This window comes from Vibrio sp. Vb2960 (assembly GCF_033337665.1).
GTDB classification, from domain to species: Bacteria; Pseudomonadota; Gammaproteobacteria; order Enterobacterales; family Vibrionaceae; genus Vibrio; species Vibrio alginolyticus.
Genome location: NZ_JAWORD010000003.1, coordinates 57672 through 115342, shown reverse-complemented (window position 1 = coordinate 115342; position 57671 = coordinate 57672). Strand labels below are relative to the sequence as shown.

Sequence of the window (57671 nt, the reverse complement as noted above, 5' to 3'; positions counted from 1 at the left end):
GCCACAAGATTCACTGAGTCATAGCTATCACGTCCAGTTAAGCTGATGTAGTAACGACCCGCTTTAACGTAACCATCTTGCTCTGGTTCAAACACAATCTCTTCATTGCTGCCATCAGCATAATGACTCATTTCGAAATCATAGTAATGCGCGACTTTGTTGTAGCTCATGTAAAGATCCGCATCACCCGCACCCTCAATAGATACATTGAAGTTAACGGTGTTGGCTGGAACATCAACGTAGAACAGTTTTTCGCTGTATGCTTCGCCACTGAGCTGAAGGCTTTGGTTCGCCGTCAATTCAGTCACTTGTGCTTCAGGGCTTGTTGGTTCTGTTGGCTCTTCTGGGTCTGTATCAGGTTGCTCAGGTTCCACTTTTAATGTGTCCAACCAACGTTCAAACTCAGCATCGTATTGTTGACCTAAAGACGTCACCTGCTGTGCCCATTGTTCGAACTGGCCAGAGCGCGACAATGCCAACAAGCTTTCGACGTCTTGTGGATGATTTTCTAACATGAATCGAACAGCTAGATAACCCCAACGATAGATACGATTGGTATCGTGAGAGTACGTGGTATCAAACACAGTGGAAAGGCTCAGTTTACCATCTGCAATCAGCTCAATCGCAGCTTGGTAACCTTGCTTGTAATGCATGTACTCAGCAAAACCTTCTAGCCACCAAACAATATGACCATGAGCCAAGTTATCGCTGAACGAACCGTATTGGTTAAATCGTGCATCTAAATAGTGCGTGTATTCATGTTCTAGGTTCAAGATAGAGAGATCTTCACCATTCGCGTAGCGATAAGCGACGAAACGCGCAGTATTGTCCGCTTTTGAAGGGTCACCTTCTAGGTACTGACCACCGTTGTCCGTTGTATTACCAAATAGGAATGAAGAGTAATCAACGTAACTAGTGTTACTCGCGAATACCGCCACTTCAACACGATCATTCAAATCATCAGCGACAGGTTGATTACCCGTATTCGCAACTCGATGGAAGTCGGCTTCTTTTGCCGCTAGCACTTCACACGCTTTCGCTGCTTGAGCATCGGTCAGATCCTCAGAGCGAATAATGGCAGGTCCCTGACATTCAAAACGATTTGGCATTACACGTGCAGCTAAATCTTGCTTGGCTTGCTCAATATTCAGACCATTTAGGCCTTCTGGTGCGTAGTAGCTCATCATTTCAACGGCAGCAAGCCATAGTTTGTCATGCTCACTACCCAGTGGATAACGCTGCATCACCTGTTGCATTACTGCCAATGCTTTGCGTTTGGTCTCCTGATCTGGGCTCGCGAGCAAACGACCAGTTTCACGTAATGCATTGAAAACGATAAAGCTTGCATCCGTATCTAATGCCCAAGCATTATCAGATGCGAATTTCACCAACGTATCAATATGGTGTGTATTGTTTGCCATGTATCGGTAGAACGCATCGTTCGCCGCATGGCCTGCCATAGAGCGGAACAAGTTGTTTAAACCATCGACCCATTGCGTGTCCTGCGCGGTTTCACGATTAAAGTGCATCAACGCGGCCATCATGCTATCCATGGTCAGCGGCAACTGCTTAACGTTATCAACCATCAAAGTCAGGCTCTTCATTGCACCAACTTGTTCACGACCTTGATCCAAAGCATGAGGGTTGTTTAGGAATAGGTTCGTCGACTGAGCAAAACGCTGACTCAACGCTTGCGAAAACTCGGGTGTACCAGTACCAGCGTTGTAGCGAACGTAGTAGGCCGCTCGAATAAATTCGCCTAGGTTCTCTAGAATACGAGCTTGATCTGCTTCACCACGATAGCGAGCGATTTCTTGATCCAGCGCGACTTGGATACGGCTTAGGCTCGCTTCACTATAGATATCATTCAGCGTTTCTGAAGGTGCTGAAAACCAAGCGTGGTAGCAATCATACTCAGCACCAGAAACGGCAGTAGCCAGATCTCGCGATTGTTGTAAATCAGCAACAGCACACTGATTTTGTGCAAAAGAGAAGCCAGACACACTCGCTAGAATACAAGCAAGCGCCAAACGATGGCGCGGGAAAAAACGGATATGAGACATAACAACACTCATTGATTATTAACATACATTGAGTGGGGGTTTATATTCTTTACAGCTCAAACAGTGAAATCAGTATCATAAAATTTATGAAACCGCTCCCAAAAATAGGTCTTTTACTCTAATTAAATGGGAGCAATCCCACTCCCAAAAAACTCACAATTATCAATAAAAACATTAATTTACCTTTTTCTAAATAACGACTTTATGAGGAAAATTGCCCTTAAACGCCCCCCCTTAACTCTTCCAGATAGAGTTCACGACAATCAAAGGTTCTAAATTAAATTTTGATGCTTGATACCATCTATTTTTATTTGTGACTCATTCCCAATAAGTCATAGAGTGCATATCAAAAGGTTGGCATTAATGGTAAATTCTCCGCCAAATCAAACACATTTACTCCTCCAGTCATTGATGAGTGAATAAAGCAGATATTTGGCTAGGGATAATACATGTCACTTTGGGGATTTTTGGGAGCGGGGATTGCCTACTTCATGACAACGTTTGCCTTTGTTTTTGGCGGCATTTTTTGGTTATGTGCTGAAGGTAATACATTAAGAGAAACAAAGCGCCAATCATCAATAATGTCCGGGGTTATTGCTTGTACTATTGGAACTTGGGTGCTTGCTTTTGGTGTTTACGTTTACGGTTACTTTTGGGATAACTCTTCTCACTATTATTTTTATTTGCTCGCTCCATGGGGACTTGCCATTTTTGGGGTAAAACTTCGTAACCGCTGGGTTAAGCAATACGCGCGTGTAAAACACGCAAAAGAAGAACAGTGGCAAAAGCGCTGGCGAGAATTATTAGGGGAAGATACTGAAGAGCTTCAACCATATACACATGATTACGAGCTCTACTCGGGCATTTGGCAAGCCAATGAAGCGCTCCAAGAACAGTGTTTTGCAGCCCTTCCTCACGGGAAAGCAGTCTACGAGAGAGTGAAAGCCTTCCAAACGATGGCCTCCCCCGCTGGTGACATAAACAATCAAGTTTTGCTGAGTAAACTCGATCAACTAGAGGATGAAATCATTCAAGTTCTTGAGCAACACTCGCAAAAGAAAGTAAGCATTGAAACTGGCGCAGGTACTTTACACAAAGAGTCAAAACGCAATGTTTATCACCATGAGAATGGCCCAACAGAAGAGCAACTGTACGACTCAATCAACCTCCAACATGATTTGGATCGAGAGCTACGCAACATTATCTATGATCGGCTCGGTTACGATGGCGAAGATGAGTACTTTTTCCTCCAAGCGCCACTCGAAGAGCTTACCGAGAATGAAACCGCAATCAACTGGATGCTCTGGGGGTTAGTAAGCGACCATTTTGCTGTTGACCCATACCAAACGGCGTTGGATCTCAGCCTAATGAATGCGGAACCAAGATGGGGGCAAAATGAACGGTTTGTAATGATTACGGCTCAATAAACGCAAGTACTAAGTCTAACTTTAATATAACCTATTCTGAGACCACCCTCGCGTTGGTTAACTTAGCCAGTAAGCGGCCAACGCGATCGCGCATTTCACGTCTATCGACAATCATATCTAGCGCACCATGCGCTAGTAAAAATTCACTTCGCTGAAACTCGTCTGGTAACTTTTCACGTACCGTTTGCTCAATGACACGTCTTCCCGCAAAGCCAATACTTGCTTTAGGTTCACCAATATTGATGTCTCCTAACATGGCTAAACTCGCCGAGACGCCACCATAAGTTTGGTCCGTCAATACTGAGATATAGGGTAATCTGTGCTCAGATAAGTGGTTTAACGCGGCGCTGGTTTTTGACATTTGCATTAGTGCCACCAAAGACTCTTGCATGCGCGCCCCTCCGCAAGCGGAAAAACATACTAACCCAGATTTTGTATTAATTGCGCTTTCAATTGCTCGGACAAACTTCTCGCCAACCACTGCGCCCATCGAGCCTGCCATGAAAGAGAATTCGAATGCACACGCAACAACAGGCAGCCCCAATAACTTGCCCTGCATCACCACCAACGCATCTTTTTCTCCAGTCGTTTTCTGCGCTAAAGCAATTCGCTCTTTATATCGCTTTAAGTCTTTAAAACCCAAAATATCTTGTGGCTCCAACTCACTTGCCAACTCTTGTTGTGTTCCATGGTCCAGAAAAGAGATCAACCTTTGACGCGCAGCCATTCTCATGTGATATGAGCATTTAGGGCATACTTCCAAATTTTCTTTTAACGCGGCACGATAAAGTATTTGTTCACACTCAGGACACTTTGTCCAAACGCCCTCAGGGATAGACGCTTTGCGCGAACCTATTATATTTTTATTCTCAAATAACCGTTCTAACCAGCTCATAAATTCACCACTATTGATTACGTTCTAGCGCGATATCTCGTTGTTTGTTCGCTTAAACTTGTAAATAAAATTGTATGTAACTTAGTACAGGGATAAAGTGCGATATGCTGGCTTGATAATCCAATAAAATGGGATAATGAAATGTTTGATAACGTTGACCAAATCTGGTTAAAAAGTTTTCACTGTGTTTATGAGAACAACAGCTTTAAGCGAGCCGCTGAGTGTTTGAATATACCAACATCAAATGTCAGCCGACACATTGCCCTGCTTGAAGAAAAGTTAAACATTAGGTTGTTCAATAGAACAACAAGGCGAATGACGCCTACCGAGGCTGGAGAAGAGCTCTATAGCAGCACTCGTCCGTTATTGGAGCAACTCAACGCCGCACTAGAAACGGTAACGCGCCACTCACACACGGTAACAGGGGAACTGCGAATTCTTATGCCAGACACACCTGTACTGGCCAAAGCGGTTGTCACCTTTTGCACGCAATACCCGTCAATCTCTTTGTCTTGCGATACAACGCTAAACCCTAAAGATGATGTTATTGATAGCTTTGATGTCATTTTGAGTTTTCATAGAGGGACTTTGTCAGACAGTAACTGGGTGGCGAGAGAGATAAAACGCTGGCCCAGTGCCATTTTAGCCGCGCCTCAACTAATTGAGAAATACGCCACCCCTTACAAAATTACGGATCTAAGTCATGTTCCCTGCATCACGACGCTTACCGCAGTAAATGGTGCACCATGGGTATTCAGAAACCCTGTTGGGGGCCATATTACTCAAACTGTGCAATCTTCATTCAAAGTAAACAGCGGTCATCTCGCCAGATATGGCGCGTTATCAGGGCTTGGATACGCAATATTGCCAATTGAGTCATGCCAAAATGAGATCAAAAATGGTGAGCTAGAAATCGTCACTCTAGAGTACGAACCTGAGGATTTAGTGCTTTACGCCTTTTACTCGTCTAGAAAACATGTAGCTAAGAAAATATCTATGTTTGTTGAACATTTAAAGCAAAACGCAAAACTTAACGCCTAGCTAAGCTTTACTCAACTAATTTATCGTATTCTGTTTTATCGTCTAGAAAGGACAAACACCGCTAAGCGATTTGAGACTCGATTTCTCAAATAAAAAAGCCAGCAATTAACATTTACTGGCTTTTATTAAAGAGGGTCAGTTGGCGTTTAGATTCTAAACGCTCCTACGTGACGATCGAGTGTTCGCGATAGCTCCGCGAGTTGTTGACTTGATTCTTCTAGTTGCTCACTCGCTGTTAGCGCACTTTTCACTGAGTGGCTGACGGTATCCATGTTCATATTAATTTCGTTTGCTACCGTTGATTGCTGTTCTGTTGCGGTTGCTACTTGAGTATTGATATCTGAAATAGTCGTCACTTGTGCAGCTATTGCTTCTAAAGCCTGTCGAGCTAACTCAGTTTCTGCCGTTCCTTCTTCAATAAGAGTCTTACTATTACTCATTGAATTCACCGCACTTTGAGCTTCAGTTTGTAGCTGGTGAATCATATTGTCAATTTCATCGGTAGAATGAGCCGTTTTAGTCGCTAGGTTGCGAACTTCATCAGCAACTACTGCAAAACCTCGGCCGGCATCACCAGCGCGTGCCGCTTCGATAGCCGCATTGAGAGCCAATAGATTGGTTTGCTCCGAAATACCTCTAATCACCTCTAGAATACTACCAATCGACTGAGTATTTTCAGCAAGACTCACGATAATGTTGGAAGTGCTGTTCATCTCGTTTTCAAGATTAGTCATCGCCGTTTTGGTTCTTTCTAGCGTCGTGTAGCCATCTTGCGCTTCATTACTTGCTGCACTCGCAGCATTTGCCGCTCCGGCAGCATTGGAGGCAATTTCATTGACCGTCGCAATCATTTCGTTCATGGATGTGACAACCAGCATGGTTTGCTCGTTCTGCTCTTGCCCTCTTGTGAGCGCTTGTTGAGATTGCCCACGCAAAGCGACAGCTGAACTATTAAGCTCCACACCAGTATTTACAACTTGTGTAATAATCTCATGTACTTTCCCAACAAAAACGTTGAAAGCAGAAGAAATTTGCGCGACTTCGTCATTACCTTTCGCTGGCAAACGAACGGTTAAGTCTCCGTCTCCTTTTGAGATGTCTTGTAGAGCGTCTTTAAGCGCAGAAAGCGGTCTCATCAGTTTATTTAGCAGAAGTGACAGAATCAAAACACACATAACGAAGATCGCCACCATAGAGATCAACTGGTAAGTAATAATTCCATTCGTCGCTTGGCTCACTTCGGTAATAGGAATACCAATATCAAAAGTACCGTATAACTGACCATCCACATAAATTGGTGCCATGATGTCAAACACCCATACTTTCTGGACATCGGCATACCACTTTGAGTACTGTTGAACACCTCTCGTCGCGCCTTCAACAGTATATTCATCGTTATAGGTTTTGTTCAGCTTGTGCTTATCACTGTGGGCTACTGCCGTTACGTTACGGTCAATTACAACGGCATAACTCACGTCTGAACGTTGTTTCAGCCCCTCAACAAGCGATTGTAAATCTTGCATTGGATTGGCTGAGTTCTCCAAAATATAACTCGCATTTCCCGCTAGAAACTCAGCTTGAACTTGGGATTTGTTTAAGATGATGTCATCGATTTTCTGACTCGAAATTAGGTACGTTGATGCCATACTCGCCACGACAGCAATACCAAACATGGCGCAGACTGCTAATAAGATGATTCTTTTCATTATAATTGTCTCAATACAATTCAATTGATGCTCATTAATCGAGCGCTAAGCCTTTCTTCTCCAAAACCAACCAAACTGCATTTTGGGTCTGTTTGGCAGAGCAAGACATAACTTTATAACTATGTATCTGCTTGGTTCCCGATTACTTTAGACAGAAGGAAAAAAAGTCTTCAAAACGTCACATTTCTACGAGGTTTGGCGAAGGGACGAGTACGCAAAAGGAAACGTTTGCATAGTTAAATTTAACTATGCGACCAAATTGGTATCGAACATTAAAGAAAAGACTTCTAATTAGCGTTTTGACTATCGGGATCGCTTTGGTCAGTGCTCCCGTTTTATCATTTAGTATCTCAGATTCGAATATTAGAGCCACAATCGCAGCGGTTGTAATACGAGATGCTTGATGAAGCGAGAATGACTTGGTTTGTAGATATGGCAGCGATGTCAGATCGAGTGATTATCAATCAAAAATCGGCAGAAAAATAGGCAAACCAAGGCATTAAGCCATTACCAATGCAAAAAGAAAGGAAAAGAATCTTTACCACAGAGTTTAACTCGTCAGCGATATGTATCCATGCATACCCATGTATAAACCAACTGCACTGATCAAGACGCCCGATAAGTAAGGAGCTCGACGTGCAACATCATTCAAACCGCTCCATTTAGATGTCGCTTTTTGCACGCCCACTGCTGCCACAACGCCAACAGCAACCAGAGTCAAGGCTAAGCCAATACTGAATGACACAACTAATGTCGCACCAAGAGTCATTGCCTTAAGCTGCAAACAGATAAGCAAAACCGTTACCGCAGCAGGGCATGGAATCAAACCGCCCGTTAATCCAAACAGCAGAATTTGCCCATTCGTCACGTCTCGATTCTCAAAGCGTTTTTGAATGTCTAAAGCGTGAGCGCGTTCGTGAGCATCTTGATATTCCTTATCTTCGCTTTCTAAATGAGAACCAGGACGAAAATGTACATCAAAGTCATGGGTATGATCATGGTGCCCGATGATCAAAGTGACAGAAAGTCCATTAGAGACTTCAATGCAAGACGCCGATTCCAAGTATCCATCACGCTCTATAAAGTGATAAATATCAGCAGGTTGATAACCATCACTCGATACCGAAACCTTGATACCTTCAGCAGTTAAAGGTTTACCGCTGAGTGTTCGCAACTGGAAACGGTGATGCTCCCCTTCCTGTGTAATCGAAAGCGAAACATGCCCATGTCCTGTATCCACAACTTGCGTCGTCCAATCGCGAGCATGATCCTGAGCTTTGTTCCAAGCTCGCTCATCGCTCCATGTCCGCCAAAACATCCATACGCCGGTTGTCACGATAATGACCCCAGACATAAGTTGCATCCATGGTTCAGCCGCTTCAGCGGTGAATTTCTGGCTAATATACATCCCGCCAACAGCGATTAACCATACAATTGCAGTGTGAGAAAGTGTGGCAGCTAAACCCAGCATCACGGCTTGTTTGACCGTTCCTTTCACAGCGACAATGAACGCCGCCATCATCGTTTTAGAGTGCCCAGGTTCTAAACCATGCAAAGCGCCAAGAAAAATGGCACTGGGAATAAAGAACCACCCATTACCTTGTTGTAGTAACGCGACAAAATCCATTGTTGTTCTCTGTTGTTGATTCTAATTTATCGCAAACTATACTCCCCCCTAGTATTAAATACTACCCCCCAGTATAAATTGAGTGCTACATTATCAGTTAGAATAACTCGGCCCGTAACTTAAAGAAGATAAGACATGTCGCATACAACCAGAGATCAAAAGAAGCTCAACACTCGAGTCAGTAAAATACAGGGTCAGGTGAATGGACTTAAAAAAATGCTGGAAGAAGAGCATGAATGCCAAGATGTGTTGCAGCAGATTGCCGCTATTCGGGGAGCAGTAAATGGTTTGATGCGAGAAGTAATTAAAGGTCACTTACTTGAACACGTCGTACTTGAGGAAGACAAAACTCAACGTGAAAAAGATATGGAAGTCGTATTAAAAGTACTGGACTCTTATATAAAGTAACCCTACTTCGCTAGAGTAAAATCACTAGAGTTAAACTCGAATAGAACCTTTATAGGTAATCGCTTACTAAGCGGGAAATAACAATTCCATTTCATATTGATTAAGTTGAAAACGGAACCTATATCGGTTCAATTTAAATAGTTTATTTATAAGAACTAAAACGGCCCAAACATAGGGCCGTTCATATTATTAACAATCTCTAAACCATCTGATAAAAATACATGTTGTGATAGGTTTTTACTTTATGGAAGAGTACAAGTAAACCTTTATACCTCTTGTAATTCGACGTGCTTAGCGCTGTAAGATTTTGTAAATGCAACACACCCCAAAAGTACAGCAAGTGGTAACACGGGATCAAAGATTGAACCATGAGATCCGAAGAATAAGTTAAGAATCATGACTAATGAACCACCAATAGCCCAAGCAATTGTTGTTGGAATAGTCCAAATAATGAGTTGTTTCTTAACCTCAGTCACCCCCATTAGTCGATTAACAATATGGAATAGCGAGTCATTAAAGTAGCCAGCAAATAGAGATCCCATCGTAGCTGCCGTCGCTGCGAATAAAAGGTTAACGTCAGGAATATTTACTAAAACTGGGGCAGATATAGAAGCAGCGGTTATCATGGAGACTGTACCAGATCCCTGAATAATACGAACTAACGTCGCAATAATAAATGGAATCATAACCGCAGAAATAGGAAGCCCTGCAACTTGGTTAGCAATCTCTGCGCCCGCACCCGTTTCACGCAATACGGCACCTAACGCGCCACCAGCTCCTGTTACTAACAAAATGATGCCACAAGTGGAGATTCCTTGTTCCATCTTTTCATTCGCTTCTTCTTTGGTAAGGTTATTACCCAATGTATAAACCGCTAATAACGTCGCTATTGATAGTGCAATAGTAGGGCTGCCGATAAAAGCGATAAATTGACCAAATGTTGTTGCAGTCAGCCCTTCGAAACCGAAAGTCCCCTCTAATAAACCCATCACTGATTTCGCAAGTATAAGTAAAATAGGGATAATAATTGGAGCGATAGATTTACTTAAAGATGGTAGGTCTTTCGCTTCTTTACTTGCAATGTACTCTTTGTGATCATTAATCAGTTGCTCACTAGACTTCGAGAAATGTTCGGTTGGAATGAATTCAGGAAACTGCTTTTCTAACCATCTTGCATACCAAACAATACCCATGACACAAGGCGCTGCGATCATCAAACCAAAACCTAACATGCTGGCAAGATCGACACCAAAGATACCAGCAACGCCCAAAGGCCCTGGAGTCGGCGGAATAGCGTGATGCGCTACGACCAAGCCGCCCGCCAGAGCAACCGTAAGCGTTAAAATCGAGCGATTGGACGTTTTTGACAAAGACTTCGCAATTGGATAAAGAATGATAAGCGCGCTATCCACAAAGATTGGGATGCTAACAATATAGCCAGTTACAGCAAGAGCGGCCTCTTCTTTCTTTTTTCCTAACCACTTTATAAAATTATAGGCAATACTTTCTCCTGCTCCAGAAGCCTCTAAAATAGCCCCCATCATAACGCCGAGACCGATGACAATCCCTATACCGCCTAATGTTCCACCAAATCCTTTGCTAACGGTCGCAATCGTGTCGTCAACACTTAACCCACCAATAATACCTGCGATACATGCCGCAATTAACATCGCAATTAACACATGTACTTTTGTACGTAATACAAGAAAAACAAGGACTGATACGGCTACTATTAGTCCAATTACTGAGGTTGGTAACATTAGACAATCTCCATATTGTTAACAGAAATAAATTGTTGTAATACATCCTTGAAATTACTATCTGCTTTAAATCCAAGCTCCAGTTCTTTAGTACAATCAATTTTTTGTGGCCAACTACTCACAATACGATCAATACCCGCATCATGCTCATAAGTAATATAATTAGAAAGTTGTTTACCCATTAGAGTGTCCATTGTTTGAATCATCTCAGCTGGTGTAGTTTGAATACCAGGTAAATTAAGCGTTCTATAGGACAGATTATTTAACTGCTCATAAGGCATTAGCCCTGCATATTGAATATTGTCCACCACTCTAGACGGGCTCGATATCCAAAGTTTTAGCGTAGGGTCTACAGGACAATTTGATTCTTGAGCATTCATAGGCTCACGAATAATTCCGCTTACGAAAGAGCTAGCGGCAAGGTTTGGTTTCCCAGGGCGAATACAAATAGTCGGTAAACGTACGGATACAGCTTTAACAAAGCCTTTACGGGCATAGTCGTTAACCAATAACTCACCTATGGCTTTTTGCGTCCCGTAGGATGACTGAGGATGAAGTGCTGTTATTGGTGTAATCGTTTCCGGAAGATCACCACCAAAGACAGCTAAAGATGAAGCAAACGTAAAACGAATATTAGGGTTTACTTTACGGCAACGCTCAAGCAATAACTGTGTGGTCGTCAGGTTTACAGCTACACCTAAATCAAAATCTTGCTCAGCATGGCTCGATACAATTGCCGCTAAATGAAAAATGTGTGTCGTTTCGGCAGTAATAACTTGGTCTATATTTTCTCGCTTTGTCATATCCATGACTAAAGAAACGACTCGGTCATCAATGCCCTCTAAGCGCGACTTTTGAATGTCGACAATAGTAATACTTTCAGCTTTGTTTTCTTTTAGTAGTGATTTGGCAAGTAGGGTTCCGAGAAAACCCGCCCCTCCAGTTATGATAATATTCATAGTCACGACCCTTTGTTTTTGTAATTGGTTTCAAGTTATTTATGGATAGAAATTAAAATTGTTATAGGTATGGTTTAACCCAACTAAGGCCTAGCTGCGTGCTATGCCTTGGGTTGTATTCACAACCGATCCAGCCTTGGTAACCAGAGTCATCCAAAACATTGAATAGGTGTGGGTAATTCAGTTCGCCTTCCGATGGTTCGTGCCTTTCAGGCACAGAAGCAATTTGAATATGGCCTGTGTATGGCGCCACATCGCGAATCAACGTACTCAGATCACCGTCCATAATTTGTGCGTGATAGAGATCGAGCTGCAATTTCACGTTTGGACGAGCCACTTGTTTGATGAGTTCCACCGCTTCACGTTGATGTGCAACAAAGTAGTTCGGTACATCGCGATTGTTGAGTGGCTCAATCATCAGCTCAACACCTTGTTCGGCAAACTTATCCGCTGCATAACGAATGTTTGAGATAAAGGTTTCAATATGCTGATCACGAGTGAAGCGTGAATCAACAATGCCAGACATAGCGTGAACCTTTTTACAGTTCAGTGCCTTGGCGTACATCAGCGCAGTCTCGACGCTCGTTTTAAATTCATCCTCACGCCCCGGAATAGCTGCAAAACCTCGTTCACCTGCATCCCAATCACCTGGAGGCATGTTGAATAACGCTTGCTCAAAACCAAACTGCTGTATCTTGCTTGCTAGTTCTTGCGCTTCGAATGCGTATGGAAAAAGGTATTCCACCGCTTTGAAGCCCGCTTGGTGTGCTTTTTCGAAACGATCTAGAAAAGGAACTTCTGTGAATAACATTGTCAGATTTGCCGCGAATTTAGCCATTACTTACCTCTCCCTTTTAGGTCTTGAATCTCAGTATCCGTTAAGTAGCGGATGTTGCTATCTTTAAGAATGAACGCTAGCTTCGCTGTCTCTTCTAGCTCTTCTGCGTTATCCACTGCATCTTCAAAGTCCGTACCCGTGATCACTGGACCATGGTTCGCCAGGAGGAAAGCTCGGTAGTCACTAGCCCGCTGCGCAAGTTCTTCAGCAATCTGAGGGTCGCCCGGGCGCAGGTACGGAATCACTGGCAGTTCGCCAATGCGCATTACAAAGTAAGGTGTAAAAGCTTTGATGGCATTCTCGCGATCTAGACCTTCAAGACAAGAAAGCGCCGTCAAGTAAGTAGAATGCAGATGCACAATCGCATTACACTTTGAGTTATTTCGATAAATCGCCAGATGAAAAGCCACTTCTTTTGATGGCTTTTCACCAGAGATATGGTTGCCATCAATATCCACAACCGAAAGCTCTTCAGCAATCAAGCGGCCGAACGAGGAACCAGTTGGCGTTGCCAGAAAGTGTCCATTAGGCAGCTTTAGAGAAAGGTTGCCAGCGCCGCCAGTCGCATAGCCACGTTCAAACATAGAGCGAGCCATAGTGACCATTTGCTCTCGCAGTTGTTGTTCTGTCATCAATTCTTTATTCATCACAACCTCACCTATTCAAAAAACGACTGTGCTTTGGCAAAGAAGTGTTCATCGCCGAAGTTGCCCGATTTCAGAGCCAAAGAAAGCTCGCCTTCAAGTGACTTCACCCAAGGTACACCAGGTGCGATTTGAGGACCGATATGAAAACCTTTTACGGCTAGGCTTTGGGTTACAACCCCTGAGGTTTCCCCACCCGCAACGATGAAATTTTTCACACCGTGCTGCTGAAGTTTAACTGCAAGTTGGCTAAAGAACTGTTCAACCGCGTGACTTGAAGCATGCGCGCCAAACTCTTGTTGAATCGCTTTTAACGCCGTTGCATCTGCGGTTGCGTAAACCAGTGGTGCGAACTCGCTTTCGATGTTGGTCATGACCCAATCAAACACTTGATTTGAGTAATCTTCTTCCGTCAAACACGCCTTCACATCAATAGCAAAGTGTGGCGCTTTTTCTTTGTAAACAGCGACCTGTTGGTTGGTCATGACAGAACAAGATCCAGATAACACAACGGTTGGTGCCTTTTTAGGGTTCCCCTCTTGCTTCGCATCACTTTGATCTTCAAAGTTCTCTATCCAGTTCTTAGCAATACCCGCAGCCAAACCAGAACCACCAGTTACCAGTTTTAGAGACTTCGCCGCTTGGCCAAGTGTGACAAGATGCTCTGCATTGAATGCATCAACCACTGCGTAGCGGTTGCCTTGTACTTTTAGCTCTTCAAAGCGCTCAATTACCGCTTTTGGACCTTGTTCAATTATTTGGAAGTTCACCAGGCCAGATTTGCCTTGAGATTGAGCATCCATCATACGAACTAGGCTTGAATCAGTCATTGGTGTCACAGGGTGATTACGCATACCCGAGTCGCTTAGCAAGTCCTGGAATACAAATAGATGGCCGTTGAAAACTGTGCGACCATTCACTGGTAATGATGGGCAGACAATGGTGAACGCTTCACCTAGCTCTGCAAGCAGTGCATCCGTTACAGGACCAATGTTACCTTCTGCTGTGCTGTCAAACGTTGAGCAGTACTTGAAGTAAAACTGCTGACAGCCATTTGCTTGCAGCCACTTAAGCGCCGCTACTGAATCCTCGATTGCCTCATCTACAGGACAAGAGCGAGATTTAAGACTGATCACGACCGCATCTGCGTTTACATCAATCTCTTCTTTTGGAATACCGTTAAGCTGAACTGAGCGCATGCCGTTTTCTACAAGAAAACCTGCGATGTCTGTTGCGCCAGTAAAGTCGTCTGCGATAACGCCTAATAACATCATTTTTTCTCCGTTTTACGTGCGCTTATTTCTGTTTGTTTTCTACACCTGGAAGCTCAATACCATCAAAAATCTTGATAACGGCACTGTCGTCCTCCTGGCCAAAACCAGCATTGCTTGCACTCAAAAACATGTTTAGTGCTGTGCTTGATAGAGGAAGTGGAAATTTGAGATCTTTTGCTGTGTCCGATACGAGGTTTAGATCTTTCACAAAGATGTCGACCATAGATTTAGGGGAGTAGTCACCATCAACTACATGCTTCATGCGGTTCTCAAACATCCAAGAGTTACCCGCTGCATTCGTCACCACGTCGTACATCAGGTCAAGAGGAATGTTTGCACGTGCCGCTAATGCCATTGCTTCAGCACCAGCTGCGATATGAACACCTGCTAGCAATTGGTGGATAATCTTCACAGTTGCGCCTAGGCCAATCGCTTCACCGATGTTGTAGACTTTAGCTGCCGTTGCGTTGAGTACTGGTTCAAGTGCATCAAATGTGCTTTGCACTCCCGACGCCATAATAGTCATCTCACCTGATTCTGCTTTTGCAGCACCACCAGATACCGGTGCATCAAGCATCACAAGGTTGTGTTCTGCCAATTTCGCTTCAATTTGTTTTGCGTCTTCTGCTGAGATGGTTGCTGAAACCATTACTGGCGTATTCGGCTTAAGCACTTTAGCAAGACCGGTTTTGAACAAGACCGTGTTAACTTGAGCTGCGTTCACAACAAGAACTAGAACCGAATCAAGCTTATCTGCAAACTCAACTGCATTTGTAGAAACAGCTTTTGCACCGAATGAACCTAACTCTTCAAGCGCTTGAGAATTTAAATCGAAACCATAGACATCTAGGCCTGCACGCACACATGACTTTGCGGCGCCCATTCCCATAGAGCCTAAACCGATAACACCTACAGATTGAACTTCACTCATAAAAACAATGCCTTCTGGTCTATTAAACTTTGTTAATTCTTGTTTGGCTGATGTGATTATATGTGAAGATTAATACTAAGACCTCGCTTTGAATCACATTTTTTCACACAAATTAACAATGTCGTGATATATACCTCTTTATGGGCAGAGATATTCCGAGCAGTTAACACAAGCGAAGGCTGTTCTTACAACGTTGAGAACATAATTCACAGATATTCACAACAAATGAAAAGATTGGTAGGATACTGAAAAACAAGAATATAGAAGTGAAACTATGATCCCAGCAGAACGTCAAAGAACCATATTATCCCTGTTATCACATCAAGAAGTGTTAAGCATTTCAGATTTAACCGACCACCTTGGCGTATCACATATGACCATTCGTCGTGATATCGTGAAGCTTGAATCCTCAGGTAAAGTCGTTTCTGTTTCTGGTGGAGTGCAACTCGCTCAAGCTCTACATTCCGAACTTTCCCATGATGCGAAGGTCGAGCAACAAGCGGATGAAAAAATTCAAATTGGTAAGCTGGCGGCTACGTTAATTGGTCAAGACGCTACGATTTACTTGGATGCGGGAACAACCTCTCTAGAAATCGCCCATCAAATAGCAAATCGTAATGATCTTTTAGTGATCACCAATGACTTCTCTATTGCTGCTTTCCTTATGACGCACAGTGAATGTGAGCTTTACCACACTGGGGGAAAAATTGACCGCGAGAACCAATCCACCATTGGAGGAAAAGTCGCAGAGTTCTTGAATGGGCTAAATATTGATATCGCCTTTATTTCGACTTCATCTTGGAGCTTGAAAGGCTTATCAACACCTAATGAAAATAAAGTTCTCGTTAAAAAAGCAATCATCAAGGCGGCACAAACCAATTATCTGATCTCAGACTCAACTAAATACGGTCAGATAGCGAGCTTTCATGCATTAGACATCGAGCAATTGGACGGAATTATTACCGATCGAAACCTATCCGAAGTGGTCACTCAAGAATTAACGGATAAAGGATTACGTGTGTATAAAGAGTAACACTACCTAAATATCTGAGTTCGCGTAACTTTTATACTCGTTAATTTATAGGTGCTTCCAATATACATAGACCGTGCTGTGTACTTTCTGGCAGAAAACACATCCTTTTGTTTTCTAAATTACCAAATTACTGATTACATCTGGGATATGGAAGCTCACTTCGCTTTATCGCTGCTCGTCACTTGTCATCAAAAATCAAATTCACCGCAATTGCCATCAAAACTAAGCCTAAGATTGGCAGCAAGACACCCAATGGTGAGCGCTCTATGTAAGGCAAGTTTTCAGCAATCAATAAGCCCCACTCAGGTTCGGGCGGCTTAACGCCAAGTCCGATAAAACTCAGAGACGTCAGGCTAAGCGTAATGTAAGGCAAACGCAGAAACGCATGACGAATCAATGGCGGCAGCACATAAGGCAACAAGTAGTAACGGAGTACTCGCCACTGACTGGTTCCCCAAATGGGCGCAAGATGCGTATATGGCTGCGCTTTGGCTTCCATCAACAAGCTCGCACAGTGCGCCGCTAATGGTGCCCATGACACCATAACAATCGCAATCAAGGCACTGTTTGGGTTCATCCCCGTTAGACCAGCAATCAACAGACCCGCCACAATGTATGGCACACCTTTGGTGATCTCAATTAATCCTTGGCTATAACGAGTCACGAAGCCGAGCAGTAAACCAATAACCAAACTTAGGAACGTCGCGATGATACCCATTTTGATTGTCGACATCATACCGCCGCCAACGCGAGCAAGCAGATCTCGTCCGACCGCATCGGCACCAAACGGTGCTGTGAAGCTTGGCGATTCAAGGCGGGTAAATTGGATGGTATATGGATCGCGCATTAACGCCCATCCTGCACAACCAATCAGCAAGGTAAAGATTGTCGCACTGACGATACGTTTGGTGGTGCTTTTGGTAAAACGGAACGTGCTGTGACTGCTGATCAACTTGCCACTCGTGACACTGTGCCCGAGTAACCAGCGTTGCAATAAGATGCTCGCACTGCTAATCAACATCGAGAACACCAGCAACACTAACAAACCACCTTGCAGCATCGGCAGATCTTGTGACTTCGCCGCGCCTAAGATCAATCGTCCGATACCCGGAATGGAAAACACTTGCTCCACAGCAACCGCACCGCCGGTTAAACCAATCACCGTCATTGCGATTTGAGGAATCAAGTTACTAACGGCACGCCACAAGGCAAAGCGTAAGATTTGAAACTTACTGACGTTCGCCGATAGCCAAGTGATCACCCAAGGCTCATCTAGTACACGCTTGAGGCTGTCATTGAGCAAGCGACCGAACAAGCCAGCAGCAGGCAATGCCATTGCCAAACTGGGTAGCCAGAGGTTTTGCACGCCTTGCCAACCATAAGGTGGGAACCAACCCAACCAGATGGAAAATACCATGATCAGCAATGAAGCAATCACGTATTCAGGCAATGAAACCAACACCGAACTGAGCGTGTCATGATGCTTGTCTAAACGATTCTGTTGCCAACGACGCACGGTGTAAAGCACACTCGCCATGCACATTACAAATGCCATGCCTAACGCTGTAAGCATCAGTAATAGTGACGTTTTTGCGGTTTGTTGAACGCTCTCCATTACGGATGCGCCACTCACCCAAGAGACACCTAAGTCACCTTGCATGGCAAGCGTCAACCAATCCCACAGTCGCTCAGCAGCGCTGCGGTCAAGTCGAAGATCTTCTCGAATTGCTTGCAGAGCTTCTGCCGTCAGCAATTGTTGAGCACCCGCACGAGCACGGAGGATTGATTGGCTTGGATCGATACCGGCAATATCCGGCATCAGACCCACCAGCACAACCACTACCCCGAGTGACAGGAAGCGCGACAAAAAACGCGTAAACCATTCAGGCATACAAGCGCTCCAACGAGAGCGCATGTTGGCAACAGACGACATCGAGTTAGTTCACCTCAGTAAACTGGTCGATCAGGCGACGCTCACGTGGGTCACGTTGTGCATTCTTCACGCGATCACTCTCACCTTGGATTACACGCTCGTGAAGCAGTGGAATCACAGCGTATTGCTCAAGGATTTTGCTTTCTGCTTCGATGATCGCTTGTTGGCGTTTCTCACCCAACGGCTGACGATCAGCGTGTTTCAATGCAGCATCCACTTCTTCAGAGCAGAACTGACCTAGGTTATAAGAACCTTTACAGCTAAAGTCACTTTGCATGTACGCCACTGGGTCACCAGAATCCAGCACCGTTGCACGTGACAACAAGAACGCATCGAACTTACCTGCTAGTGCATCGTTTTCGATTTGTGCGTATTCACGAACGTCTAGTTCCACCACAAAGCCAGCCGCTTCAAGTTGTTGCTTTAATAGCACCGCTACTTCTGGCAACTCAGCACGGTCGGTAAATGTACCGATGGTGATCTTCTCACCATTCGCGTGGCGCATTTCCATGGTTTCCATACGAGGGTTCGCATCACGAATTGGTTGAGCCCATGCCAATGCAGGACCTAACAAACCTTTCGCTGAATCGGCGTGGTTCTCGTAAACCGTTTTGATGATTTGCTCACGGTTAACCGCTTGAGCCGCTGCTTTACGCAAACCGAACTGGCTAAACACATCTGATTTGTTGTTTAGGTAAAGCGTGTTGGTACGTGGCATTGCGACTTCGTGCAGCTGTGAAGATTCCATCATCGCGATTTGCGAAACAGGAACCGCTTCAACGACATCCGCCTCACCGGTACGCAGCGCTGCAGCACGAGCAAAACCGTTTGGTACGTATTCAGCAAAGATGCTGTCTACTTTCGCTTTTTCACCCCAGTAACCGTCAAAACGCTTCAGTTTTGCGCTGGTTGTCCCGTTGATTTCTGTCAGAACGAATGGACCGGTACCCGCATTGATTGGCACAACACGACCGTTTTCTTGATATGCAGCACCAGAAAGGATCGCTAACTGTGGGCTAGAAAGACGGCTTGGTAACAGTGGATCGTTAAAGGTCGTTTTGATTTCAACAGTGAAGTCGTCCAATGCGCGGACTTGCCATTCGATACCGTCCAAGATGCGTGGTTTAGGTGCGGCATCTAATGCTTTTTGCAGAGAGTTCACAACAGCGTTGGCATCAAGGTCAGAACCATCGTGGAATTTCACGTCCTTACGTACCGTAAATTGCCACGTCATCGGGTCAACTTGTTCCCACTCTGTTGCCAGCATAGACTCTGCTACCGACTGATCGTTTAGGTTCACTAGCGTTTCTGCCGTGCTCCAACGTGACAGTTTGAACGCGTCATCTGAAAGTGGCGATAAACCTGTGCGTGGTGGTTGCATCATGGCAACGCGAATTTCCGTTGCTTGCGGTGCAGCTGCTTTTTCCGCTTCTGGCTTGCTTTCGCCAGAGTCAAAACAACCCGTCAGCAATGCGCTTAAAGCCAGCGACAAAGCTAACTTGGGAGTACTAAGGTGCATAAGAAACCTCTCCAATGGTTTTTGTGAATTCATTACTTTTGTGTTGAGCGCTCATCAAGGTTCTCGTGATCAAGTGCGATGGGTTATTTGTCACGTTCTGTGCTGTGCCGTGCTCGACAACGCGTCCTTTGTCTAACACTAGGATTTCATCGCATAGGGTTTGTGCCGCATCGAGGTCATGTGTCACCAAAATCAGGCGCATCTGACGACTCTTTTGAATGCCTGCCAACAGGTCGAGAATCTGTTTACGACTGACGGGGTCTAAGCTACTCGTTGGCTCATCGGCAACCAACACACAAGGCTCAACAATCAAAGCTCTGGCGATAGCCACACGTTGCGCTTGCCCAACTGATAATTGCTGCGGGTTACGATCCAACAATGTGAGATCCAAACCGACATCCGCTAAGACCTTTTCCACCTTCTCGTTAAGCTCTTGCGTCAAACCAATGTTGCTTAGCGGCTCCAGTAAGATCTGGCGAACGGTGTAGTACGGATTCAAGCTCGATTGCGGCTCTTGCGGAATCAGCTGAATGTGCTGACACAACTCTTGTCGCTGCTTAGCCGAGCTACGCGATAACGGATAACCACACACATACACTTCACCAGATGTGGGCTTACGAAGACCGAACAGAAGCTCAATCAAGGTCGATTTACCCGCACCAGAAGGACCAACAATCGCAATGTTCTTTGTGTCGATAGCAAGATCCAATTGTTCGAGCGCTTTAAACGGTTTGCCCCCTAACCAACTTGGTTTGGAGTAATAGTGAACACTGGCTTGCTCAAAGCGAACTTCCGCCGATTTAGGCTGCGTGTGCCCGCTCAAGTTGTGCTTAGTCAAAATAGGCTCCAGAGATGAGGTTAAGGCAGCAGTTGCGCAAGTTGTTGGCAGAAATGATGCGAACTTTGCTGAATGGCTTGCCATGGTGCGCCATAAGCCACCATGGTGTTGTCCGCAATCACCAAGACTTTGTCACACGCCAAAGCCGCAGACAGATCGTGCGTGATCAACAAACCACTGATGTTGCGTTGCTGAACACTGCTGCGGAACAACTCAAGGATCTCCGCTTCGGTGATTGGATCGAGCGCACTGGTGGGCTCATCAGCGATGATCAAGTTGGCACTACCAAGCAATGCAATGGCAATACAAATACGCTGGCGCTGACCACCAGATAGCTGACTTGGATGCTGCGCTAATGCTGCTTTTGGATCTGCAAACCCGAGTTGAGACAACAAGGTCGTCACCGTTTCTCGGTTTGCTGAAGACAAGCGCGTTGTGTTGCCCGTCAATGCCAAACACAGTTGTTGTTCGACAGACGCCAATGGATTCAGCGCTTTAAGTGCATCTTGGAAAATGACCGCAGGACGCTGCGATTGACTGCGTTGCAGCATGGCAGTTTGTGCGACTTCACTGCTGTTAAGCTGGATACTTCCGTCTACCCAAATATCAGACGGCAAAAAACCTGCGACGGCTTTCGACAACATGGATTTACCAATGCCGGAAGGTCCCATAATGGCAAGAACTTCACCTTGAGACAGCTCAAAAGAAATGTCTTTGAAGAGTGTGCGCTCTGAGTCTGTAAGGCTGAGATTATTAACGGAGAGTATTGGTTGAGAAATCACGGCATAAACTAGATGTAATAATATAACATCACAAATAATATCATGCGGGTTAAAGCAAGGAAACCAGTCGGAAAGGTTATTTCATCACCTTTTTCAGATTTATCAACAAGGGCAGATGGCTCCACCCTTGTTATAAGAACATCTAAATTAGGTCGTTTGTGACAGTGTGTATTAAAGACACTTTTGTTTAACTTGACCGAGGTATGGGAACAAGAAGACAAAACGCCCAACGTAGAACAAAGTGAATGCCAGCCACAAACCGTGATTGCCCCAATATTGCACCGCAATAAATTGAGTCACTAAGAACAACACCATGGTTAGAAAGGTAGAGTTACGCACTGGTCGCGTCGTCCCTGTACCGGTAAAGATGCCGTAAAACGTAAGACCAAAACCAGCAACCAACGGGAATGCCAATAACCAAGGGCTCATGTCCAAATACAGCTCAACAAGGTTTGGCAAAGTGGTAAACAACGTCACTAATTGGTGTTTGAACAGCACCAACAACAAGGTCAATACAACGACAAACGCCGCGGTCCATTGCGTGTTTAGCTTAATCACGTTATCAAGCAATGTCGGATTCTTCTGCCCTACTGCTTTACCTGCGAAGACGCTCGACGCATTCGCCACACCATCGAACATGTAGCTGACGATGAAGGTCACTTGCATCAAGATTGCGTTCGCCGCGAGCACATCAGAACCTAGTTGAGAGCCTACACGCGCCATCATGTTGAAGAACACCAGTAGACACACAGTACGAAGCAGCAGATCCATATTGGAAGACGCGATAACTTTGAGATCTTTACGCGTCATTTTTGCGGTCTGAATGTAATCAAACAGCGGGAAGCGACAGGTTTTCAACACCAGCACTGCACCGATAACAAACGTCGAGATTTGTGCGATAAGTGTCGCCACCGCAACACCAGCAATCCCCATATCGAAGTACAACACAAATACGATATCCAGCACGATGTTCAGCACGTTACCAAACACTTGCGTGAACAAGGTTTCTTTGGCTTTCGCCTGCCCCATCAACCAACCAATCACGGTGTAGTTCAGCAGCACAAACGGCGCACCAAAGATCATGATATCGAAGTAAATCTTCGCGTTTTCTGCCACGACGGCATCAGGGGAGATAATCAGCTCTGCCCCCATCCAAATCACGGACTGCAACGCAATGAAAATCAAACCAAGGCAGAGCGAAAGCACGAAAGGACGGTATAAGCTGCTCGCTTGATCTTCCGGGCTATTTTTACCTAATGCGATCGCACTTTGCCCAGTCGTACTGACGCGGAAAAAGCCAAACAGCCAATACAAGGTATTCATGATGACGGTGCCGATCGCTACACCACCAATCATCTCAGCCACACCGAGTTTACCGATCACCGCGGTGTCCACCGCCCCCAATAATGGTTGGGTAACAGTAGAAACGATGAAAGGAAATGCGATTTTAAAATAGTCTTTATGAGTCAGGGACATCTTAAATTATGAACAGGGTTAATTTTTATAAGGTCGCTATCATATGCGAATGGCGTCCGAACATGAACCAAAGTTCGCCAGCAAGGAATAGCATTGATAATTGATACAACCAGCAAACGTATTCTCATACCAAAGCTTGAAATAGGATAACGACTTATGAGAAAAGCCAAATTAACTGCATATAAATGAGTTTCTAGTTTGGAAAGATTGGCGTTTGGTGGAGCATGGCAGATCAGAATGTATCTGCCATGTCATAACGGTAGTGATTGGTGAAAAGAGACCGTACAGATGATATTTAATGCTTGTGGGTTTCATCTGACAATGTTTAGGTCGATACCAAGCCTTATGTTCTGTAAAGCACCTTCACAACATGCCAACCGAACTTGGTTTTAACTAAATGCGGCGTTAACACTTCGCCAGAAAAGCACACTTTGTCGAATTGAGGTACCATTTGACCACGGCGGAATTCACCAAGGTCACCACCGCGTTTGCCTGACGGGCAAGTTGAATACTTCTTCGCTAATGTCTGAAACTTTGCGCCTTTTTTCAGTTGCTTGATTATGTCTTCCGCTTGCTCTTTGTGCTTCACAAGAATATGTAATGCGGCTGCTGTATTTGCCATTGTTCTATCTCTCACTATTCTGGTCGCGCAAGTGTACCCAATCCTTTTTAACAGACCAAACATTTCTTAATAATAGCTCAGCTGTAAAGGCCCAAATACACGAGGAATATAAAATCGTCTACATAATGAGTTTAAAATACAAACAAGTTTTGCTCAGTTAATCACTATTCTCTAAAAGATTGTCTAAAAAGCTCACATTTGTCTCTCCGATGGTTGAAGCCTTCGTCTGATAAGATTAGATTAGACACAATTCGGTGGTATTTATAAGGTTATTTTCATGGCAAAAGTCGTTAGCAAAGCGAATCAATCTCAGGGCATGTTGATGTTTAAGCTCACCCTGCAACAGAGTTTCGCTATCGGTACGCTAAAAGTCCGTGAAATCGTCCCGTACATGCCAACGACAAAGATCCCTTACTCGCATCATCACGTCATTGGAACCGTTACGATACGGAACTTAACAGTACCAGTGATCGATATGTCAGCGGCTGTTGGCTTTCGTCCTATAAGTGAAGAAGAATATAAAAGCTGCTACTTGATCGTGACAGATTGCTTGCGAACCGTGGTTGCTTTTATGGTTCGTAGTATAGAGAAGATCATTGAGTGCGATTGGAAAGCTATTGAAACGCCACCTCCGAGCGCTGGAAAAAATATTTTCGTGACTGGAATTACTCGCTACGAGGATAAAACGGTTCAAATGCTGGATGTGGAACTGCTACTTTCCAAAATTTATCCGCAGTACGAGAATTCAAAGATCCCAATGCTGACAGATATTGAGCGAGAACGCCTAAAAGCACTCAGTATTCTATTGGTGGATGACTCTTCCATCGCTCGTAAACAGCTATGTGACGCACTCGATAGCATCAATATTGGGTATCAAATCTGTAAAAATGGTTTAGATGCATTGGAACTGATGAAAAGTGACGCTGCGGCTCATCGCCCAATTGATATTCTGGTCAGCGATATTGAAATGCCCGGATTAGACGGTTATGAGTTAGCATTTGAAGTTCAGAATAATTCCTCTCTGAACCATTCATACCGCATTTTACACACATCGTTATCGAGCGAAATCTGTGTAGACAGAGCTCACCAAGTTGGCGCGCATGAGGCACTTGAGAAATTCAATGCAGGAGAACTAATCGAAGCGATGCTTCGCGGAGCAAAAGAGCTAGAAGCCAAAGCTATGACTTCTTAACTCTTATTGGACGACTTGATTTGAGAATATAATGCAGTGCTTGTCCTATCCCTGATGCTCACATCCGCTAATTTCTCAGCTCACTTCTTTGGCATCGCGTAACTACGAGAAACGAATTCCGTCTCTTTGACTTGGTGAGCATGATTAATATAAGAAGCTAGGCTGTAAAGTACATTCGCTAATAAGTTCGCGTAACGAAACAAAATAGGTGCGGGCTGCTTCTTACCTGTATGTTCAACGGCAACTAATGCTCGTACCGTTTTTTTAGCTTGGCAACGGCACAAATGCAATTGACTGGCTGCCGGATGCCCTCCGGGTAGAACAAAGCCTTTGAAGCCGCCATCAATACGTTGCTTGAGCAAAGCATAATCGGCCTTTAACTCTTCAACTTCCGTCTCTGTAATCGCTAATTTTCCGCGAACCGAACCATTTAGATGATAAACATTAGGCTGCATTCTTGTCAGTATATCGCGGCTAAACTCGTCCAACTCCATAGCGAGAACAAGGCCAATACGACTACAAAGTTCATCTGCTGTAATTTCAAAGTCACAAACCGGACTGTCCTCGTAAATAAACGGATAGCAAATCTCGCTCAATTCCTTGCTTACAGGTTTCATGCTTTTGTTCCAATATAAAAAAGGGAGTCAGTATAACCTAACTCCCTTTAAACGTTCATTATGCCAAATGATCGACATTCATATGATCGGTTTACAATCAGGCACTTTCGACTTTCTTGTGACCTTCTTGAAGGTGAACAAAATCTACTAAATCATCACCAGACACTTGATACGCCTGACCAAAACCTTTAACAAATAGCCCCGATTCTGGCTTTAAGTTGAACAAAACGAAATCCTCTAGCTGACTTAGACCATCAATAATCTCACCAAAACGCTCTTTCATTTGTTCAACAACTTGTTGCCACATCTCTGTGTCTCGCTCAACTACATTTGCTACCGCATCAAAAGTTAAGCGCTTACGAGCAAACAGCTGCTTTGAAGACTCTTCATCTTCGATCATCATCAATGAAACATTTGGATTTTCTAAAAGGTTACGGGCATGACGAGCGATTTTAGAAATGAGAACGAAATAACCTTCCTGGTTTTGGACATAAGGCGCGTAGCTTACATTCGGGCGACCTTCTGCATCGACAGTTGCAAGCTGAAGTGTACGACGCTCCTGACGGAACTCTTTGATCTCTGGCCCTAAACGACCTTGCAAACGCTCTTGTTTAACTTGTTGATCCATATTGATACCTGACTTTACTAATTAGTATTCGAGTTAAGCCTCGATTATGTTTGTGATTACTTTTTTAATTCGGCTTGTAGGGCGCGAAATGCGGTGACTTGCTCTTCAATCAACTCGCGCTTTTCGTTACGGCCTAAATAAATCTTGAAAATATTGCTTCCGCACTCTGAGAAAAAACCAAAATAGTGACTCTCTCTACCCATAAACGGTTTACTGACTAATGCGACATTTTTAACGTTATCTAATTTAAGGTGGCCGTGCAGTTCACCTTCTCTACCCATTAAATTGTAATAGCCACGCGCCACTTTTCCTTTTGGAAACGGCGCTTTAACTTCAAAGATAGAACCAAAAGAGTGGACGATGGTCGTCACCGGGCCAAAACCAACCAAACTTTCTAAGATGCTTTGCGCTTGCTCTCCTGGTGCAATAGCCACCATTTCCTGAGATAGAGCCGCAACAACCTCAAACTCGGAAATGCCAAGACGCTCTGCCATCGCAGCTGGCAATAATTGTGGTTCTTGCTCTAGTAATACTTCAACTTGTTGCTTGATTGATTCCATTGTGTCTTCCGTTTTTGTTCAATTTGTTTTCATTAATTATTGGATGCTTTCGGTACCGTTTCGTTCATCTCTGACGTGAGTACCTGAATACAACTTTGAGCCAATGACACTGCCCAGAAGCTGCCTGCAAGAGTAAGGACTGCGCTACGTTCATGTAGTTGTACTAAGCCTTTCGCTTGCCACACTTTAAATAGAGGCAATAAAAACCCGAACGCGTCCTCTCCCATAAATGATGGAAGTTGATTTGCTTGAACAATGCCACGGTCAAACGCAGATTTGAGTGCAGAAAAAAGTGGTTCTAGAGGGCTTTGCTTCATCATCATCGCGATGGTGCTTTGACCTTCTTTGACCGCTTTAATATAGGTCTCTAGTGTGCGGTGTTGCATCATCCCGTAGCCACCGATATTACCTCCAGCACCACAGCCAATTGGCAATACCTCTGCATAAGTCTTGGCTAAACTATTGTATAAACTACGCTCGCGGTTATCGATTGCCCAATGGTTCACGCTAAGTTGCTTCATATGGTGTTTGGCCATAAAGTTCACACCGAGCTCGTACATTCCCGCTTTTTCTGGTGTGGTCGCAGGTGGCGGGATTTTTCCCTTTTCTACGAGGTTGAGCATGGGAGCTGACCCACCAACCACTAACTGATACAAATCCAGTCCGTGTGCGCCAGTCGAGAGGAAATCATTTAAATCTTGCTCTAACACTTCTTTGGTTTGATAAGGTAAGCCATAGAGTAAATCGATAATGACCGGAATTTTGTCTTCTTTGGCGATCTCGCTCACTCGTTTGAGGACATCTTCCCTATCATCTAAACGTTTTGCGCTACGGCGCACTTGTGTATTAAAACTTTGCACACCAAAAGAGAAACGATTAAAACCCCCCTCTAAAGCGCCTTGATACAACTCATCAGAAAAACGATTGATGCGACCTTCTAAGGTGATTTCGCAGTCTACAGCCAAAGGAAAGTGGTCTCGGATAGCCTGGCCTAACACACGAACCTGTACTGGAGATAAATCCGTTGGCGTTCCGCCCCCGATATATACGGCGTGAAAAATACCATTTTGTGTCCAAGGTAATGCCGCTTTCTCTCTAAGCTCCTGCATTAATGCTTCAAAGTACTCATCAACCAGTGTGCGACTTGCAGCATTTTGAAAGAAGTTACAAAAAGTGCAACGAACGCGACAAAACGGAACATGAATATAAAGACAGCGCTTATTGGTCGCTTTAATTGAGTTAGCCGTAATACTCGAAAAAATTGCCTGTTGTTGAGACGAGGGCACAGGTACGCTCGCTCCCCCGGCATGTGCAGAATGCTTCTTAACAAAAGCAAATCGCAATGGATCAGGACTATCACTGCCCAACACTGATTCATCAAGCTTATCGATATCGACGCTCATATATACTCGCTTAACTCCCATCATGTAAGGGATGGAAGCTGATCTTGAAAATTCTGCAAGAATCATAATTTGAGCGTAATGATAATGCAATTGATAATTGATCTTATTTCCATTGTAAGTAATAATCTGCCCAAGTTTTCATAGTTTCCCGAGATATTCCGTGAACGTACAAAGATATGTCATTGCAGGAGGTGCTTCCCTTGCCATCCATGCCGCACTTCTTTTTGTTTCTCAAGAGACAAAGGTGTTCGCGATGCCGGCTGGAAACCCAGCAAGTTCGGTAAGTCTAAATCTTGTGTCTGCTCCTCCAGCTGTCGAAAAATCTACACCAGAAAATGTAGCACCACCAAAAGAGCAGCAGCCTCAAGACCAACCTGAACCAGAAAAGAAGATTGTAAAAAAACAGGTCGTCAAGAAAGACGCTGTTAAGAAGAAGGTAGTAGAGAAAAAACCTGAACCGGTTAAACAATCTAAACCTAAAGCGGTCGAGCCCACCAAAACCGTAACAAAGCAAAAGGTTCAGCCCGAAGCGAAACCAAAGAAAAAAACGGAACCAGTGAAGAAAGAGACGGTAGCTCAACAATCCGCACCTGCGAGCCAATCCAAAGGGGCAACGTCTCAGCCTGTCTTGGTAGACAAACCAACGTTTGTGAGTCAACCAACACAACCCCGTTACCCAAGGTCTGCACAAAGACGCGGTATTGAAGGTGTAGCCTTGTATGAGATATGGCTAGATGAGAATGGTAACCAGATTAAACAGGTTTTGATTGAGTCTTCCGGCACAGAGTCGCTAGATGCCTCAGCACTTCGTGCGATCAAACAGTGGCAATTTACACCACATATTTCAGGTGGGCTAAAAGTCGCTCACCGAGTACAAGTACCTGTTCGTTTTAAGTTGGATGGATAATGGAACAACTACAAGAATTACAAACTCAATTTGGGCTGATGACATGGCCTTTGATCATTTGCTCAGCTCTAACCGTGATGATCATCGCCGAGCGATTATTCCATGTGTTAATTAGCCTTGGTGTAGGAAAGCGAGCCATTCGCCAAAAGCTCACAGGATTAGACCCAACAAATGGGAGCGAACTTGAAGCACTTGCTGAAGAGTTGTCGAATAAGCGGCCGCTTCTGTACCGTGGTGTTGCGATGTTGCTTGCTCATCATTCTTTCTCTAAATCTTTAAGAGAGGATGCCGCAGGTATTTGGCTGCAAGAAAAACGCCATCAGCTGCATTCCGGCCTTCGTTTGCTGACGCTGATTGGCGTCATCAGCCCTTTAATTGGCTTGCTTGGTACGGTACTTGGCTTAATTGACATGTTTAAAGGCATCGCGGTTTCAACGGGGAATATCACTCCGAATGATTTGGCTGACGGCCTAGGTCTTGCTATGCGCACCACTGCCGCGGGTCTCATTATCGCACTTCCTGCCATTTCAGGAGCGCAGATCATTGGTTTGTGGGCGGATCGTGTAATCGCCAAGCTTGAGCACACTTTAAACTACGTCAACTTATGGCTTGAAGGTATCTCGCTACAGCATGTCTCGCCAGACCACTCAAAAGTAACACTGCGCTCTTCTGAGAAGATTGAGGCAGCAACTAAATGATTAAAACACCACAAGAAAATAGTCGTAACGGTTTAACCCCCGATTTAACACCGCTGTTAGACATTATTTTTATCGTCATGGTTTTCCTGATGTTAACCGCAGCGGTCAAACTCGATTCATTAGACGTCAATTTACCGAGCACAGAATCTCAGGCTGTTGCAGATGTCGATAAGCAATCCATCACGGTAAATATTCTTAAAGACGAGCCTTACTGGGCTATTAACGGCAAGACATATATCGATTGGGACAACTTTACCCTCGCGCTGCTAGAAGAGAGTAAGTCAAGCGATAAACCGATTGTAATTGGAGCAGAAAAAACCGCGAATATTCAGTCGCTAGTACAACTTCTCGGCTTTTTACAAGAAAACGGAATTCAAGCAACTCAGTTACTCACTGAAGAGCCATCATAAAAATAAGTAAGATAGAGATCCTTTCAAAATGAAGAACACACGCATCACTATTCATGCTGTTGTCACGGCAGCTATTTCCCTACTTGCGAGTAGTCAACTTTTTGCCAATGAAACGCCATCCTCAGAGCGCGTTGTTAGCGCAGGCAGCGCCGTCACTGAACTCTTGCTTGAACTCGACGCTAAAGATAGCTTGGTTGCTATCGACGTCACCAGTCAATTACCAAAAGGAATGGAACTGCCTAAAGTGGGCTACCATCGTCGTCTTTCAGCGGAGGGGTTGCTCGCCTTACGTCCGACAAAAGTCATTGGTTCTGATGAGATGGGGCCGAAAACAACATTGAGCCAATTGAAATCGGCTGGCGTAGATGTAGAAATCGTTAATACTGATGCAAATGTCGAGGGCCTTTATCAACGTATTGATCAAATTGCGAACCTTATGGATCGCAAAGCTCAAGCTGAAAGCTTAAAGCAAGATGTCCAGGCGCAAGTACAAGCACTCAATGCAAACCAACCTGATCAAGCGAAGAAAAAGAAAGTGCTCTTTCTGCTGATCCATGAAGGGCGGCCTGCAAATGTTGCGGGCTCACAAACGACACCCGATGCAATTATTCAACTCGCCGGCGGACAAAACCCAGCCGCTACACAACTCTCGTCTTACAAGCCTCTATCCACAGAAGCGATGGTAGAGATGCAGCCTGACGTGATTCTTGTTAGTGGTCGCAGCTATGAAACGTTGGGTGGTGCCGATGCAATTTTAAAAGCAATGCCGCTTCTTGCTGCAACACCCGCTGGAAAGAACAAAGACATCATAACGATTGATGGCCATGCTCTGGTAGGTGGTTTGGGCCTTAAAAGCCTTGCAGAAGCTAAACGCTTGAATGCACTGCTTTACCCATAGAGACATGACATGTTGTTAAGACGCATCCCCCTTTCAACGACGTTATCAGTGCTTAGTGGATTTTTAGCATTTATTGCTATCGCCTCTATTACCGTTGGCCCAATGAACATTAGCTTTGCTGACAGTTTGCGTAGCCTAACGGGAGGCAGTTCTGATCTCGCTCCTCACATTCAGTTGGTCATTAACGAAATCCGATTGCCTCGCACCATTTTGTGTATGTTCATCGGCGCCATTTTAGCAATTTGTGGTGTGGTTATGCAGGGCTTGTTCCGTAACCCATTAGCCGAGCCTGGTATCATTGGTGTGTCTGCTGGCGCTGCTCTTGGTGGTGCATTCGCTATTGTTGTATTTGCTGAATTTAGCCAAAACTATCCGCAACTAATGAACTTAGCGGCTCTGCCTCTTTTTGCTTTCATTGGCGGTGCACTAACGACTATTCTCGTTTATAAACTCGGCACAAGTAAGTTTGGTACCTCAGTTACAATTATGTTGTTAGCCGGCGTTGCCATCAGCGCGCTCTCGGGTGCTGCGATTGGCTACATGAACTTTATCGCAGATGATCAGATGCTGCGAGACTTGACGCTTTGGTCGATGGGCTCATTAGCTGGTGCAAATTGGTCAGGGATTGCTCTATCTGCTATAACACTCGTCATCCTATTGCTCTGGTTTCAGAAGAAGTCGATGGCGCTGAATGCTCTGTTGTTAGGGGAATCAGAAGCAAGACACTTAGGAGTTCCGGTTCAAAAACTCAAACGTCAGCTTATTTTACTTTCTGCACTGGGTGTTGGTATTACGGTGAGCATCAGTGGTGCAATTGGCTTTATTGGGCTCGTGATTCCTCACTTAGGGCGCATGCTCGCTGGGCCTGACCATCGAACGCTATTACCAATATCTGCCTTAATGGGAGCACTGCTTCTTACTGCCGCAGATATGTTTGCTCGTGTTGCCGTGGCACCAGCTGAATTACCAGTTGGAATCGTGACCGCATTGATTGGCGCGCCCTTTTTCATCTACTTATTGTTCCAGCAAAAAGGGAAGATTTTGTAATGAACCAGATCGTTTTATCGGGGAAAAACATTTCGATGACGTATGGCAACCGTGTGGTGCTCGATGACATCAACATTGATATCCGAGCTGGTGAAGTGACCGCCCTACTCGGCCCCAATGGCGCAGGTAAAAGTACTTTACTCAAGCTTCTATGCGGTGAGATCTCTTCGAATCATCACATCACCTACTTCGGTAAACAAAAGCATGATTGGGAGCCTGAAAAAAGCGCCAAACATATTGCAATGCTCCCGCAGCACAGCACCTTAACCTTCCCATTTCTAGCCAGAGAAGTAGTAGAGCTGGGGGCAATACCGCTATCACTGTCCAATAAAGAAACCACTAAACTGGCTTTACATTACATGGAACAAACCGACGTATTGCATTTAGCAGAAAGCCTGTACCCGTCTTTATCTGGTGGAGAAAAGCAACGACTGCATCTAGCACGAGTGATGACACAACTACATCAATCTGGCGAAAAACGAATCTTAATGCTTGATGAACCTACCTCAGCGTTGGATCTCGCCCACCAACACAACACGTTAAAGATTGCTCGTGAAACGGCAAAAGCACAAAACGCAGCGGTGGTTGTGGTGTTACATGACTTGAATCTAGCCTCTCAGTACGCAGACCGCCTTGTACTCTTGCATAACGGGAAACTAGTTTGTGATGACACGCCATGGAATGCACTAACGTCAGAGCGCATTGAGCAAGTTTATGGCTATCGATCTATTGTGACAAAACATCCGACGCTAGACTTCCCTCAAGTGCATGCCGCAGCATAAAGCGTATCTCCTCTAAGCCGTCTCTAAAACACTTTGATACGACAAAGGCCCGCAATATGAGAATTGCGGGCCTTTGCTTTGATAGTGGCAGAATTTGGTGCTTTAAAGGCTATTACTTGCTCATTTGGATCAATGATCGACCAATCAACCACTCAAGCTCTTTGTAACCACCCGCACCAAACTGGCTTTCAACCATTTTGTATAAGCGGTCAATACCATTAGCAGCAAATTCTTGCGCATTTTCAGCGGTGACAATGTGATGGAATAGCAGTCGTAAAATCGCGAGAAACTCAGCATCTTCCAGCGCTTTAATCCAACTTTGTGAAAATGCATTTAATCCTTTATCAAACTCTAAGTGTTCAATAAACATTTTAAAGATACGGCCATCCAGTGCGGCGGTGAAGTCCGTTTTCTTAGGGAAGTGATGGCTAATACCGGTACGCGATATACCTGTCTGCTGGCTTAGCGTCGTGTACGACATTTTGTCGTAACCTAATCTGAGTAGCTGATCAATAACGGCATCCATGATCTTTTGGATAGTGATTTCGGTATCTTCTTTACTACGCTTTGGCATATTTTAAGCTCTTCTCTTTGTAAATCCATCTAACTCACTATTAAATGAGGCCAGAATGAAATCATTCTTAGCATTATACCCGGCTCGCCGATGCGGTTCGATTAGCGAAAACCTAGAAATCAGGTTGCTAAGCGCTGCACTTGAAAGCGCTTTGGGTATATGTATTGCGACTATTTAATATCATGTCGAGTTCCAAACCATAACGTCTTTACACTGCGTAATGTGTAATTTTCAGTTATGTTTTTGTCAATACATGCTACTCAAAATAAGGCGAAAAGTTAGTCTCATCAAAACCTTGCGCCAATTATTCATCGAAACTATTCAAAGACCAAGAATGATAATTATTAAAAATAATCAATCAAGAAATAGTCTTATAAATTAACCATTAGTTCAACTGGACTGAGCAAAATCTCGTCACTATGTTCGTTAATTGATTTTAAATGTTGATATATATCACATTAACGTTCTTGATGATTTAGTAATCCAATCTTTAACCCTTACTTAACAAGTGCCTATTCTGTTCCTTTTTTACGCAAAAGTCGTCATTTTTGTAGATACAGATCAAATACCTGATAGAATACCCTTAGTATTTACAAGAGGATTCGTTATGAGTGTCGAATTAGAAAAAAACCAAGTATGTGAGGCCTGCGGCTGTGCTGGCGAGATTGGCTTTATCATCAAAGAAGGTGACGAAGTTGCCGACGTAACGGTTTTCGCACAGACAAAAACAGAGCTAGAGTCTGAACTACAAAAATACATCGAGCTCGCTAAATCAGTATGTGCTGATGTTGAATACAATGTTTCAGAAATAACCGAAGAATCGAACCAAGCGACGGCTCGATTCAAATTTGAAGTAAGTGCTGAAAAACTTATCTTTGAATTAAAAACTCGCTCACTCGCGCGTTAATGAAAAAAGCGAGCATGATGCTCGCTTTTTATTTTTCCAATCTCTTAATCTTAAACCGCTCTAAATGAAACAGACAACTTCGGCGCGTTTATTTATCTTTTTTGAACACGACCCACTTTAACGAGCCATTGGTTTCAAAATCGTTCTCAGCGGTACACATCAGTAATACGCCTTCAACATTAATCACGGCCCCTGTGGTGTAGGCTTTATCATCGTAGTAACAGATACGCTGACCTACCTTACCGTCAGCAACTATTAGCGCTTTGTTTTCTGGTGTACTGTATGATTTAGCAAAAACGGAACCCGACAGCAGTACTGCAAAAACACCAGCGGTAAAAATAGATACACTTTTTAACTTCATGAAAATCTCCTCAAACCTCAATAATACTAACAAGGACCCTTGTGAAGTTCTTGGAAGAATCTCATATTATTCAAATATCTACTGATATTTTTCTCACCTCTACACTTGGGTCTGCTTCACATTCAATCATTTAATTTATCTCATTTTAGTAAGCTTGAAGTTACTTAGCTCAGTAAAGAAGCGCACACTTTTAACGTGTATCTCTAATTTGAATATTTAAGTTATGAATCAAAAACTGTGAGCAAAAAATGCATAATAGGTTTATTTAAGTATAAGATAAGCACCTGTTGATCTCGGTATTTAACTAACTCTTTGACTATGCGTTTTGTTTCCCTATGCCTTACTTCAATCCTACTCTGCTCGTCTCCTTTGGCATATGAGCTAGATTACTATTCTAAGTTTGGTCACATCGATAATTACGGCAATCTTGATCTTAGAAACAAGCCTTACACCCAACTACCCTCTGGCCTAGTGGTAAAGGGCAACTTAAACATCTCACAAACCCCTATCAAAACCTTGCCTAAAGGGCTTGATGTTGAAGGCAGTCTGGAAGCAACTAACAGCGCACTCAAAGTTATTCGCTCAGGAACAAAGATAAAAGGCTATGCAAACCTACTAGGTAGTAAGATCGAAAACTGGCCTAAAGGCATCAAACTAGGCGGTTACCTAAATCTGACAGATACACCGCTAAAAGCGCTTCCAGCTAAACTTCGAGTAAAAGGTGATCTAAGTGTTATTCGCACTCCCATTTCTGATCTTCCTGAAGGATTAGTGGTTGATGGTAATCTCTATATTGGAGGATCAGCGCTGAAAGTATTTCCAGACACAATGACGGTGAAAGGGAATATCTATTTAGGTGGTAACAGGATCACAAAATGGCCCAGCAATTTAACCCTTGGTGGTGCCGTCGCACCTTAAAGAGCAGATAAACAAAAGCCCCGGCAGACCGAGGCTTTAAGGCATTCTGAATCAACGAGTTCAGTGACGAAGATTACTCTTGGTTATTCACAGGATTGGCATAGCTCGCCACCAAATAAGGTCTTGCGCCTTCAGGTAGCTGATCCAACTTATCCGCGAGATGACGCTTAACTGCTTCCGTAATGATGCTCGAATCTTCATGCCCAGCAGCTAACAAGTTGATTGGGTACAACTTGTAGTTGTTGTGAATTTGGCGGTCGATTTCACCAGCAAGAGATTCCGGCGTTTCAAACTCTTGCTCAATCACATCACCAAACGCAACATGTACACGGCCTTTATAGCCAACGATACCTTGAATGATGCTTTCGATATCTTCAAATTCGCCTTTTTCATAGCGGCCATTTTCTGCTTTTTCGTACAGCTCTTTTGCTTTGGCAATGTCACATGGATCATTTTCATAGGCAATCGAGACAGGAACGATTTTCAGAGAACGCGTGTACTCACCAAAGCTGATCTTTTGTTTACGACCTTCAACATGGAACATTTTTAAAATCGCAGGATCAGTAAAGTCGTTTCCATCTTTAGCACGGCCTTCCTTTTGGGCAATCCAAATTGAATTGCCAGTATCAAGCGAATGTTTGATATAGCTTGAAAGTTGTCCCAATGCTTTCATCATTTCTCTAGGCGCTTTAGCAGAGCGCTTAACGATGAAGCTCTTATTGAGTCGCATCAATTCTGTCGCACATGGCTTCTTCAGCAGGTTATCGCCAATCGCTATACGAACTGTACGGTGCCCACTTTGGTACAAGCCATAGTTTACGAGCGCAGGGTCCATCGCAATATCACGGTGGTTAGAAACGAATAGGTATGACGTGTTTTTATCCAGCTTATCCAAACCAGAAAAAGTGACGCCATCCGTTGTCTTATTCAATGTATCTTTCAGATACTTCTTCACTTCAATCTGAATTGCTTCGACAGAATCAAGCTTGCTCCACTTAGCTTTCAGGTAGATGCGCAGGATCGGGCTCATTAGCGTTTTGAACCATGCTGCTTTATTAGCAAAGCGATGTTCTAGGATAGCAGTGATAAATTCATCATCTTGAATTAGACGATCCAGCGCTGCTGGAATTTCTTCGTCGTTGTAAGGACGAATTTCAATATAAGGATCGGTATTGGCTGTCATTGTTCATTACATATCAAAAAAAGCTGGCACATTTTACGCATAGTTTTGCTGACAAGCAGCATTTCAACCCATACTTTTAACATGGTCATACCAGTTAAGCCACCATTTATCATGCTAAAAAATTCTCTCAGCAGGTTGGAATCGTATGGGTTTAACGTTACCCTTAGCGCCAAAAAACACTGGTACTCATAATGAACTACGCAATTGAATTTCACGACGCTAAATACCCCTTTCTTGATGTAGCTGCGCGTAAAAAAGCATTGAAGCACAGTCTACTGTCTGTCATCGAAGGGTTAGCCGTCATTAAATTGGGTAAGCAGGAGTATGCCATTGAACCAGGCCAATATTTTTGGATTCCTCAAGGATGTTTGAGCTCCCTCACCTTTTTACCTAATTCTCGTGTATATCGTTGTGATTTTTCTGTGCGTTTAAATGACGACTTCTCACAACAGGCGGGCTTTGTGAAGCCTTCACCGCTACTCAAAGCGCTCGTCGAGAAGCTAGCAACAACTGCCGAACGCTCGGATCTGCAAACCGATCTACTGACAGTAGTAAGACATGAAATATTGACGCTGTCTCCTAAACTAGCGCACTCAACGTTAACGAGAACCATCAATCAATGGACTCCTGGCTGTGACATGAATATTTCTAAAGAGCTTTGCTTGGTACTAACACTACGTGAAGCAAGAAAAATGAAACTGTCGGGGAAGAAGGAAGAGCAAATTGTTGACTCTCTTTTTGCTGGTAACATCGAAGAATATGAACAGCTTTGCTTTTTAGTCTTTGGAGAAGCGCTATAACTTGCTCTTCAACAAGCTACGTGTTCAGCATTACGTAGAATTACGGACACAGAAAGTAGAGATTCAAGTAAAAGCAAAAAGGGCGTACATTGATAATGTACGCCCTTTTTTCATTTGCTTGAGGTGTCTAGAAAGGTACCTCTATCTGCATCATCCAGTCAGCGTCATAATATTCGTGCCAACGATAATCAAACCGCATTCTTGGCTGTCCGTCGGATTTATCACCAAAACCAACGCTGAACATCAACCCGTGACTACGAAGCCACTCTTCTGTATCCATTTTACTCTCTTCGTCTCGAAGCTCTTCCGGCATCCAAAAACCAAGACCAAAGTAATTCTTTTCTAAGTTTTGAGTTAGAAGTGGGGTGTCTTCCGGCTTAATCGCCCACTCCTCCCAATAGTTTTCTGTTGGTCCTTCAAGCTTCGCTTCCGCTGCATACCAAATCAATGCTTCAGTACTTAACACGCCGATGGAATCTAAAATTTCTTCACAGATTGGAAGCGTGTTATCTTCAAACACCACGGAACGATCAGAAAAATAGTTACACGCGGAATGAGCTTGTGTCACCACAAGCAGCGCACATGCACTAAATAAAACGACTCTGACCATGAAAATCTGACCTCTCAGTTCCCAGACAATGTTTCTCTGTATAAGCCTTTACTAAGTAATAAATCACGTACGGAAGGTGTTGTATAGGCGCCGATCTCTTCACCCTCGGCCAATGCTTTGCGAATATCCGTGCTTCTGACTTTTACTTTTTCAGGACATGCCATAACAGTCCAACGTTCCGTAATCTCTTCAGCTCTACTAAATTTAGCAAATTTGAAGAAATTATCAGGACCAATGACAAAAGTTATATCGGCAGTTGGGTAGATTTCTTGAATTTTTTCTAACAACGCATAGGTCGTCACACTTTGTCCAGGTTGGTATAAAGCTTGCTCTGCATCAGAACGCTGAACATTAGAAAGCCCCATATCCTTGATGAACGCATCAACCATTTTGCACCGAGTTGGGTAATCAAGCATGTTCTTGCCCCAAGCGTGTGCAATGCTTGGCTCAAGTAGCACAAGATCAAAGTGGCTCAATGACTCAATAACACTTTTATGCCCTAAACTAGGTGGGTTAAATGCACTACCAAAAATGGCGATTTTTTTCATATCCGGTGATTACCTGGTTGAAGAGAGTTTTCTAATCTGATGATTTCGGTATGATACTACTAATCTTTACAGCTTTTGACCCTAAAGTCGCGTTTAATGAGCCTCAACTGTATGGTTTATCACCATTTGAGCAAATGTGCTTTAGAGTCTGAAATATTTGCAGGAAAAGGAACCCTAAATGGAACAATCCATCCGTGACGAAATGCGCGTACTCCCTTCAATTGATCCGCATTTTGAAATTGAACGCCGTGTCGCTTTTATTAAGCGTAAATTGCAAGAAGCGGGCTGTAAGTCTCTTGTTCTTGGCATCAGCGGTGGCGTTGACTCAACGACATGCGGTCGTTTAGCTCAGTTGGCTGTAGACCAACTGAACGAAGAAGCGGGCAACAACAGCTACCAATTTATCGCAGTTCGCCTGCCTTATGGGGAGCAAAAAGATGAAGATGAGGCTCAGCTCGCTCTGTCTTTTATCCAGCCAACCCATTCTGTATCGGTAAACATCAAAGCAGGTGTTGATGGGCTTCATTCGGCTTCTCACGTTGCATTAGAAGGTACAGGTCTTTTACCAACTGATGCAGCAAAAGTCGACTTCGTAAAAGGCAATGTAAAAGCGCGTGCTCGCATGGTTGCTCAATACGAGATCGCGGGCTACGTAGGCGGCCTTGTTCTTGGTACTGATCACTCAGCAGAAAACATCACTGGTTTCTACACTAAATTTGGTGATGGCGCTTGTGACATGGCACCATTGTTCGGATTAAGTAAGCGCCAAGTTCGTGAAGTGGCTGCTACATTGGGTGCACCTGAGCAACTAGTGAAGAAAGTGCCAACAGCAGACTTAGAAGAGCTTGCTCCACAAAAAGCAGATGAAGATGCCCTAAGCTTAACTTACGAGCAAATCGACGATTTCTTAGAGGGCAAACCCGTTCCACAGCAAGTGAGTGACCGTCTGGTAGCGATTTACAAAGCAACGCAGCACAAACGCCAGCCAATCCCGACGATTTACGACTAAGCGATATTTTCAGCTCTCTTTAAAACTCAAAACGCTGCTAAAAATAGCAGCGTTTTTTTGTCTAGGAACAGTTTTTGTCGAAGGAAAAAGGTGCTCTCGCCTAGTTGGTTACTGTTACGTCCGTCTCTGGCACAGCACAACACGCCAATACGGTTCCCATTGCACGTTCCTCATCAGTCAACGCGGGCACGTCCGGATGATGTACTTGACCCGACGTAAGCTGAACTTTACAGGCACCACATAAGCCTGCACGACAGCTATTGCTGATGACCTTCCCAGCATCTTCGAGCTGATCTAACAACGTTTTTTGGTTGTTGCCTACGAATTTAGTTCCATTAAAGTCAATAGCGAGACTCTTCTCTGGCTTTGACGTAAGAGAAGAAACTCCAAACGCTTCTTGATGGTAGTTTTCCTCTGGCAGCCCTTTTCTTAGCAGGAGATTTTTCGCTTTCTCCATAAAACCATCAGGACCACACACAAACACTTGGCGCTGTTCAACATCTTTGATTTGCTTAATGTGTGACAAACTTAAACGCCCTTTTAACCCAAACCAATCAACGGCAGGCTGCGTTAAACAGACTTTTACTTCTAGCCCTGGGTGCTCACGCTTTAACTGCTCCAACTCTGAGCGACAAGGAATATCATTTTCGGTCCGACATTGATGGTAGAAAACCACGTTCTCCAACTGATTATGATCCGCTAAGTAACGTACCATCGATAGCATTGGTGTTACTCCGCTACCCGCAGAGAGTAACAATAGAGGCTGCGCTTCATGCGTTTTTAGGTGGAACTGGCCGTCAGGTTGTTCTGCCTCTAAAACATCACCGACTTGTAAGTTGTCCAAGAGTGAGTTAGAGACTCTTCCACCCGCGATACGCTTTACAGAAATAGCATAACGACCCGGGCGAGAAGGACTGGATGATAAGGTATAGCGTCGACCCACTTTCTTACCATCAATATTCACCTCTATTGGCAGGTGTTGTCCTGGCAAGTAATTAGGCAACGAACCTTTGTTTGGCTCTAACCATAAGGTCACAAAGTCTTGGGCAATGTCTTCACGCTCAACACATGTAAGCTTCATGCGCACTGGCGAGTTATCTACGTAAAACTCCGGCTCTTTGTACTCCAATACTTCAACTTTATCGCCTTGACGAATAATGCCTTCATTTCGCGCGACAAGATTCTGGCCAAAGAACACACCACCGACATCGTTTGCACGGAACTGTTGCAAGGTTTTGAGCGGCTCTTTGCTCTCACGGAATGTGCCTCTTTGGGTATTCACCGTAGTCAGGATACAGCGCTCGCAAGGTTTGAGAGACTCAAACTCTACCTCACCGATTCGTATGCGCTTCCATGAATCTTCTTCAAATGGTTTAGTATCAGAGACAACTAAGTTAGTACGAAACTGATCCATTGAGTGTAGCTCTGAACTTCTTCGGTTCAGCTCATCAAGTGAAGCTTGGCTGATCACTAAAACCGGATAACCATCAGCAAAACTGACGTTTTGACCTAGCTTTTCACGGACACGATTCGATTGCTCACCACTAAACAACAACTCAACGCGTTGCCCCAACACACGACTAAACCAGTCATCTGCATCATCTGTCGTGGTATAGGCAGTAAATGTATCTTTCCAAACCGTTGCAGGTGTCTCCTGCATTTTGAAATCTTGGTAACGGATTTTAAGTGGCTCCATACCCAAACTACTAAACACCACTCCATCGGACAATAAGGCAGACTTAATGGTTACCATTTGCGGATACTTTCGCGCAGTGATCATCGAGCCATCAGCTTTCGCAATCATAAAGCGACGATCGAAGCTCAATCCTTGCTTCTCAACCCATACGGACGACAGCGATAATCCGCCAACTGACTTAACCGGAAAAACATTAATTTGGGATAAAACGGGTTGCGACATGGCCTTCTTCCTACGGGTGTTTTTTATTTGTTGCGGTATTGTATACTCAAATCACATTAAGTTGCAGAGTCTACTGCCTCTTCATCCATCGCAACTTTCTCGAAACCATATTCTTATAAATTTGGTTTTAGTGACAAGTATTTACTACACTCAATATTCGCGTTTTTTAACACCGTTCTGACCAAATACCGTTTGATAAAGTGTGATACGACACACATAATTCACCCAAGTTATCACTACTCCCATTTATCGATTTGGAGCTTAATTATGGATACAAGAAAACTGGTTCTGATTTTGTTATGTATCTTTCTTCCGCCTGTCGCGGTGTTTATGGAGAAAGGTCTAAATAAAGACTTTTTGATTAATCTAATATTGACGTGTTTCTTCTTTCTACCAGGTACGATCCACGCGCTTTGGTTAACAATGAAGTAACCACTTACACTCTCACTCTTTATAAAATTGAAAAATGGGATGAAATATGAGGGCAATTCCTCTATCATCCTGTCGCCTAAGCGCAAGCGTTTGCTCAAAAGCAAATACGGCGCTTAGGCTCCAATCAGACAACTTTTCAATGGTGGGAGCAATTAATGACAACACTGACTATCACTCGTCCTGACGACTGGCACGTTCACTTACGCGATGGGGAAGTTCTTAAAGACACCGTTCGCGACATCAGCCGCTACAATGGCCGTGCGCTGATTATGCCAAATACCGTCCCACCTGTTACTACAACTGAGCTCGCCCTAGCCTACCGTGACCGAATTCTCAAAGAGCAACATGGCGAACAGTTTAAGCCTTTAATGGCGCTTTACCTTACAGATAACACGACACCAGACGAAATACGTAAGGCTAAAGCAACCGGACACATTGTTGCTGCCAAGCTCTATCCTGCTGGCGCCACAACAAACTCAGATTCCGGTGTGACCAATGCGAAAAACATTTATCACGTTTTAGAAGCAATGGAAGAAGTCGGAATGTTACTTCTAGTTCATGGCGAAGTAACACATCACGATATTGATATCTTCGACCGAGAGAAAGAATTCCTTGATACTGTCCTCGCTCCTATCGTCAATGACTTCCCTAATCTTAAAATCGTTCTAGAACATATCACCACCGCCGACGCAGCAAACTTCGTTAGCAACGCCTCAGACAACGTAGCGGCTACCATCACTGCCCACCACCTTCTTTTCAACCGTAACCACATGCTTGTGGGTGGTATTAAACCTCATTTCTACTGTTTGCCAATTCTTAAGCGCGGAACCCACCAGCAAGCGCTGATCGAAGCAGCAACTAGTGGTAGCAAGAAGTTTTTCCTAGGTACAGACTCAGCGCCACATGCGAAAGGGGCAAAAGAATCGGCTTGCGGTTGTGCTGGTTCTTACACTGCACACGCAGCGCTAGAGCTTTATGCAGAAGTCTTCGAAAAAGAAGGCAAGTTGGAAAACTTGGAAGCTTTCGCAAGCTTCAACGGTCCTGATTTTTACGGCATTGCACGTAACACAGATACGGTAACGTTAGAAAAATCCGCTTGGGATGTGCCAGAAACGATGCCATTTGGCAATGATATCGTTGTGCCTATTCGAGCAAATGAACAGATCGAGTGGAAAGTGAAGTAAGTACTTTACTGACGTTTCACCTATAAAACAGGGTCATGCTTTTTGTAAAAAGAAGTCATGACCCTTGTTATTATCGTCTCATGTTTTAGATGTGATTATTGACCACGAAGCTTTTCAACCATCGTCCATACCGCAACCACAACCAACCCCGCCACAAAGCCGATAATACCGTTCAGTAAAATAGGCAAAATGGCTGTAGCAACCGAATGACCACTAAAGTTCATAATAATCGGCTCTACAAAGTGATGAATGGCTGGCACGTTGTGCACCATAATTCCTCCACCCACCAAAAACATCGCAGCAGTTCCTACAATGGTTAACAACTTCATCAACTTTGGTGCAAAAGCGACCAAGGCCCCTCCGACTTTCGCCACCCAACCTTTACCGTTTGAGCGACTTTCAAGGTAAAGGCCTAAATCATCTAGCTTCACAATCCCAGCGACTAGTCCATAAACTCCAACCGTCATAATCACTGCAATTAAACTGACAACTAAAATTTGCGTAACAAGACTGGCTCCTGTCACGGTACCTAACGCAATCACGATGATTTCTGCTGAAAGGATAAAGTCTGTCCGAATCGCACCAGAAACTTTACGCTTTTCATACTCTTCTATCGACTCGCCAGTATTAACTAGCTCATCTTCTTCTTCGTGCGGATGCGAGTGAGGAAACACTTTCTCAAGTACTTTCTCTGCCCCTTCAAAGCAGAGAAATAAGCCGCCAATTAGCAATAATGGCATGATAAGCCATGGAATAATCGCGCTAATAAGTAAAGCTGAAGGAACTAAAATCAATTTATTTTTGAATGAGCCTTTTGCAACCGCCCAAACCACTGGAATCTCTCGCTCAGATGCAACACCAGACACTTGTTGAGCGTTTAACGCTAGATCATCTCCCAACACACCTGCGGTTTTCTTTGCCGCCATTTTTGACATTAAGGCGACATCATCAAGCACCGTGGCAATATCGTCCAACAGTGTGAGTAAACTTGCTCCAGCCATTTTTTGTCTCTTATATGAAATTGAGTAAGTAACAAAATGTAACACCAATGAATCACTCATCAAAGTGATGATTTTGCAAAGAATACCACCCCAAATGGTGTTTTATATTGCCGTAAAGATAAGACAGGTCTAGTCTTGTGATACCTTTCAGCAGTCAAAAGAAAAAGTATAGATGAAAAGTGGATACATTTACCCGATCGGTACTCCTGGCCAACCTTGGAACGAAGAAGAACGTAAAGCTTGGTTAGCAACGCAAGAAGTAAAACGTAGCTACCAAGATGAAGTCGTCAGTAAAATCGATGCCCTACGCGAGCGTTTTGATGTTGAACAATATGGTGCGCTCTCATACAACGAGGCACGCTTCCCTCTGTTTTGTATCAAAACACACAATTGGGATTCAACTAAACCTGTTGTGTTGGTCACAGGCGGCGTGCACGGTTACGAAACCAGCGGTGTACATGGCGCATTAAAGTTTGTAGAAACAGAAGCAGAGCGCTATGCAGAGCATTTCAATATTGTCGTTGCACCCTGCGTAAGCCCTTGGGGTTACGAGGTGATCAACCGCTGGAATCCAAACGCGATTGATCCAAACCGCTCTTTCTATAAGGATAGCCCTGCCGAAGAGTCCGCTAACCTCATAAAGCTAGTTGCAACTTTAGGCGATGTGTTAATGCACATTGATCTACATGAAACGACAGATTCTGACGAAACTGAGTTCCGTCCAGCCTTAGCTGCTCGTGATGGTATTGAGTACATTGAAGGTATGATCCCAGATGGCTTTTACACGGTGGGAGATAGTGAAAACCCTCAGCCTGACTTCCAAAAAGCGGTCATTGAGTCAGTTGCAAAAGTGACTCACATTGCACCAGCAGATGAAAACGGCGAAATCATTGGTTCACCCGTCGTACAGTTTGGCGTTATCAACTACCCAATGGTAAAACTGGGCCTGTGTGGCGGCGTAACAAATTGCGTTTACGGCACGACAACGGAAGTGTACCCAGACAGCCCAACAGTGACCGACGAAGAATGTAACGATGCACAGGTTGCAGCCGTAGTTGGTGGTTTGAATTACATAATCGCTCAGCTATAACAATCGATTCTTGTATTGCTCCGGTGTCATGCCGGAGTATTTCTTGAACATCGCGATAAAAGGGCTAGCTTGGTTATAACCTAACGTCAGAGCGACTTCTTTTACGGTCTGCCCTTTACGCAGCAACTCCATAGAATGTAAATATCGCACACGTAAGCGCCACTCAGTAAAGCTCATTCCTAACTCACTCTGGCAATGTCTCGCTAACGTGCGTTCTGTGGTATGCACTTTTGCCGCCCACTCCGCCAAACTGATCTCATCCGTCGGCGATTCTTCTACTGCTTTTAAAATCGGTTCAAGATACTTATTGTCGGTAGTCGGTAAAAAGTGATGTTCGACTTCTTGCTTTGCAAGCTGGTCCAATAACACTTGTACCAAGCGCTTGTCTTCATCAGTTTGCGCCACATTAATGTCTCGCTGACGAAAGTCCTCAATAATAGATGACACGATTGGAGTCACTTTGATCAAGCTCGTTTTAGTTGGAAAATGCGCCGTCAATTCAGGGGCAATATTCAAAGAACAATATTCGATTGGCTTACGGTTGTAGCTAGTGTGACGAATTCCGGCGGGAACCCAAATAGCAAGATGTGGAGGTGCTAGAAATCTTGTGTCTTCTGCATCCATCTCCAGAATCCCACCGCTGATCAGTTGCACTTGCCCCCAAGGGTGGCTATGAATTCGTGTTTCTGTATTAGAGAGAAACGCTTCGAAATTCATAAATACATCTGATGGCGCACGATCGATTGATAAGGAGGGATGAAGATTTCTGGCGCTCTTTTTCAAAATTGTCTTCCTATCGCTTACGATGTCTTTTAAGAGATACTTTTTATTATAAAGACCTGCCAGACTAGCGCCATCAATAATTGTGCTATAGGGTTCTCATGATTTATTTACTTCCGTTTTTCACCGTTATGATTTGGGGTGGTAACTCAATTGTGAACAAGATGGCTGCGAGCGCCATTGAACCAAGTGCGATGAGTTTCTACCGTTGGTTTGTCGCAATGGTACTCCTAACGCCATTTTGCCTGCCTGCAATCATCAAACAACGACACATTATTCGACCTTACTTAGCTAAGTTGGCGTTTCTTGCGTTACTTGGTATGGTTCTCAACCAGTCACTTGGATACTATGCCGGTTTAACAACAACGGCCTCTAATATGGCCCTGATCACCTCTTTAGTTCCTTTGATCAGCGTGTTTTTAAGTGTCCCATTGCTCGGTAAATCTATATCAATGTTAAGTATCGTCGGTGGTGTCATTTCGCTCGGCGGCTTGGCATTTATGCTTGGTCACGGTGATATCACTTACTTTTTACATCAAGACTTAACGCAAGGTGACAGCTTAATGCTCGTTGCTGCCATGGTATACGCGGCTTATTGTGTTCTGCTAAAACGCTGGAAAATGCCATTCAGTAGTTTGACTCTGGTTTACATGCAGGGCTTCTTTTCTGTTTTGATGCTCACACCACTTTGGCTCTCTAGTGAGCAACTGTTACCAAGCCAAGACGCGCTACCATTAATCGCTTATGCTGGTATTGCTGCTTCCATTTTCGCGCCGCTGATGTGGGTCAAAGCGATTGATTCAATTGGTGCTGATTCAAGTGCTATGTTCATGAACCTAATGCCTGTGGTTTCCGTCATACTTGCTTCAACACTAATTGGTGAGAAAATTTACACTTACCACATTATTGGTGGGTTGTTAGTCATCTCTGGCGTTATCTTGTCGCAAATAAAAGTAAGACAGAGAAAACCATTGTCCAATTCTGAGATTGCCTCTACCACCAATTAACATCTACACCCCAAGCCACAGAACTACGCTGTGGCTTGTCACTTCCAGCGTTCGAATAAAAGTTAATATTTTGTTTCATTCGCTATTCCCGAAAATTCATCTTGCTGCTAAATTGGGAAAACAATAACCCATCAAGGAAAGACAGATGAGCAGTGGTCAAAGAGACATTACCCTTCGCTTTTTAGCAGAACCCAGCGACGTAAATTTTGGCGGAAAAGTGCACGGCGGCGCCGTAATGAAATGGATCGACTTGGCAGCATACGCCTGCTCTGCAGCGTGGAGTGGTAAATATTGCATTACCGCATATGCTGGCGGCATTCGGTTTGTTGCGCCGATTCATGTCGGCAACTTAGTCGAAGTTAGCGCGAAAGTCATTTATACCGGACGAAGCTCAATGCACATTGCGATTGACGTGCAAGCTAGTGATCCAAAGCAAATGAAAAACAGACTCACCACTCACTGTATCGTTATCATGGTTGCTGTAGATGAAAACGGAAAACCAACCGATGTACCGAAATGGATTCCAGAGTCAGGTGAAGACAAAGCCTTAGAGCAATCCGCTATCCGTCTTATGAACATGCGTAAAGAGATTGGGGAAGAAATGGAAGCACACGTTAAATATCTCAAGTAACTGGCATCCGTTAAGAGCGCTATTAAGTACCTCAACGTTACCTAGACCCAGAGTGTGGAGCAACATCATGGTTTCGCCATTTGTTTCACGCTCGCCCTTCTCTGTCATAAATCCTTCACCTAGCTTTGCTTAAATCCATCCATTATTTTAGAGTTGGATAGAGTTTGGATCTTGAGACTAAAAGAAACGACCTTAAGTGAAGAGACGTTGACCAATTTAAAAGCGGTCGAGTACCAGTGGGTGAGAACCATGTACGTCGAGGGGTATAACGAAACAGAAATTAATCATTACATTCAAACTTGCTTTGGCGGTGACGTTACCTTTGCTAATTTATTTCGTCGCGTCGCACTGCAGCAAGAAAGTTTGTACACGCTGCTTCAATACGTTGGATGCGCACCTTCCAGCCGAGAGTTTTAATCTCTTCCTTCCCTACCTCAATTTAGCTTTTTACTAAGCTCTAGTTATTTATGTGAAGTGCTACGCAGGGCATTATTCAAGCCCTGTGTAATCCATTGCAAAGCCGCTAATCTCTATCAACTTATTGCACAATTGCCTTTAACAGGCATAAAAAAACCTGAGTCTAAACTCAGGTTATGGTTACAAAAACTGTTAGTGATTGAATCGTAAGGAACTAAGCTAACAGCCAGCTATGCGTAACGCCAATAAAAGCCAAGATATTACTGATCGGCGGCCAAACCAAAATTGTAATATCCGTGCTAAGTATAAGGGCGACCATGTGGTCGCCCTTTTCTAGTTATTCTTATCAATCTCAGACCACAAGAGATTATCCTTTCACACCACCAGCGGTTAGACCACCAACCAACCAGCGCTGCGCAAGTAAGAATACGGCAGTGATTGGCACTGCTGAAAGTACAGCAGCTGCGGCAAAGTCACCCCACAAGTAGTTTTGTGGATATAGGTATTGCTGCATACCCACTGCAAGTGTGTATGAGTCTACATCAGAAAGCAGTAGTGATGCTACAGGAACTTCACCAATTACCATGATGAACGACAAGATGAAGACTACCGCTAAGATTGGCACAGACAGTGGCAGCAATACCAAACGGAATGCTTGCCATGGTGTAGCACCATCAAGAGCCGCCGCTTCTTCTAGAGACGAGTCAATACTTTCGAAGTAGCCTTTAATGGTCCAAACGTGCAGTGCGATACCACCTAAGTAAGCGAAGATCAGACCGCCATGCGTGTTCAGACCAAGGAAAGGAATGTACTGACCCAGTTTGTCGAACAACGCGTACAGAGCAACCAATGCCAACACTGCAGGGAACATCTGGAAGATCATCATCGCTTTAAGAATGGTGTTCTTACCTTTGAACTTCATACGAGCAAACGCGTAAGCCGATGTGGTTGATAGCGCCACGATTAGGATTGCAGAAATACCACCCACTTTTACAGAGTTCCACAGCCATGTCATTACTGGGAATGGTGGCGGTGTAACTGTACCGTCTGGATTAGTCACCGAGAAACCTAATGCCAATTTCCAGTGATCAAGTGTTGGGTTGTCTGGGATCAGGCTACCCGTTGCAAAGTTACCTTCACGGAATGAAATCGCGATGATCATCAGTAAAGGGAAAATAATCAGTGCCAAGAATGCCCACATTGCAATATGAGTAGCCCAAACACGATACTTTAATGACTTACCTTGTACCATTGCCATTGTAATTTCTCCTTAGTCCTGAGCTACTTTAGTTACGCGTAGGTTGATAAGTGCCAATGCGCCAACCAATAGGAAGATAAGCGTTGCTACCGCACTTGCTAGACCGAAGTCTTGACCGCCAGCACCTTCGAATGCAATTCGGTAGGTGTAACTTACTAGTAGGTCGGTGTAACCCGCAGGCTCTGATGTACCAATCATGTTTGGACCACCGCCAGTCAACAACTGGATAAGTACGAAGTTGTTGAAGTTAAATGCAAAACTCGCGATCAACAATGGTGTTAACGGCTTCAACATCATTGGTAGTGTGATACGTGTGAAGTTCGTGACAAAGTTCGCACCATCAATTGCTGATGCTTCATATAAATCGTCTGGAATCGCTTTTAGTAAGCCCATACACAAAATCATCATGTAAGGGAAACCAAGCCAAGTGTTAACAATTAAGATCATGGTTTTCGCCATGAACGGATCAGAGAACCAAGCCGGGCTAATGCCGAATAAGCCTTCCAACAACATGTTGATCTCACCAAAGCTTTGGTTAAACAAACCTTTAAAGATCAAGATAGAAATAAACGCCGGAACTGCATAAGGCAGGATTAGCAACAAACGGTAAACTGAGCGACCTTTAAGTGCTTCCCACTGAACCACACTGGCAAGGACAAGACCAATAACAAGCGTAAATAATACGGTTAGCGCAGAGAAAACAATGGTCCAGATAAAGATACTGATAAACGGCTCTTTGATACCATCATCTTTCCAAACACGCTCAAAGTTGTGGGTACCAATGTTCACCACGAAACCTGGTGACACTGTGCTACCAACAAATTGACCGTTTTCATCGACAGGCTGGTAGTAACCTACTTCCATATTTGGACGTAGCGTTTCTTCAGTCCGGTTGTTGTAAAGCGTTTCACCATCTTCTTGTAATGTGTACAAAGGTACAACTGCAGCAAATTTGCGCAGCCCACTCATGCGGATATCATCACCACTTGGCAAATGTAAATCGACACTGCTCAACGCACTGCGGTTCTTAACAATCGCCTTGATTGATTCTTTTTCACCCGTTACTTCTTCAATTGGTGAAAGATCAAACTCCGATGCTGAAAGGTTATCAAGCTGAAAAGTCGGGCTTGCAAGTAGCTCACCATCTTTTTCAACCACAAGTTGATGGCCTTGCTCCGTTTTATACAAAGTGAACGGGTAGCTATCACCACTTTGGTAAGTTCGGTCCAAAAGTACGTTCTGAGCGCGATCAAAAGAGAGTTGGTTTTTCGCGCTATAGTTGGTAAACGCCAAACCTATGGTGTACGCCAAAGGAAAAAGAATGAAAAGGATCATCCCTGCTATACCAGGGTAGATGTAACGGTGTGCGTACGTCTTTTTACTACCAAAGATGAACAACGCTAAAGCGGTAAGAATGAGCGTAAGTAGTGCAAACGCAATCTCACCGCGAGAATACATAAGGATTGTTGCGTAGCCATTGATGATGCCGACTGTGCCTAAAAGTGACCATTTCATGAACACTTTTTTGCTGCTCGGAAGGCTGGCTTCTGGTGCTGTCATAGCATTTGTACCTTGAACTGACTGCATAGGGAACCTGCTAGCGAATATAGAATAAATATAGAAAAGTAAGGAGGAGTTGCCTCCTCCTTAAAAAGGTCTTACTTAATTATTTAGTCATTTGTTTTTCTGCATCTGCAAGAGCTGCATCGACAGTTTGACGACCGTCAACTACGTTGATGATTGCGTTCTTAGCCGCACCCCAGAATGCGTTCATTTGAGGGATATTTGGCATGATTTCGCCGTTCATCGCATTGTCCATTGTTGCTGCGATACGAGTATCTGAATCTAGCTCACGTTGGAACGAGTTAAGTGCTACCGCACCTAGAGGCTTATCGTTGTTAACCATACGTAGGCCATCGTTTGTTAGTAGGTAGTTCTCAATGAACTCAACTGCTAGATCTTTGTTTGGAGACGCAGTGCTGATACCAGCCGTTAGAACACCAACGAATGGCTTAGAAGATTGACCTTGGAACTTAGGTAGCGTAGTCACGCCGTAGTTAACGCCAGACTTCTCAATGTTGCCCCAAGACCATGGACCGTTGATCGTCATCGCTGTTTTGCCTTGGTTGAACGCAGACTCAGACACTGAGTAATCCATATCCGCAGAGATTACGCCTTTGTCAACTAAGCCTTTTACGAAGCTCATTGCGTCTTTAACGCCTTCTTTCGCGATACCTGCGTCTTTAACATCGTAACCTTCAGAAGTGTATTTAAACGCGTAGCCGCCATCAGCAGCCATTAGTGGCCAAGTGAAGTACGGTTCTTTTAGGTTCCACATGATTGCAGACTTGCCGTCTTTTTTAAGTTTTGCATCTAATGCTGCAACCTCTTCCCAAGACTTTGGTGGGTTTGGAACTAGGTCTTTGTTGTAGATTAGAGATAGAGACTCAACCGCAACTGGATAGCCGATCAATTTGCCGTCGTAACGTACTGCATCCCAAGCGAAATCAACGATACCTTCTTGAATATTCTTAGAAGGTTTAATTTCTGCTAGCAGGCCAGCTTCTGCGTAACCACCGAAACGGTCGTGAGCCCAGAATACGATATCAGGACCGTCGCCAGTCGCTGCAGTTTGAGGGAATTTGTCTTGAAGGCCATCTGGGTGAGCCACAGTCACTTTAATGCCTGTGTCTTCTTCAAATTTCTTACCAACTTCAGCAAGGCCGTTGTAGCCTTTATCACCGTTGATCCAGATAGTAAGTTGTCCTTCTTCGATGGCAGCATTAGCACCAAAAGAACCCAAAGCAACAAGAGTACCTAGTGCTACAGCGCTTAACTTTTTCATGTTCGTATCCTTTTTATATTTTTGATGTAGGGCTAGTCCATTGAGGTTCAGCCGTATTTCGACATATATCATCTGAAATAATCCAATATGTCTCATCCTCCTAATCCCTACGCCCTTACAATTATGACGTATTTTCGTGATCTAAATCGCCAAGGGTAAGAGACTCAAATCACAAAATGGATAGTTCCTGTGATCGGTTTCAACTTTAGGTGGTGCAATAATGTGATTTCCGACCAACTGCTTTCTTCCTCCTCCTTTTTTACTCCTCCCTTTCTACTCCCCCTACAATTATTTCTATTAGGAGGATGTCGCACTACGCACAATCTTAGAAACTGCAGTCATCCAAGAGTGGATGGTAAGAACCCTTTCCCAGCAGTGCCTACGTATTAGGAAAAAGATTTGCTGGTTTTGCATTGCCAGACGAGTGGAATGTCATTATTAGTGTTGTTTGTGGTAATTATTTCACGGGGGAGACAATACGAATAATGTGGGGGAGAGAAACTCGTACTTGGCTATGATGGGTAGCACTTCTATTCAGGACATTTTATTGAAGTGCTACCCTACTTTTCTTACCAACCGCAAGAACTTACCGATTCCTACTGTTACTGCTCGCTAGATAATTCATATAATGATGAGCGGTGAATAATAAAAAATTGATCGAGGACGAGCTACATGGCGAGTGTCACGTTAAAAAATGTTTGTAAAGCGTATGGCGACGTACTGATTTCTAAGAACGTAGACCTAACAATCAACGAAGGTGAATTTGTTGTTTTTGTAGGTCCATCAGGTTGTGGTAAATCTACCCTTTTACGTTGTATTGCCGGTCTTGAAGACATTACTTCAGGTGATTTGTATATTGGTGACCAGCGCATGAATGACGTCGAACCATCCAAACGTGGTGTTGGTATGGTATTCCAGTCTTACGCTCTTTACCCGCACCTTAACTTATATGACAACATGTCATTTGGCTTGAAACTAGCAAAAGCAGACAAAGCAGAAATCGACAAGCGTGTTGAACAAGCAGCAGAAATCCTACAACTAGGCCACTTGCTTGAGCGCCAACCAAAAGCACTTTCTGGTGGACAGCGTCAACGTGTGGCGATTGGCCGAACATTGGTATCGCAGCCAAATGTATTCCTTCTAGACGAGCCACTATCAAACTTGGATGCGGCACTGCGTGTAAACATGCGTGCACAAATTACTAAGCTACAACGCCAACTTGGTTGTACCATGATCTACGTAACGCACGATCAGGTAGAAGCGATGACAATGGCAGATAAAATCGTTGTACTAGACGGCGGTTATGTATCGCAAGTTGGTAAGCCGCTTGAGCTTTACCATTACCCACAAAACCGCTTTGTAGCTGGCTTTATCGGTTCTCCGAAAATGAACTTCATGAGCGTATTCATTGATGAAGTAGAAGCAGAGCGCGTCAAAGTTCAACTATCTAACGGCGTATCTTTCTGGATTCCGGTGGATGGTACAACAGTTAACCGCGGCGACCGAATGTCTTTAGGCATTCGCCCTGAGCACCTATTATCCGCTTCTGAAGCTGATGCAAGTATTCACGGTGAAGTGATGATTGTTGAGAAGCTAGGTAACGAAACTCAAGTATACCTAAATCTAGAAGGCGCGGACGCCGACGTTATTTTCCGTCAGCCGGACACGCTTGCAGTCGACACTGGCGATAAAATCGAGATCGGTATTCCAGCTCATCGTTGTCACCTGTTCCACAGTGATGGTCGCGCATGCCGCCGCCTATACAAAGAAAACGGCGTAGAAGTCGAATAGTTCATTCGTCCTTACTCAAAAAAATCCCTCTCAAGTGAGAGGGATTTTTTTATCTTAATAAATATCAGCAATTCGATACTAAATCATTAATCGTTAACGAATCAAATCACCCGTTTCTTCTACCCTCACATAAACCATTGTCTTTGTACTGATACTTCATTTTTAATACTTTTCCTCATTCCTCATAAGTAAGTACCAGCTTTTTCCTAACCCGCCAAACTTAGCCAAAGGGCTAAATATCATTCTTATTTCCACTTACCTCAACAAAGCAAATTTTTACACTTATCAACGAAATTACACGTGACAAAAAACTCAGCAGCATTCCACAGAATGCTCTGTGCACTAACTACTAATAACGTTCACGACACGGCAATTGGGGAAGACACCCAAGGGCGGTAGCGTGTCAGAAGGGAAACTGAGTCATGAAACAAAAAGGACTTATCCGCTCTCATGAGATGGAGTTCGCTTTTTTATATCGCATCTCAGATCTTGCTGTCATCGTCTCTTTTATGCTGCTTTTAGTGTTCAAAGACATGAATACTGCGATGGGGAAAGATTACGTCATATTGGCTTTCGTTGGAGGCATCTCCTTTCTATTTATGGCAGAAAGCGGCAATCTGTATCGCTCTTGGCGAACCAGTTCGTTTAAAGAGCAGATGTTTATTGTCTGTGTTGCTTGGGCGGTGACTTCTGCACTTATCTTTATTGTGCTGTATTTTTCTGAAGTCCATACCTTATTTGATAACACAATTTTAGCGCTGTGGTTTGCGATTACGCCCGCTCTGCTTTTAGCATGGCGAGTAACATTCCGTACCGGATTAGCCTATTTGAGAAAAAAAGGATTCAACACTCGCACTGCGATCATCATCGGCCAAACTCCTCACGGCATTACCCTAGCTAACGAAATTCAAAACCACACAGAACACGGCGTGCTTTTTGATGGCTTTTACGACGAACGATCTTCCGACAGATTGCCAAATTCTGATTATCCTATTAAAGGAGCTGTTGACCACGCCCTTGAGCGAGCTAAAAAAGGGGAAGTAGATTACGTCTATATCGCGATGCCAATGCACGCAAAAGAGCGCATTGCGTCACTTCTTAACCAATTCTCAGATACCACCGCAAATACGTATCTGATTCCCGACTTCTTCACTTATAACCTTTTACATTCTCGTTGGGCGCAGATCGGCCAAGTTCAAACACTAAGTGTCTTTGATACACCTTTTGCTGGAATTTCTTCTTGGGTAAAACGGTTTGAAGACATCTTGTTTTCGAGCATTATTTTGGTCTTAATCGCCCCTATTCTATTCGTCATTGCGATTGGCATTAAGGCAACTTCTAAAGGCCCTGTCATCTTTAAACAACATCGTTACGGTCTTGATGGACGCAAGATTGAAGTCTGGAAGTTCCGTTCAATGACAACCATGGATCAAGGTTCCAACGTGAAACAGGCGACAAAGAACGATCCTCGTATTACGCCTTTTGGCGGATTTCTACGTCGCACCTCTTTGGACGAACTACCTCAATTTATCAATGTACTGCAAGGGACCATGTCTATTGTCGGCCCACGCCCTCATGCCGTGGCACACAATGAAGAATACCGTCAGATCGTGGATCGCTACATGCTACGTCACAAAGTAAAACCAGGCATTACTGGCTGGGCACAGATTAATGGTTATCGCGGCGAAACCGACACCTTAGAAAAAATGGAAAAGAGAGTCGAGTTTGATTTGGATTACATCCACCATTGGTCGGTTTGGATGGACATCAAAATCATCTTTATGACCGTTTTCAAAGGCTTCACTGGTGCTAACGCTTACTAAGGTTAAGATTATGAAGAAACTGACAATGGCAATAGCATTAAGTCTGTTTTCTACTGACTTGCTCGCAGAACCGATGGCTTACCAAACCGAGTCTGGTATAGAGTTGATTCCCCTCGTAAAAACTTTCTACGAGGGAGATGACAACATCAATAAAGCGGAAAAATCCGGCAATGTAGAATCGGTCAATATTTGGGGTATAGAACCAAGCTTACTAGCACGTATAGAACGGAATCGCTATCGCGCAGATATTTTATATAAGTTAAAAGCTGGCTTTTCATCTGACGATCGCAACGACTTCGACGACCACACTTTTCAGTTTTCCAACTTTTTCGAATTTAATCATCGTCATCGTTTAGTGGTTGATTACCGTTTTCGCGCCCAGCATGAAGTTCGAGGAGAAGATATTACCGAAGGTAATGGTAGCGCAATCGACTCACCAATAGAGTTCAACCGTAACGATGTAAAAACCAATTATGTCTTTGGATCTAACGGTGCCAAAGGCAGACTCGAATTCGGTTTAGGCTATAGTGATAAAACCTATCAAAACTATCGTGACGGCTTGCCTGGTCGCCCAAACGCTAAAACTAAATACAACGATTTTCGAGCTCCCAATGCACATTTGGAGTTCTATTTAAGAGCGACGCCAAGAACCTATTGGTTAGTCGGAACAAACCAAATCGTAACCGAGTATCAGCACCGAAATTCTGCGCAGCCATCGAAAGATAACAACACCAGTTTCTATTACACCGGTGCCGAATGGGAAGTCACAGGAAAAACCAAAGGCATCGCTCGACTCGGTTATCAAATCAAAGATTTTGACAGCGCTCAACGAGAGACATTTAAAGGCTTTAGTTGGGATATCGGCTTTGAATGGTTGCCTCAAGAACAAACTCTAGTCAGCGTGAAAACCACTCAAGCGGCGGTTAACCCCGATCAAGATGGCGATTACAACCTACAAACTCGTTACCGACTGAACCTCAAGCACGATTGGAATAGTTACCTTGCAACTCGCTTAGGTGCTGTTTATCAACAAGATGATTACACGGGAATCTCCAGAAACGACGATCGGTACACTCTATCTTTTGGTATCGATTATCAGATCAAACGTTGGATACAGCTGCAAGCCGATTGGCAATACCAAGATAAAAACTCTAGCCGATCGGGTTATAGCTTCGAACAAAACATTTGGACTTTAAGCGCACAGTTTTCTCTGTAAAAAGGATTATTAATGAAGGCATTCATCAAATTCATGAGTGTAGCGTTGTTGCTATTTAGCACTTTGGTCAACGCTGACTCAAACGAGGAAGATTACTTACTCGATACTGGCGATACCATTTCCGTGCAGGTCTATGGTGAAGAAGATCTTACGATTAAAAATATTCTAATAACGTCAGATGGCTATTTTGATTACCCCTACCTTGGCCGAATCAAAGCAATCAAAAAAACACCAAAACAACTCAAGTACGAAATAGAAACGGGCTTAAAAGGCGATTATCTCATCAATCCAAAAGTGATGGTCACCATCAATAACTTTCGTCTGTTTTACGTTAATGGCGAAGTCAGGAAACCTGGTGGATTTGAGTACCGTCCAGGGTTAACCATAGAGAAGGCCATCGCTCTAGCAGGTGGCTTGACCGACAGAGCCTCACGCAAAGGCATTAACCTC

At 44.1% G+C, this 57671-nt stretch carries 56 protein-coding genes (2 of these 56 cut by a window edge); 25 read left to right on the top strand and 31 right to left on the bottom strand.

What is annotated here, in order from left to right:
* Positions 1–2063, bottom strand: the 5' portion of a protein-coding gene (locus tag R7O03_RS03850; protein WP_318131511.1) for a M9 family metallopeptidase. The gene continues 364 nt to the left of window position 1, outside the view; the window shows 2063 of its 2427 coding nt (coding positions 1–2063); the start codon lies at positions 2061–2063; its stop codon lies beyond the left edge, outside the window.
* Positions 2064–2512: 449 nt separating this feature from the next.
* Here R7O03_RS03850 and R7O03_RS03845 point away from each other — a divergent pair, with 449 nt between their 5' ends.
* Positions 2513–3490: a hypothetical protein gene (locus R7O03_RS03845; RefSeq protein WP_005385090.1), complete on the top strand. Its 978-nt coding sequence runs from the start codon at positions 2513–2515 to the stop codon at positions 3488–3490.
* 31 nt (positions 3491–3521) lie between these two features.
* Here the strand turns inward: R7O03_RS03845 and accD are convergent, their stop codons facing one another.
* The gene (gene accD / locus R7O03_RS03840; protein WP_005385089.1) at positions 3522–4385 is read right to left on the bottom strand and encodes an acetyl-CoA carboxylase, carboxyltransferase subunit beta; all 864 of its coding nucleotides are present in this window, start codon (positions 4383–4385) and stop codon (positions 3522–3524) included.
* 141 nt (positions 4386–4526) lie between these two features.
* Here accD and R7O03_RS03835 point away from each other — a divergent pair, with 141 nt between their 5' ends.
* Positions 4527–5426 carry a LysR family transcriptional regulator gene (locus R7O03_RS03835; protein WP_005385088.1) on the top strand — a complete coding sequence of 300 codons (900 nt, stop codon included), beginning with the start codon at positions 4527–4529 and terminating at the stop codon, positions 5424–5426.
* Between the two features lie 146 nt (positions 5427–5572).
* Here R7O03_RS03835 and R7O03_RS03830 read toward each other — a convergent pair whose 3' ends face one another.
* Positions 5573–7132 carry a methyl-accepting chemotaxis protein gene (locus R7O03_RS03830; protein WP_017635256.1) on the bottom strand — a complete coding sequence of 520 codons (1560 nt, stop codon included), beginning with the start codon at positions 7130–7132 and terminating at the stop codon, positions 5573–5575.
* Positions 7133–7682: 550 nt separating this feature from the next.
* Positions 7683–8759, bottom strand: coding sequence for a nickel/cobalt efflux protein RcnA (locus tag R7O03_RS03825; RefSeq protein WP_318131509.1), 1077 nt, complete (start codon positions 8757–8759; stop codon positions 7683–7685).
* Between the two features lie 135 nt (positions 8760–8894).
* Here R7O03_RS03825 and rcnR point away from each other — a divergent pair, with 135 nt between their 5' ends.
* The gene (gene rcnR, locus R7O03_RS03820; protein WP_005375370.1) at positions 8895–9167 is read left to right on the top strand and encodes a Ni(II)/Co(II)-binding transcriptional repressor RcnR; all 273 of its coding nucleotides are present in this window, start codon (positions 8895–8897) and stop codon (positions 9165–9167) included.
* A 266-nt stretch (positions 9168–9433) separates the two neighbouring features.
* On the opposite strand, the gene R7O03_RS03815 is transcribed toward rcnR, so the two are convergent.
* From R7O03_RS03815 to ltnD, 6 genes are all read right to left on the bottom strand, one after another.
* Positions 9434–10927 carry a GntP family permease gene (locus R7O03_RS03815; protein ID WP_005375369.1) on the bottom strand — a complete coding sequence of 498 codons (1494 nt, stop codon included), beginning with the start codon at positions 10925–10927 and terminating at the stop codon, positions 9434–9436.
* Positions 10927–11886, bottom strand: a complete 960-nt coding sequence (gene denD / locus R7O03_RS03810; protein ID WP_167415906.1) for a D-erythronate dehydrogenase — start codon at positions 11884–11886, stop codon at positions 10927–10929. The genes R7O03_RS03815 and denD overlap by 1 nt, the downstream gene beginning before the upstream one ends.
* A gap of 61 nt (positions 11887–11947) precedes the next feature.
* A complete protein-coding gene (otnI, locus tag R7O03_RS03805; protein WP_047101720.1) occupies positions 11948–12724 on the bottom strand; it encodes a 2-oxo-tetronate isomerase in 777 nt (258 codons plus the stop codon).
* Positions 12724–13371 carry an aldolase gene (locus R7O03_RS03800; protein WP_005385078.1) on the bottom strand — a complete coding sequence of 216 codons (648 nt, stop codon included), beginning with the start codon at positions 13369–13371 and terminating at the stop codon, positions 12724–12726. The genes otnI and R7O03_RS03800 overlap by 1 nt, the downstream gene beginning before the upstream one ends.
* Before the next feature lie 11 nt (positions 13372–13382).
* A complete protein-coding gene (otnK, locus tag R7O03_RS03795; protein ID WP_318131546.1) occupies positions 13383–14639 on the bottom strand; it encodes a 3-oxo-tetronate kinase in 1257 nt (418 codons plus the stop codon).
* A gap of 25 nt (positions 14640–14664) precedes the next feature.
* Positions 14665–15630, bottom strand: a complete 966-nt coding sequence (gene ltnD, locus R7O03_RS03790) for an L-threonate dehydrogenase (RefSeq protein ID WP_318131545.1) — start codon at positions 15628–15630, stop codon at positions 14665–14667.
* Positions 15631–15847: 217 nt separating this feature from the next.
* Here ltnD and R7O03_RS03785 point away from each other — a divergent pair, with 217 nt between their 5' ends.
* Positions 15848–16606, top strand: a complete 759-nt coding sequence (locus tag R7O03_RS03785; RefSeq protein WP_005375354.1) for a DeoR/GlpR family DNA-binding transcription regulator — start codon at positions 15848–15850, stop codon at positions 16604–16606.
* A 178-nt stretch (positions 16607–16784) separates the two neighbouring features.
* On the opposite strand, the gene R7O03_RS03780 is transcribed toward R7O03_RS03785, so the two are convergent.
* The 6 genes from R7O03_RS03780 to ppiC form a co-directional block, all read right to left on the bottom strand.
* Positions 16785–18539 carry an ABC transporter permease subunit gene (locus tag R7O03_RS03780; RefSeq protein WP_411977461.1) on the bottom strand — a complete coding sequence of 585 codons (1755 nt, stop codon included), beginning with the start codon at positions 18537–18539 and terminating at the stop codon, positions 16785–16787.
* A 4-nt stretch (positions 18540–18543) separates the two neighbouring features.
* Complete coding sequence (locus R7O03_RS03775; protein WP_258460892.1) at positions 18544–20058, bottom strand: ABC transporter substrate-binding protein; 1515 nt, start codon at positions 20056–20058, stop codon at positions 18544–18546.
* Positions 20048–20896 (bottom strand): ABC transporter ATP-binding protein, encoded by an 849-nt coding sequence (locus tag R7O03_RS03770; RefSeq protein WP_258616407.1) that lies wholly within the window; start codon positions 20894–20896, stop codon positions 20048–20050. Before R7O03_RS03770 ends, R7O03_RS03775 begins: the two co-directional genes overlap by 11 nt.
* Before the next feature lie 20 nt (positions 20897–20916).
* Positions 20917–21678: an ATP-binding cassette domain-containing protein gene (locus R7O03_RS03765; protein ID WP_258616404.1), complete on the bottom strand. Its 762-nt coding sequence runs from the start codon at positions 21676–21678 to the stop codon at positions 20917–20919.
* A gap of 171 nt (positions 21679–21849) precedes the next feature.
* Complete coding sequence (locus R7O03_RS03760; RefSeq protein ID WP_170893361.1) at positions 21850–23154, bottom strand: MATE family efflux transporter; 1305 nt, start codon at positions 23152–23154, stop codon at positions 21850–21852.
* 343 nt (positions 23155–23497) lie between these two features.
* Complete coding sequence (ppiC, locus tag R7O03_RS03755; RefSeq protein WP_081007916.1) at positions 23498–23839, bottom strand: peptidylprolyl isomerase PpiC; 342 nt, start codon at positions 23837–23839, stop codon at positions 23498–23500.
* Positions 23840–24053: 214 nt separating this feature from the next.
* Between ppiC and R7O03_RS03750 the strand changes: the two genes are divergently transcribed.
* Entirely contained in the window at positions 24054–24968 is a 915-nt protein-coding gene (locus R7O03_RS03750; RefSeq protein WP_005385059.1) for a chemotaxis protein, read from the top strand.
* Positions 24969–25048: 80 nt separating this feature from the next.
* On the opposite strand, the gene R7O03_RS03745 is transcribed toward R7O03_RS03750, so the two are convergent.
* The 4 genes from R7O03_RS03745 to hutW all read right to left on the bottom strand — a co-directional run bounded on the left by R7O03_RS03745 (position 25049) and on the right by hutW (position 28176).
* On the bottom strand, positions 25049–25585 hold the full coding sequence (locus tag R7O03_RS03745) for an ATP:cob(I)alamin adenosyltransferase (protein WP_005375333.1): 537 nt from the start codon (positions 25583–25585) through the stop codon (positions 25049–25051).
* 97 nt (positions 25586–25682) lie between these two features.
* Positions 25683–26213 (bottom strand): heme utilization protein HutZ, encoded by a 531-nt coding sequence (gene hutZ, locus R7O03_RS03740; protein WP_017635270.1) that lies wholly within the window; start codon positions 26211–26213, stop codon positions 25683–25685.
* Between the two features lie 56 nt (positions 26214–26269).
* Entirely contained in the window at positions 26270–26773 is a 504-nt protein-coding gene (gene hutX / locus R7O03_RS03735; protein WP_064369119.1) for a heme utilization cystosolic carrier protein HutX, read from the bottom strand.
* 32 nt (positions 26774–26805) lie between these two features.
* Entirely contained in the window at positions 26806–28176 is a 1371-nt protein-coding gene (gene hutW, locus R7O03_RS03730) for a heme anaerobic degradation radical SAM methyltransferase ChuW/HutW (RefSeq protein WP_258616398.1), read from the bottom strand.
* Between the two features lie 160 nt (positions 28177–28336).
* Here hutW and R7O03_RS03725 point away from each other — a divergent pair, with 160 nt between their 5' ends.
* Genes R7O03_RS03725 through R7O03_RS03700 form a run of 6 tightly spaced genes read left to right on the top strand, consistent with a single transcriptional unit; the run spans position 28337 to position 32918 of the window.
* A complete protein-coding gene (locus tag R7O03_RS03725) occupies positions 28337–29083 on the top strand; it encodes an energy transducer TonB (RefSeq protein WP_064354554.1) in 747 nt (248 codons plus the stop codon).
* Positions 29083–29781: a MotA/TolQ/ExbB proton channel family protein gene (locus tag R7O03_RS03720; protein ID WP_005375324.1), complete on the top strand. Its 699-nt coding sequence runs from the start codon at positions 29083–29085 to the stop codon at positions 29779–29781. The genes R7O03_RS03725 and R7O03_RS03720 overlap by 1 nt, the downstream gene beginning before the upstream one ends.
* A complete protein-coding gene (locus R7O03_RS03715) occupies positions 29778–30191 on the top strand; it encodes an ExbD/TolR family protein (RefSeq protein WP_005375322.1) in 414 nt (137 codons plus the stop codon). The genes R7O03_RS03720 and R7O03_RS03715 overlap by 4 nt, the downstream gene beginning before the upstream one ends.
* Before the next feature lie 28 nt (positions 30192–30219).
* Positions 30220–31089 carry a heme/hemin ABC transporter substrate-binding protein gene (locus R7O03_RS03710; protein WP_005375320.1) on the top strand — a complete coding sequence of 290 codons (870 nt, stop codon included), beginning with the start codon at positions 30220–30222 and terminating at the stop codon, positions 31087–31089.
* A 9-nt stretch (positions 31090–31098) separates the two neighbouring features.
* Positions 31099–32136: a FecCD family ABC transporter permease gene (locus R7O03_RS03705; RefSeq protein WP_132936318.1), complete on the top strand. Its 1038-nt coding sequence runs from the start codon at positions 31099–31101 to the stop codon at positions 32134–32136.
* Complete coding sequence (locus R7O03_RS03700) at positions 32136–32918, top strand: heme ABC transporter ATP-binding protein (RefSeq protein WP_005385036.1); 783 nt, start codon at positions 32136–32138, stop codon at positions 32916–32918. The genes R7O03_RS03705 and R7O03_RS03700 overlap by 1 nt, the downstream gene beginning before the upstream one ends.
* A 112-nt stretch (positions 32919–33030) precedes the next feature.
* On the opposite strand, the gene R7O03_RS03695 is transcribed toward R7O03_RS03700, so the two are convergent.
* Complete coding sequence (locus R7O03_RS03695; RefSeq protein ID WP_222711947.1) at positions 33031–33492, bottom strand: TetR/AcrR family transcriptional regulator; 462 nt, start codon at positions 33490–33492, stop codon at positions 33031–33033.
* A 607-nt stretch (positions 33493–34099) separates the two neighbouring features.
* Between R7O03_RS03695 and R7O03_RS03690 the strand changes: the two genes are divergently transcribed.
* On the top strand, positions 34100–34399 hold the full coding sequence (locus tag R7O03_RS03690; protein ID WP_005375307.1) for a YfcZ/YiiS family protein: 300 nt from the start codon (positions 34100–34102) through the stop codon (positions 34397–34399).
* 88 nt (positions 34400–34487) lie between these two features.
* Here the strand turns inward: R7O03_RS03690 and R7O03_RS03685 are convergent, their stop codons facing one another.
* Positions 34488–34760 carry a YnjH family protein gene (locus R7O03_RS03685; RefSeq protein WP_005375306.1) on the bottom strand — a complete coding sequence of 91 codons (273 nt, stop codon included), beginning with the start codon at positions 34758–34760 and terminating at the stop codon, positions 34488–34490.
* Positions 34761–35078: 318 nt separating this feature from the next.
* Here R7O03_RS03685 and R7O03_RS03680 point away from each other — a divergent pair, with 318 nt between their 5' ends.
* On the top strand, positions 35079–35678 hold the full coding sequence (locus R7O03_RS03680) for a hypothetical protein (RefSeq protein ID WP_005375305.1): 600 nt from the start codon (positions 35079–35081) through the stop codon (positions 35676–35678).
* A gap of 73 nt (positions 35679–35751) precedes the next feature.
* On the opposite strand, the gene R7O03_RS03675 is transcribed toward R7O03_RS03680, so the two are convergent.
* Positions 35752–36861: a 1-acyl-sn-glycerol-3-phosphate acyltransferase gene (locus R7O03_RS03675; protein WP_005385027.1), complete on the bottom strand. Its 1110-nt coding sequence runs from the start codon at positions 36859–36861 to the stop codon at positions 35752–35754.
* A 191-nt stretch (positions 36862–37052) separates the two neighbouring features.
* On the opposite strand from R7O03_RS03675, the gene R7O03_RS03670 reads away from it, so the two are divergent.
* On the top strand, positions 37053–37661 hold the full coding sequence (locus R7O03_RS03670) for an AraC family transcriptional regulator (protein WP_213866217.1): 609 nt from the start codon (positions 37053–37055) through the stop codon (positions 37659–37661).
* A gap of 127 nt (positions 37662–37788) precedes the next feature.
* On the opposite strand, the gene R7O03_RS03665 is transcribed toward R7O03_RS03670, so the two are convergent.
* Both R7O03_RS03665 and R7O03_RS03660 read right to left on the bottom strand, forming a co-directional pair.
* The gene (locus tag R7O03_RS03665) at positions 37789–38271 is read right to left on the bottom strand and encodes a hypothetical protein (RefSeq protein WP_017635276.1); all 483 of its coding nucleotides are present in this window, start codon (positions 38269–38271) and stop codon (positions 37789–37791) included.
* 14 nt (positions 38272–38285) lie between these two features.
* On the bottom strand, positions 38286–38819 hold the full coding sequence (locus R7O03_RS03660; protein WP_005375300.1) for a nicotinate-nicotinamide nucleotide adenylyltransferase: 534 nt from the start codon (positions 38817–38819) through the stop codon (positions 38286–38288).
* A gap of 178 nt (positions 38820–38997) precedes the next feature.
* Between R7O03_RS03660 and nadE the strand changes: the two genes are divergently transcribed.
* Positions 38998–39828: an ammonia-dependent NAD(+) synthetase gene (gene nadE, locus R7O03_RS03655; RefSeq protein ID WP_053350088.1), complete on the top strand. Its 831-nt coding sequence runs from the start codon at positions 38998–39000 to the stop codon at positions 39826–39828.
* A 100-nt stretch (positions 39829–39928) separates the two neighbouring features.
* Here the strand turns inward: nadE and R7O03_RS03650 are convergent, their stop codons facing one another.
* Positions 39929–41746 carry a hybrid-cluster NAD(P)-dependent oxidoreductase gene (locus tag R7O03_RS03650; protein ID WP_318131505.1) on the bottom strand — a complete coding sequence of 606 codons (1818 nt, stop codon included), beginning with the start codon at positions 41744–41746 and terminating at the stop codon, positions 39929–39931.
* A 267-nt stretch (positions 41747–42013) separates the two neighbouring features.
* On the opposite strand from R7O03_RS03650, the gene R7O03_RS03645 reads away from it, so the two are divergent.
* Both R7O03_RS03645 and pyrC read left to right on the top strand, forming a co-directional pair.
* Positions 42014–42178, top strand: a complete 165-nt coding sequence (locus R7O03_RS03645; protein ID WP_005375297.1) for a YqaE/Pmp3 family membrane protein — start codon at positions 42014–42016, stop codon at positions 42176–42178.
* A gap of 155 nt (positions 42179–42333) precedes the next feature.
* Positions 42334–43362, top strand: coding sequence for a dihydroorotase (gene pyrC, locus R7O03_RS03640; RefSeq protein ID WP_154203975.1), 1029 nt, complete (start codon positions 42334–42336; stop codon positions 43360–43362).
* Positions 43363–43457: 95 nt separating this feature from the next.
* Here pyrC and R7O03_RS03635 read toward each other — a convergent pair whose 3' ends face one another.
* Positions 43458–44363 (bottom strand): DUF808 domain-containing protein, encoded by a 906-nt coding sequence (locus tag R7O03_RS03635; protein WP_213897555.1) that lies wholly within the window; start codon positions 44361–44363, stop codon positions 43458–43460.
* Between the two features lie 172 nt (positions 44364–44535).
* On the opposite strand from R7O03_RS03635, the gene R7O03_RS03630 reads away from it, so the two are divergent.
* Positions 44536–45453 carry a M14 family metallocarboxypeptidase gene (locus R7O03_RS03630; protein WP_213897554.1) on the top strand — a complete coding sequence of 306 codons (918 nt, stop codon included), beginning with the start codon at positions 44536–44538 and terminating at the stop codon, positions 45451–45453.
* Here R7O03_RS03630 and R7O03_RS03625 read toward each other — a convergent pair.
* The gene (locus R7O03_RS03625; protein ID WP_005385013.1) at positions 45448–46236 is read right to left on the bottom strand and encodes an AraC family transcriptional regulator; all 789 of its coding nucleotides are present in this window, start codon (positions 46234–46236) and stop codon (positions 45448–45450) included. The genes R7O03_RS03630 and R7O03_RS03625 overlap by 6 nt on opposite strands.
* Positions 46237–46334: 98 nt before the next feature.
* Between R7O03_RS03625 and R7O03_RS03620 the strand changes: the two genes are divergently transcribed.
* The 3 genes from R7O03_RS03620 (at position 46335) to R7O03_RS03610 (ending at position 48288) form a co-directional block, all read left to right on the top strand.
* A complete protein-coding gene (locus R7O03_RS03620; RefSeq protein ID WP_104980110.1) occupies positions 46335–47240 on the top strand; it encodes a DMT family transporter in 906 nt (301 codons plus the stop codon).
* Positions 47241–47385: 145 nt separating this feature from the next.
* Positions 47386–47871, top strand: coding sequence for an acyl-CoA thioesterase (locus tag R7O03_RS03615; RefSeq protein ID WP_054728738.1), 486 nt, complete (start codon positions 47386–47388; stop codon positions 47869–47871).
* A gap of 171 nt (positions 47872–48042) precedes the next feature.
* Positions 48043–48288 (top strand): hypothetical protein, encoded by a 246-nt coding sequence (locus R7O03_RS03610; protein ID WP_005375277.1) that lies wholly within the window; start codon positions 48043–48045, stop codon positions 48286–48288.
* Positions 48289–48655: 367 nt separating this feature from the next.
* On the opposite strand, the gene malG is transcribed toward R7O03_RS03610, so the two are convergent.
* The 3 genes from malG to malE all read right to left on the bottom strand — a co-directional run bounded on the left by malG (position 48656) and on the right by malE (position 52391).
* On the bottom strand, positions 48656–49546 hold the full coding sequence (malG, locus tag R7O03_RS03605) for a maltose ABC transporter permease MalG (protein WP_005375275.1): 891 nt from the start codon (positions 49544–49546) through the stop codon (positions 48656–48658).
* Between the two features lie 12 nt (positions 49547–49558).
* Positions 49559–51133 carry a maltose ABC transporter permease MalF gene (malF, locus tag R7O03_RS03600; RefSeq protein ID WP_005375273.1) on the bottom strand — a complete coding sequence of 525 codons (1575 nt, stop codon included), beginning with the start codon at positions 51131–51133 and terminating at the stop codon, positions 49559–49561.
* Positions 51134–51212: 79 nt separating this feature from the next.
* Positions 51213–52391, bottom strand: a complete 1179-nt coding sequence (malE, locus tag R7O03_RS03595; protein ID WP_005375272.1) for a maltose/maltodextrin ABC transporter substrate-binding protein MalE — start codon at positions 52389–52391, stop codon at positions 51213–51215.
* A gap of 672 nt (positions 52392–53063) precedes the next feature.
* Between malE and malK the strand changes: the two genes are divergently transcribed.
* The 4 genes from malK to R7O03_RS03575 form a co-directional block, all read left to right on the top strand.
* Positions 53064–54182 (top strand): maltose/maltodextrin ABC transporter ATP-binding protein MalK, encoded by a 1119-nt coding sequence (gene malK, locus R7O03_RS03590; protein ID WP_005375271.1) that lies wholly within the window; start codon positions 53064–53066, stop codon positions 54180–54182.
* Positions 54183–54604: 422 nt separating this feature from the next.
* On the top strand, positions 54605–56005 hold the full coding sequence (locus R7O03_RS03585) for an undecaprenyl-phosphate glucose phosphotransferase (RefSeq protein ID WP_033906767.1): 1401 nt from the start codon (positions 54605–54607) through the stop codon (positions 56003–56005).
* A gap of 10 nt (positions 56006–56015) precedes the next feature.
* The gene (locus R7O03_RS03580; protein WP_017821252.1) at positions 56016–57221 is read left to right on the top strand and encodes an outer membrane beta-barrel protein; all 1206 of its coding nucleotides are present in this window, start codon (positions 56016–56018) and stop codon (positions 57219–57221) included.
* Between the two features lie 12 nt (positions 57222–57233).
* Positions 57234–57671, top strand: partial view of a polysaccharide biosynthesis/export family protein gene (locus R7O03_RS03575; protein ID WP_005375265.1) — the 5' portion only. The gene runs 96 nt beyond the window's last position; the window shows 438 of its 534 coding nt (coding positions 1–438); its start codon is at positions 57234–57236; its stop codon lies off the right edge, out of view.

Excerpts from the sequence above, each read along its gene's own strand:
- R7O03_RS03800 (WP_005385078.1), bottom strand. The coding sequence starts at position 13,371 with ATGAATAAAGAATTGATGACAGAACAACAACTGCGAGAGCAAATGGTC.
- R7O03_RS03830 (WP_017635256.1), bottom strand. The coding sequence starts at position 7,132 with ATGAAAAGAATCATCTTATTAGCAGTCTGCGCCATGTTTGGTATTGCT.
- R7O03_RS03835 (WP_005385088.1), top strand. The coding sequence starts at position 4,527 with ATGTTTGATAACGTTGACCAAATCTGGTTAAAAAGTTTTCACTGTGTT.
- R7O03_RS03780 (WP_411977461.1), bottom strand. The coding sequence starts at position 18,539 with ATGTCGTCTGTTGCCAACATGCGCTCTCGTTGGAGCGCTTGTATGCCT.
- accD (WP_005385089.1), bottom strand. The coding sequence starts at position 4,385 with ATGAGCTGGTTAGAACGGTTATTTGAGAATAAAAATATAATAGGTTCG.
- hutW (WP_258616398.1), bottom strand. The coding sequence starts at position 28,176 with ATGAGCGTCGATATCGATAAGCTTGATGAATCAGTGTTGGGCAGTGAT.
- R7O03_RS03645 (WP_005375297.1), top strand. The coding sequence starts at position 42,014 with ATGGATACAAGAAAACTGGTTCTGATTTTGTTATGTATCTTTCTTCCG.
- otnK (WP_318131546.1), bottom strand. The coding sequence starts at position 14,639 with ATGTTATTAGGCGTTATCGCAGACGACTTTACTGGCGCAACAGACATC.
- R7O03_RS03670 (WP_213866217.1), top strand. The coding sequence starts at position 37,053 with ATGAACTACGCAATTGAATTTCACGACGCTAAATACCCCTTTCTTGAT.
- R7O03_RS03700 (WP_005385036.1), top strand. The coding sequence starts at position 32,136 with ATGAACCAGATCGTTTTATCGGGGAAAAACATTTCGATGACGTATGGC.
- R7O03_RS03615 (WP_054728738.1), top strand. The coding sequence starts at position 47,386 with ATGAGCAGTGGTCAAAGAGACATTACCCTTCGCTTTTTAGCAGAACCC.
- R7O03_RS03690 (WP_005375307.1), top strand. The coding sequence starts at position 34,100 with ATGAGTGTCGAATTAGAAAAAAACCAAGTATGTGAGGCCTGCGGCTGT.
- R7O03_RS03580 (WP_017821252.1), top strand. The coding sequence starts at position 56,016 with ATGAAGAAACTGACAATGGCAATAGCATTAAGTCTGTTTTCTACTGAC.
- otnI (WP_047101720.1), bottom strand. The coding sequence starts at position 12,724 with ATGGCTAAATTCGCGGCAAATCTGACAATGTTATTCACAGAAGTTCCT.
- R7O03_RS03750 (WP_005385059.1), top strand. The coding sequence starts at position 24,054 with ATGGCAAAAGTCGTTAGCAAAGCGAATCAATCTCAGGGCATGTTGATG.
- R7O03_RS03825 (WP_318131509.1), bottom strand. The coding sequence starts at position 8,759 with ATGGATTTTGTCGCGTTACTACAACAAGGTAATGGGTGGTTCTTTATT.
- malE (WP_005375272.1), bottom strand. The coding sequence starts at position 52,391 with ATGAAAAAGTTAAGCGCTGTAGCACTAGGTACTCTTGTTGCTTTGGGT.
- ppiC (WP_081007916.1), bottom strand. The coding sequence starts at position 23,839 with ATGTTTGGTCTGTTAAAAAGGATTGGGTACACTTGCGCGACCAGAATA.
- R7O03_RS03815 (WP_005375369.1), bottom strand. The coding sequence starts at position 10,927 with ATGTTACCAACCTCAGTAATTGGACTAATAGTAGCCGTATCAGTCCTT.
- R7O03_RS03775 (WP_258460892.1), bottom strand. The coding sequence starts at position 20,058 with ATGCACCTTAGTACTCCCAAGTTAGCTTTGTCGCTGGCTTTAAGCGCA.
- R7O03_RS03585 (WP_033906767.1), top strand. The coding sequence starts at position 54,605 with ATGAAACAAAAAGGACTTATCCGCTCTCATGAGATGGAGTTCGCTTTT.
- malG (WP_005375275.1), bottom strand. The coding sequence starts at position 49,546 with ATGGCAATGGTACAAGGTAAGTCATTAAAGTATCGTGTTTGGGCTACT.
- R7O03_RS03620 (WP_104980110.1), top strand. The coding sequence starts at position 46,335 with ATGATTTATTTACTTCCGTTTTTCACCGTTATGATTTGGGGTGGTAAC.
- R7O03_RS03745 (WP_005375333.1), bottom strand. The coding sequence starts at position 25,585 with ATGAAACCTGTAAGCAAGGAATTGAGCGAGATTTGCTATCCGTTTATT.
- pyrC (WP_154203975.1), top strand. The coding sequence starts at position 42,334 with ATGACAACACTGACTATCACTCGTCCTGACGACTGGCACGTTCACTTA.
- R7O03_RS03695 (WP_222711947.1), bottom strand. The coding sequence starts at position 33,492 with ATGCCAAAGCGTAGTAAAGAAGATACCGAAATCACTATCCAAAAGATC.
- R7O03_RS03785 (WP_005375354.1), top strand. The coding sequence starts at position 15,848 with ATGATCCCAGCAGAACGTCAAAGAACCATATTATCCCTGTTATCACAT.
- R7O03_RS03845 (WP_005385090.1), top strand. The coding sequence starts at position 2,513 with ATGTCACTTTGGGGATTTTTGGGAGCGGGGATTGCCTACTTCATGACA.
- denD (WP_167415906.1), bottom strand. The coding sequence starts at position 11,886 with ATGAATATTATCATAACTGGAGGGGCGGGTTTTCTCGGAACCCTACTT.
- nadE (WP_053350088.1), top strand. The coding sequence starts at position 38,998 with ATGGAACAATCCATCCGTGACGAAATGCGCGTACTCCCTTCAATTGAT.
- R7O03_RS03760 (WP_170893361.1), bottom strand. The coding sequence starts at position 23,154 with ATGTCCCTGACTCATAAAGACTATTTTAAAATCGCATTTCCTTTCATC.
- R7O03_RS03685 (WP_005375306.1), bottom strand. The coding sequence starts at position 34,760 with ATGAAGTTAAAAAGTGTATCTATTTTTACCGCTGGTGTTTTTGCAGTA.
- hutX (WP_064369119.1), bottom strand. The coding sequence starts at position 26,773 with ATGGAATCAATCAAGCAACAAGTTGAAGTATTACTAGAGCAAGAACCA.
- R7O03_RS03720 (WP_005375324.1), top strand. The coding sequence starts at position 29,083 with ATGGAACAACTACAAGAATTACAAACTCAATTTGGGCTGATGACATGG.
- R7O03_RS03650 (WP_318131505.1), bottom strand. The coding sequence starts at position 41,746 with ATGTCGCAACCCGTTTTATCCCAAATTAATGTTTTTCCGGTTAAGTCA.
- R7O03_RS03630 (WP_213897554.1), top strand. The coding sequence starts at position 44,536 with ATGAAAAGTGGATACATTTACCCGATCGGTACTCCTGGCCAACCTTGG.
- R7O03_RS03635 (WP_213897555.1), bottom strand. The coding sequence starts at position 44,363 with ATGGCTGGAGCAAGTTTACTCACACTGTTGGACGATATTGCCACGGTG.
- R7O03_RS03705 (WP_132936318.1), top strand. The coding sequence starts at position 31,099 with ATGTTGTTAAGACGCATCCCCCTTTCAACGACGTTATCAGTGCTTAGT.
- malF (WP_005375273.1), bottom strand. The coding sequence starts at position 51,133 with ATGCAGTCAGTTCAAGGTACAAATGCTATGACAGCACCAGAAGCCAGC.
- rcnR (WP_005375370.1), top strand. The coding sequence starts at position 8,895 with ATGTCGCATACAACCAGAGATCAAAAGAAGCTCAACACTCGAGTCAGT.
- R7O03_RS03660 (WP_005375300.1), bottom strand. The coding sequence starts at position 38,819 with ATGAAAAAAATCGCCATTTTTGGTAGTGCATTTAACCCACCTAGTTTA.
- R7O03_RS03710 (WP_005375320.1), top strand. The coding sequence starts at position 30,220 with ATGAAGAACACACGCATCACTATTCATGCTGTTGTCACGGCAGCTATT.
- malK (WP_005375271.1), top strand. The coding sequence starts at position 53,064 with ATGGCGAGTGTCACGTTAAAAAATGTTTGTAAAGCGTATGGCGACGTA.
- R7O03_RS03665 (WP_017635276.1), bottom strand. The coding sequence starts at position 38,271 with ATGGTCAGAGTCGTTTTATTTAGTGCATGTGCGCTGCTTGTGGTGACA.
- R7O03_RS03675 (WP_005385027.1), bottom strand. The coding sequence starts at position 36,861 with ATGACAGCCAATACCGATCCTTATATTGAAATTCGTCCTTACAACGAC.
- hutZ (WP_017635270.1), bottom strand. The coding sequence starts at position 26,213 with ATGGATCAACAAGTTAAACAAGAGCGTTTGCAAGGTCGTTTAGGGCCA.
- R7O03_RS03680 (WP_005375305.1), top strand. The coding sequence starts at position 35,079 with ATGCGTTTTGTTTCCCTATGCCTTACTTCAATCCTACTCTGCTCGTCT.
- R7O03_RS03715 (WP_005375322.1), top strand. The coding sequence starts at position 29,778 with ATGATTAAAACACCACAAGAAAATAGTCGTAACGGTTTAACCCCCGAT.